58 protein-coding genes and 1 riboswitch (2 of these 59 cut by a window edge) are annotated in these 57,671 nt (G+C 35.0%); of the genes, 24 read left to right on the forward strand and 34 right to left on the reverse strand.

What is annotated here, in order from left to right; genetic code table 11:
• Together ACERII_RS15965 and ACERII_RS15970 are read right to left on the reverse strand one after the other, a co-directional pair.
• Positions 1–481, reverse strand: partial view of a ComE operon protein 2 gene (locus tag ACERII_RS15965; RefSeq protein WP_373643680.1) — the 5' portion only. 86 nt of this gene lie to the left of the window's left edge; only the first 481 of its 567 coding nucleotides appear in the window; the start codon lies at positions 479–481; its stop codon lies beyond the left edge, outside the window.
• A 414-nt stretch (positions 482–895) separates the two neighbouring features.
• Positions 896–1,531 carry a helix-hairpin-helix domain-containing protein gene (locus tag ACERII_RS15970; RefSeq protein WP_373643681.1) on the reverse strand — a complete coding sequence of 212 codons (636 nt, stop codon included), beginning with the start codon at positions 1,529–1,531 and terminating at the stop codon, positions 896–898.
• A 128-nt stretch (positions 1,532–1,659) separates the two neighbouring features.
• Between ACERII_RS15970 and comER the strand changes: the two genes are divergently transcribed.
• On the forward strand, positions 1,660–2,508 hold the full coding sequence (gene comER, locus ACERII_RS15975) for a late competence protein ComER (protein WP_373643683.1): 849 nt from the start codon (positions 1,660–1,662) through the stop codon (positions 2,506–2,508).
• Between the two features lie 82 nt (positions 2,509–2,590).
• On the opposite strand, the gene ACERII_RS15980 is transcribed toward comER, so the two are convergent.
• Genes ACERII_RS15980 through yqeH form a run of 7 tightly spaced genes read right to left on the reverse strand, consistent with a single transcriptional unit; the run spans position 2,591 to position 7,135 of the window.
• Positions 2,591–3,322 carry a class I SAM-dependent DNA methyltransferase gene (locus ACERII_RS15980; RefSeq protein ID WP_373643685.1) on the reverse strand — a complete coding sequence of 244 codons (732 nt, stop codon included), beginning with the start codon at positions 3,320–3,322 and terminating at the stop codon, positions 2,591–2,593.
• A 28-nt stretch (positions 3,323–3,350) separates the two neighbouring features.
• Positions 3,351–3,707 (reverse strand): ribosome silencing factor, encoded by a 357-nt coding sequence (gene rsfS / locus ACERII_RS15985; RefSeq protein ID WP_373643687.1) that lies wholly within the window; start codon positions 3,705–3,707, stop codon positions 3,351–3,353.
• Positions 3,708–3,714: 7 nt separating this feature from the next.
• A complete protein-coding gene (gene yqeK / locus ACERII_RS15990) occupies positions 3,715–4,287 on the reverse strand; it encodes a bis(5'-nucleosyl)-tetraphosphatase (symmetrical) YqeK (protein ID WP_373643689.1) in 573 nt (190 codons plus the stop codon).
• Complete coding sequence (locus ACERII_RS15995) at positions 4,280–4,855, reverse strand: nicotinate-nucleotide adenylyltransferase (protein WP_373643691.1); 576 nt, start codon at positions 4,853–4,855, stop codon at positions 4,280–4,282. Before ACERII_RS15995 ends, yqeK begins: the two co-directional genes overlap by 8 nt.
• A gap of 10 nt (positions 4,856–4,865) precedes the next feature.
• A complete protein-coding gene (gene yhbY / locus ACERII_RS16000) occupies positions 4,866–5,156 on the reverse strand; it encodes a ribosome assembly RNA-binding protein YhbY (protein WP_373643693.1) in 291 nt (96 codons plus the stop codon).
• Positions 5,156–5,995 (reverse strand): shikimate dehydrogenase, encoded by an 840-nt coding sequence (gene aroE / locus ACERII_RS16005; RefSeq protein WP_373643695.1) that lies wholly within the window; start codon positions 5,993–5,995, stop codon positions 5,156–5,158. The genes yhbY and aroE overlap by 1 nt, the downstream gene beginning before the upstream one ends.
• Positions 5,996–6,013: 18 nt before the next feature.
• Complete coding sequence (yqeH, locus tag ACERII_RS16010; protein WP_373643697.1) at positions 6,014–7,135, reverse strand: ribosome biogenesis GTPase YqeH; 1,122 nt, start codon at positions 7,133–7,135, stop codon at positions 6,014–6,016.
• A gap of 520 nt (positions 7,136–7,655) precedes the next feature.
• Between yqeH and ACERII_RS16015 the strand changes: the two genes are divergently transcribed.
• Complete coding sequence (locus ACERII_RS16015) at positions 7,656–7,817, forward strand: sporulation histidine kinase inhibitor Sda (protein WP_373643699.1); 162 nt, start codon at positions 7,656–7,658, stop codon at positions 7,815–7,817.
• Between the two features lie 15 nt (positions 7,818–7,832).
• Here the strand turns inward: ACERII_RS16015 and ACERII_RS16020 are convergent, their stop codons facing one another.
• Complete coding sequence (locus ACERII_RS16020) at positions 7,833–8,081, reverse strand: hypothetical protein (RefSeq protein WP_373643700.1); 249 nt, start codon at positions 8,079–8,081, stop codon at positions 7,833–7,835.
• A 581-nt stretch (positions 8,082–8,662) separates the two neighbouring features.
• Here ACERII_RS16020 and ACERII_RS16025 point away from each other — a divergent pair.
• From ACERII_RS16025 to mnhG, 7 genes are read left to right on the forward strand one after another with little or no spacing between them, the layout of a single operon-like run.
• Positions 8,663–11,062: a Na+/H+ antiporter subunit A gene (locus ACERII_RS16025; protein ID WP_373643702.1), complete on the forward strand. Its 2,400-nt coding sequence runs from the start codon at positions 8,663–8,665 to the stop codon at positions 11,060–11,062.
• Positions 11,059–11,484 (forward strand): Na(+)/H(+) antiporter subunit B, encoded by a 426-nt coding sequence (locus ACERII_RS16030; protein WP_373643704.1) that lies wholly within the window; start codon positions 11,059–11,061, stop codon positions 11,482–11,484. The genes ACERII_RS16025 and ACERII_RS16030 overlap by 4 nt, the downstream gene beginning before the upstream one ends.
• Positions 11,484–11,822 (forward strand): Na(+)/H(+) antiporter subunit C, encoded by a 339-nt coding sequence (locus tag ACERII_RS16035; RefSeq protein WP_373643705.1) that lies wholly within the window; start codon positions 11,484–11,486, stop codon positions 11,820–11,822. The genes ACERII_RS16030 and ACERII_RS16035 overlap by 1 nt, the downstream gene beginning before the upstream one ends.
• Positions 11,815–13,305 carry a Na+/H+ antiporter subunit D gene (locus ACERII_RS16040; protein ID WP_373643707.1) on the forward strand — a complete coding sequence of 497 codons (1,491 nt, stop codon included), beginning with the start codon at positions 11,815–11,817 and terminating at the stop codon, positions 13,303–13,305. Before ACERII_RS16035 ends, ACERII_RS16040 begins: the two co-directional genes overlap by 8 nt.
• Before the next feature lie 5 nt (positions 13,306–13,310).
• Positions 13,311–13,787, forward strand: a complete 477-nt coding sequence (locus tag ACERII_RS16045; protein ID WP_373643708.1) for a Na+/H+ antiporter subunit E — start codon at positions 13,311–13,313, stop codon at positions 13,785–13,787.
• On the forward strand, positions 13,787–14,068 hold the full coding sequence (locus ACERII_RS16050; protein WP_373643710.1) for a Na(+)/H(+) antiporter subunit F1: 282 nt from the start codon (positions 13,787–13,789) through the stop codon (positions 14,066–14,068). Before ACERII_RS16045 ends, ACERII_RS16050 begins: the two co-directional genes overlap by 1 nt.
• On the forward strand, positions 14,049–14,411 hold the full coding sequence (gene mnhG / locus ACERII_RS16055; RefSeq protein ID WP_373643711.1) for a monovalent cation/H(+) antiporter subunit G: 363 nt from the start codon (positions 14,049–14,051) through the stop codon (positions 14,409–14,411). The genes ACERII_RS16050 and mnhG overlap by 20 nt, the downstream gene beginning before the upstream one ends.
• 65 nt (positions 14,412–14,476) lie before the next feature.
• On the opposite strand, the gene ACERII_RS16060 is transcribed toward mnhG, so the two are convergent.
• From ACERII_RS16060 to ACERII_RS16075, 4 genes are all read right to left on the reverse strand, one after another.
• The gene (locus ACERII_RS16060) at positions 14,477–15,802 is read right to left on the reverse strand and encodes a (Fe-S)-binding protein (RefSeq protein WP_373643713.1); all 1,326 of its coding nucleotides are present in this window, start codon (positions 15,800–15,802) and stop codon (positions 14,477–14,479) included.
• Positions 15,799–17,211, reverse strand: coding sequence for a glycolate oxidase subunit GlcD (gene glcD / locus ACERII_RS16065; protein ID WP_373643715.1), 1,413 nt, complete (start codon positions 17,209–17,211; stop codon positions 15,799–15,801). The genes ACERII_RS16060 and glcD overlap by 4 nt, the downstream gene beginning before the upstream one ends.
• Before the next feature lie 123 nt (positions 17,212–17,334).
• Positions 17,335–18,447: a CdaR family transcriptional regulator gene (locus ACERII_RS16070; RefSeq protein WP_373643716.1), complete on the reverse strand. Its 1,113-nt coding sequence runs from the start codon at positions 18,445–18,447 to the stop codon at positions 17,335–17,337.
• Between the two features lie 8 nt (positions 18,448–18,455).
• Complete coding sequence (locus tag ACERII_RS16075) at positions 18,456–19,238, reverse strand: phosphatidylserine decarboxylase (protein ID WP_373643717.1); 783 nt, start codon at positions 19,236–19,238, stop codon at positions 18,456–18,458.
• A 106-nt stretch (positions 19,239–19,344) separates the two neighbouring features.
• Here ACERII_RS16075 and pssA point away from each other — a divergent pair, with 106 nt between their 5' ends.
• The 4 genes from pssA (at position 19,345) to deoD (ending at position 24,510) form a co-directional block, all read left to right on the forward strand.
• Positions 19,345–19,887: a CDP-diacylglycerol--serine O-phosphatidyltransferase gene (pssA, locus tag ACERII_RS16080; protein WP_373643719.1), complete on the forward strand. Its 543-nt coding sequence runs from the start codon at positions 19,345–19,347 to the stop codon at positions 19,885–19,887.
• A 60-nt stretch (positions 19,888–19,947) separates the two neighbouring features.
• A complete protein-coding gene (locus ACERII_RS16085) occupies positions 19,948–22,545 on the forward strand; it encodes a CBS domain-containing protein (protein WP_373643721.1) in 2,598 nt (865 codons plus the stop codon).
• A gap of 216 nt (positions 22,546–22,761) precedes the next feature.
• A complete protein-coding gene (locus tag ACERII_RS16090; RefSeq protein ID WP_373643723.1) occupies positions 22,762–23,406 on the forward strand; it encodes a TetR/AcrR family transcriptional regulator in 645 nt (214 codons plus the stop codon).
• 399 nt (positions 23,407–23,805) lie between these two features.
• Positions 23,806–24,510: a purine-nucleoside phosphorylase gene (gene deoD / locus ACERII_RS16095; protein WP_373643724.1), complete on the forward strand. Its 705-nt coding sequence runs from the start codon at positions 23,806–23,808 to the stop codon at positions 24,508–24,510.
• A gap of 44 nt (positions 24,511–24,554) precedes the next feature.
• Here deoD and ACERII_RS16100 read toward each other — a convergent pair whose 3' ends face one another.
• The 4 genes from ACERII_RS16100 to sigK form a co-directional block, all read right to left on the reverse strand.
• Complete coding sequence (locus ACERII_RS16100) at positions 24,555–24,830, reverse strand: hypothetical protein (RefSeq protein ID WP_373643725.1); 276 nt, start codon at positions 24,828–24,830, stop codon at positions 24,555–24,557.
• 234 nt (positions 24,831–25,064) lie between these two features.
• On the reverse strand, positions 25,065–25,925 hold the full coding sequence (locus ACERII_RS16105) for a permease (RefSeq protein WP_373643727.1): 861 nt from the start codon (positions 25,923–25,925) through the stop codon (positions 25,065–25,067).
• Positions 25,926–25,993: 68 nt separating this feature from the next.
• Positions 25,994–26,314 carry an ArsR/SmtB family transcription factor gene (locus ACERII_RS16110; protein ID WP_373643728.1) on the reverse strand — a complete coding sequence of 107 codons (321 nt, stop codon included), beginning with the start codon at positions 26,312–26,314 and terminating at the stop codon, positions 25,994–25,996.
• Positions 26,315–26,458: 144 nt separating this feature from the next.
• Complete coding sequence (gene sigK, locus ACERII_RS16115; protein ID WP_373643729.1) at positions 26,459–27,175, reverse strand: RNA polymerase sporulation sigma factor SigK; 717 nt, start codon at positions 27,173–27,175, stop codon at positions 26,459–26,461.
• 479 nt (positions 27,176–27,654) lie between these two features.
• Between sigK and ACERII_RS16120 the strand changes: the two genes are divergently transcribed.
• Both ACERII_RS16120 and ACERII_RS16125 read left to right on the forward strand, forming a co-directional pair.
• Positions 27,655–27,819 (forward strand): hypothetical protein, encoded by a 165-nt coding sequence (locus tag ACERII_RS16120; RefSeq protein ID WP_373643730.1) that lies wholly within the window; start codon positions 27,655–27,657, stop codon positions 27,817–27,819.
• Positions 27,820–27,930: 111 nt separating this feature from the next.
• Positions 27,931–28,070: riboswitch (cyclic di-AMP (ydaO/yuaA leader) on the forward strand.
• A 40-nt stretch (positions 28,071–28,110) separates the two neighbouring features.
• Complete coding sequence (locus ACERII_RS16125) at positions 28,111–28,794, forward strand: potassium channel family protein (RefSeq protein WP_373643731.1); 684 nt, start codon at positions 28,111–28,113, stop codon at positions 28,792–28,794.
• 294 nt (positions 28,795–29,088) lie between these two features.
• Here ACERII_RS16125 and treP read toward each other — a convergent pair whose 3' ends face one another.
• Entirely contained in the window at positions 29,089–30,522 is a 1,434-nt protein-coding gene (gene treP, locus ACERII_RS16130; RefSeq protein WP_373643732.1) for a PTS system trehalose-specific EIIBC component, read from the reverse strand.
• A gap of 592 nt (positions 30,523–31,114) precedes the next feature.
• On the opposite strand from treP, the gene ACERII_RS16135 reads away from it, so the two are divergent.
• Positions 31,115–31,306, forward strand: coding sequence for an aspartyl-phosphate phosphatase Spo0E family protein (locus tag ACERII_RS16135; protein WP_373643733.1), 192 nt, complete (start codon positions 31,115–31,117; stop codon positions 31,304–31,306).
• Positions 31,307–31,643: 337 nt separating this feature from the next.
• Here ACERII_RS16135 and plsY read toward each other — a convergent pair whose 3' ends face one another.
• From plsY to ACERII_RS16175, 8 genes are all read right to left on the reverse strand, one after another.
• Entirely contained in the window at positions 31,644–32,291 is a 648-nt protein-coding gene (plsY, locus tag ACERII_RS16140; protein ID WP_373643734.1) for a glycerol-3-phosphate 1-O-acyltransferase PlsY, read from the reverse strand.
• A 128-nt stretch (positions 32,292–32,419) separates the two neighbouring features.
• On the reverse strand, positions 32,420–33,331 hold the full coding sequence (locus ACERII_RS16145; protein ID WP_373643735.1) for a DMT family transporter: 912 nt from the start codon (positions 33,329–33,331) through the stop codon (positions 32,420–32,422).
• Between the two features lie 213 nt (positions 33,332–33,544).
• Entirely contained in the window at positions 33,545–35,761 is a 2,217-nt protein-coding gene (locus ACERII_RS16150; RefSeq protein WP_373643736.1) for a sensor domain-containing phosphodiesterase, read from the reverse strand.
• Between the two features lie 203 nt (positions 35,762–35,964).
• Positions 35,965–37,335, reverse strand: a complete 1,371-nt coding sequence (locus ACERII_RS16155; RefSeq protein WP_373643738.1) for a hypothetical protein — start codon at positions 37,333–37,335, stop codon at positions 35,965–35,967.
• 100 nt (positions 37,336–37,435) lie between these two features.
• On the reverse strand, positions 37,436–37,999 hold the full coding sequence (locus ACERII_RS16160; RefSeq protein ID WP_373643740.1) for a hypothetical protein: 564 nt from the start codon (positions 37,997–37,999) through the stop codon (positions 37,436–37,438).
• 100 nt (positions 38,000–38,099) lie between these two features.
• Positions 38,100–38,795, reverse strand: a complete 696-nt coding sequence (locus ACERII_RS16165) for a DUF1287 domain-containing protein (protein WP_373643742.1) — start codon at positions 38,793–38,795, stop codon at positions 38,100–38,102.
• A 391-nt stretch (positions 38,796–39,186) separates the two neighbouring features.
• Positions 39,187–39,369, reverse strand: a complete 183-nt coding sequence (locus tag ACERII_RS16170) for a hypothetical protein (protein WP_373643743.1) — start codon at positions 39,367–39,369, stop codon at positions 39,187–39,189.
• 201 nt (positions 39,370–39,570) lie between these two features.
• Entirely contained in the window at positions 39,571–40,032 is a 462-nt protein-coding gene (locus ACERII_RS16175) for an SRPBCC family protein (protein ID WP_373643745.1), read from the reverse strand.
• A gap of 174 nt (positions 40,033–40,206) precedes the next feature.
• On the opposite strand from ACERII_RS16175, the gene ACERII_RS16180 reads away from it, so the two are divergent.
• Positions 40,207–40,527 (forward strand): DUF4870 domain-containing protein, encoded by a 321-nt coding sequence (locus ACERII_RS16180; protein ID WP_373643746.1) that lies wholly within the window; start codon positions 40,207–40,209, stop codon positions 40,525–40,527.
• A 50-nt stretch (positions 40,528–40,577) separates the two neighbouring features.
• On the opposite strand, the gene ACERII_RS16185 is transcribed toward ACERII_RS16180, so the two are convergent.
• Positions 40,578–41,744 (reverse strand): TraB/GumN family protein, encoded by a 1,167-nt coding sequence (locus tag ACERII_RS16185; protein ID WP_373643747.1) that lies wholly within the window; start codon positions 41,742–41,744, stop codon positions 40,578–40,580.
• A 203-nt stretch (positions 41,745–41,947) separates the two neighbouring features.
• Between ACERII_RS16185 and ACERII_RS16190 the strand changes: the two genes are divergently transcribed.
• From ACERII_RS16190 to ACERII_RS16205, 4 genes are all read left to right on the forward strand, one after another.
• Positions 41,948–43,120, forward strand: a complete 1,173-nt coding sequence (locus ACERII_RS16190; protein WP_373643748.1) for an MFS transporter — start codon at positions 41,948–41,950, stop codon at positions 43,118–43,120.
• A 183-nt stretch (positions 43,121–43,303) separates the two neighbouring features.
• Entirely contained in the window at positions 43,304–43,738 is a 435-nt protein-coding gene (locus ACERII_RS16195) for a MarR family winged helix-turn-helix transcriptional regulator (protein WP_373643750.1), read from the forward strand.
• Positions 43,739–43,875: 137 nt separating this feature from the next.
• Entirely contained in the window at positions 43,876–44,439 is a 564-nt protein-coding gene (locus ACERII_RS16200; RefSeq protein WP_373643751.1) for an FAD-dependent oxidoreductase, read from the forward strand.
• Positions 44,440–45,151: 712 nt separating this feature from the next.
• A complete protein-coding gene (locus ACERII_RS16205) occupies positions 45,152–46,534 on the forward strand; it encodes a class II fumarate hydratase (protein ID WP_373643753.1) in 1,383 nt (460 codons plus the stop codon).
• A gap of 79 nt (positions 46,535–46,613) precedes the next feature.
• Here the strand turns inward: ACERII_RS16205 and ACERII_RS16210 are convergent, their stop codons facing one another.
• From ACERII_RS16210 to ACERII_RS16225, 4 genes are all read right to left on the reverse strand, one after another.
• The gene (locus ACERII_RS16210) at positions 46,614–47,312 is read right to left on the reverse strand and encodes a DUF3889 domain-containing protein (RefSeq protein WP_373643754.1); all 699 of its coding nucleotides are present in this window, start codon (positions 47,310–47,312) and stop codon (positions 46,614–46,616) included.
• 221 nt (positions 47,313–47,533) lie between these two features.
• Complete coding sequence (locus ACERII_RS16215; protein WP_373643756.1) at positions 47,534–50,980, reverse strand: efflux RND transporter permease subunit; 3,447 nt, start codon at positions 50,978–50,980, stop codon at positions 47,534–47,536.
• A 491-nt stretch (positions 50,981–51,471) separates the two neighbouring features.
• Complete coding sequence (locus ACERII_RS16220) at positions 51,472–52,866, reverse strand: HAMP domain-containing sensor histidine kinase (RefSeq protein ID WP_373643758.1); 1,395 nt, start codon at positions 52,864–52,866, stop codon at positions 51,472–51,474.
• The gene (locus ACERII_RS16225; RefSeq protein WP_373643759.1) at positions 52,859–53,554 is read right to left on the reverse strand and encodes a response regulator transcription factor; all 696 of its coding nucleotides are present in this window, start codon (positions 53,552–53,554) and stop codon (positions 52,859–52,861) included. Before ACERII_RS16225 ends, ACERII_RS16220 begins: the two co-directional genes overlap by 8 nt.
• A 474-nt stretch (positions 53,555–54,028) precedes the next feature.
• On the opposite strand from ACERII_RS16225, the gene ACERII_RS16230 reads away from it, so the two are divergent.
• A complete protein-coding gene (locus tag ACERII_RS16230) occupies positions 54,029–54,550 on the forward strand; it encodes a DUF3189 family protein (RefSeq protein ID WP_373643760.1) in 522 nt (173 codons plus the stop codon).
• Positions 54,551–54,703: 153 nt separating this feature from the next.
• Here ACERII_RS16230 and ACERII_RS16235 read toward each other — a convergent pair whose 3' ends face one another.
• Entirely contained in the window at positions 54,704–55,360 is a 657-nt protein-coding gene (locus tag ACERII_RS16235) for an HD domain-containing protein (protein WP_373643762.1), read from the reverse strand.
• A 14-nt stretch (positions 55,361–55,374) separates the two neighbouring features.
• Positions 55,375–56,064 carry an AIM24 family protein gene (locus ACERII_RS16240; protein WP_373643764.1) on the reverse strand — a complete coding sequence of 230 codons (690 nt, stop codon included), beginning with the start codon at positions 56,062–56,064 and terminating at the stop codon, positions 55,375–55,377.
• Between the two features lie 462 nt (positions 56,065–56,526).
• On the opposite strand from ACERII_RS16240, the gene ACERII_RS16245 reads away from it, so the two are divergent.
• Entirely contained in the window at positions 56,527–57,429 is a 903-nt protein-coding gene (locus ACERII_RS16245) for an ABC transporter ATP-binding protein (RefSeq protein ID WP_373643765.1), read from the forward strand.
• Positions 57,413–57,671, forward strand: the beginning of a protein-coding gene (locus tag ACERII_RS16250; protein WP_483867431.1) for an ABC transporter permease. It continues 995 nt past the right edge of the window; the window shows 259 of its 1,254 coding nt (coding positions 1–259); its start codon is at positions 57,413–57,415; its stop codon lies beyond the right edge, outside the window. The genes ACERII_RS16245 and ACERII_RS16250 overlap by 17 nt, the downstream gene beginning before the upstream one ends.

The raw sequence follows: 57,671 nt of genomic DNA on the forward strand, positions 1-57,671 counted from the left end.
AAAGTTCTGCCGTAAAACGAAGCTTTTCCTTATTATTTACATCTAGGATCATTTCTTCTAACTCTACTTGTTCAAACTCTACACCAGCTTGTCCAAAAAGTTCTTCTGCGTAAGGATGGTTCTTATAATTTGCAGCAAAGTAAACTTTTTTAATACCAGCCTGTATTAAAGCTTTACAGCAATTTAGACAAGGAAAATGGGTAACATATATTTCAGCACCCTCTGTTGCTACACCAAATTTTGCACATTGTAAGATAGCATTCACTTCCGCGTGAATCGTTCTCACGCAATGATCATCGATTACATAGCAACCTTCATCTATACAATGAACCCCACCTGAAATGGCTCCGTTGTATCCTCCTGCAATAATTCGTTTATCTCTTACGATTGTTGCACCTACCATTAATCTTGAACATGTACTCCGTAAAGCTAGTAAATGACTTTGTGCCATAAAATATTGGTGCCATGATATTCGTTCCATTTTCTATACCCCCTATGATATTTCTACTATGAAAAAAATTAGTTAGTATACCCTGAAAATACACGTTAGTAATAGCGTTTAACTTATCTATTATGCCTAACTTTGATGGTAATTATTCCATTCGTTTCAGCCTACTCTCTTTCCTATGGGAGTTGCCGAGCCTTCTACTCTACATCCCACAGGACTTTGAATATGCATTCTCGAAACCACAACGCACATAGAAAAATGCGTTTTTCAAGGAGTCTTGCTGACTTGCGCTCATTCCATAAAAAATGAGTGGTACTAAAATACTATATAATGTATCTTCATCCACTATGGTGCAAAACTCCCTTGTCCTACAAATCAAACAACATAGTCTATATGTAATATCTTAATTTTAGACAAATTTCTCAATTTCCTCAACGTATATTTTTATTATGGTACTTTAATAAACTCTCTCATATTGTCTAGCGTTTTCTCTCCGATACCAGGAACCTTTGTTAAGTCTTCTTCCTTTTGAAAAGGTCCATTTTCCTCCCTATACTGAATAATAGCAGCGGCCTTTGAAGGACCAATCCCTGGAATAGCAGTTAACTCATCAGCCGTGGCTTTATTTACTGCAATTTTCCCACCAGAGGAGGATGATGAAACAGATACCATCTCATAGACTTCTCCCCCCTCAACAATCGGAGGAACATAAATAACCATTTCATCATAACACTTTTCTGCGAGATTAATCGCTCTTTGTTCTCCATTTTCTGTAATCCCTCCGGCCTTCTCAATTGCAGCAAAAACCCGGTCTCCCTCTACCATTTCATAAATACCTGGAACATTCACTTCTCCTTTAATATCTACGAAAATATAGGGAAGATTGTTTTCTGAGTCCTCCGAGTTAACCTCCATTTCTTGCTCGCTTCCCCCTGCAAAATCCCATGGGTCCTCCCATTCATCAGCATCTTGTTTCGTCTCACTATAGGAAGTATAAAAGTGAAATGCTACTCCCCCAACGAAAAAACAACTAACACTTATAGCAATCATAATTAGTTTTTCTTTTTGTTTCCATAAAAACATAACATCACTCTTTCTTAAAAAGTATAGTAGACATGTAAAGCACAGAAATAAGGTTGACCAATAACATATTCATTTTTTAACCGTCATACAATAAATAGGAGTATTAGTAAATAAGGAGGGGGAGCGATATGAAGAAAATTGGTTTCATTGGAACGGGAAGCATGGGTAATATTCTTATTTCATCCTTTCTCGATGCCAAGGCCATCGCCCCAAATAATGTGTATGTAACGAACCGGACTTTGAAAAAAGCACATGACATTGCTTCTCAATATGATGGAGTACATGTTGTCGAAGATGTAAAAACATTAGTAAAAGAGGTTGATTACATTTTCTTATGTGTAAAACCGCTTCAAATGATTCCATTGCTAGAAGAAGTAAAGCATTGTATTACAAAAGAACATACCCTTATCTCTATTACTAGCCCATTATTAGTGGAAGAATTAGAAAATACTACAGATGCAAAAGTGATACGCTTTATACCTAGTATTGTAAACCGTGCTTTAGACGGCCCTTCTCTTGTTACCTTTGGAAAAACATGTTCAGACAGTGATAAGGAATGCTTTCTAAGCTTCGTTAAGAAGATTTCTCGACCCGAAATCATTGACAACAATATAACTCGAGTTGCTTCTGATATAGGCTGCTGTGGTCCTGCATTCATTAGTTTTATTGTAGAGCAGATGATACAGTCAGCTGTGGAAGAAACAGAGATATCAAAAGAGGAAGCAACTACCATTATGGAATCAATGCTCATCGGATATGGGGAGCTATTAAGACAAAAGCACTTCACCTTGGAAACGTTACGTGAAAGAGTGACTGTCCCAGGGGGAGTAACAGGTGTAGGGTTAGATGTATTGCGTGCAGAGGTCGGTAAACAATTTAATAAAATGTTTGTAAAAACACACGAAAAGTACGACGAGGATCGTAGATTAATTCACGAACAGTTAAATAAAAGCCCTAAAATAAATCATAGTAACTAAATAATTGAGAAAGGGTATGGAAAAGATTATACAATCTAATTCCATACCCTTTATATTCTTCCACAGCTTCAATAATTCCTGCTTACTTTTTCACCGCTTTAAAAAATAATCGTTCATCGGTTTCCGAAGGGGTGCTTTCACCAAATTCCGAGGTTACCTCAATCTCATGAAACCCAGCTTTTTCAAGCCAATGAATATAGAACTCTTGAGGAAAGGTACGTTGATATAACTCCTCGTCCATACGTTCGTAGGAACCATTTGCTTGTTTTACGAAGAAAGTTAACGAGTGCTCCACACTAAATTTTTCTTCTCCAGGAGAGCAAAACCACAAATACGATATATCTTCCCCATTTTCTCCATAAAGTTGATCCAAAAAGATATTCACCATCTTATATGTTGTGTGTACATCAAATAAAAACACACCGCCAGTTCGTAAGGCAGTAGCTACACGAGAAAAAGTATCCTGCACATCATCTTCTTCTCGTAGATAGTTTAAACCATCACAAAATAAAGTAACCCCGTCTAGATCATGAAATCCTTCTAACGTTCTCATATCTTGTTGAAATAATGGAATCAGCGTTTTTTCGTTTCTAACTTTTTCTTCTGCTATTGTTAACATATGCTGTGAAATATCTGCACCTTGTACAACATAACCTTGTTTTTGAAGAAGAATAGCAAGTGTACCTGTTCCACATGCTAAATCAAGAATACGGGAACGTTCCTTTAAGAATTTCTTCGTATAAATCATCCATTGATTATACGGAACATCTTCCATTAATGCATCATAAACAGATGCAAAATGCTGTTCATTCATAAAACATTTGCTCCTAACCCAACAAACATTATGTGTTTAATAATTGCTCTACAGATAGAGTTGGAGCATCGCCCCATAGCTTTTCAAGATTATAATACGGTCTTTCATCTTTATGAAATACATGTACGATAACATGATTAAGATCGATTAATACCCATCTACTTTCCTCTAATCCTTCTAACCGTTTTAATTCTAATCCATTTTCAATAGCTTTTTCTTTTACTCCTCTCGCAATAGCCTCTACTTGTTTTTCAGAATTACCATGACAAATCACAAAATAATCCGCTATTAACGAAATACCCTCCATATTAAGTACAACAATGTTTGCTGCGTTTTTATCATCTGCAGCCCTAACCGCTAAATCTAACAAGTCATTTTTTTGCATAAAAAACTCATGACCTCCTTTTGATATCAAAAATTAATTCATTATAAGCTTCGAATGTTTCAGGATAAACAGATTGTTGCTTACTAACCAAAAACATAATGGTATTTCTTAATGACAATAAGCAAGCCTTCTCTAAGTCCAATCTAGCTTCTTCCCGAACTTCTTCCACGCCAGAGAAGGTTCTTCCAGGTTCGATATAGTCAGCAAGAAAAACCACTTTTTCTAACTTCGTCATGTTTGCTCTTCCAGTTGTATGGTACCTTATAGCTGATAGAATCTCCAAATCGGTAACACCTAATTCAGTTGAAACGTAATAAGCCCCAACAAATGAATGTAAAATCTCATCACCATAGTGTAATAAAAGAGGAGATAAACCTTCTGATTGAACCGTTTTTCTCATTTCCTCCACAGGACGATATTTTGCATAATCGTGTAAAATAGCAGCCAACCTAGCTTTCGAAATATCAACTTGAAATCGTCGTGCTAGAACTTCCGCTTCTTCTGTAACTCGCAGGGTGTGTTCATACCTTCTTCTCTTTAAACTTTTTTCTACTGCAGCAAGCGCTTTTGCTTCATCCATACAACTGACGCTCCTTTATAAACTCATAAACATCCTTCGTTAATAAAAATCGATTCAGTAAACCTCTCTGAACAGAATCACGAATAGAGCTAGATGAAACATCCACTGTCGAACCTTCTACCATCAAAATATTCTCTGAAAAACTCTCTTTCTCCGATTCAAATCCAGGGCGACGAATGACAATGAAGGTAACTAGTTGTTGGAGACGTTCACTTTTATACCAACTGTTCAATGTCAGCAAACTATCCTCACCAAGGATAAAGAAAAATTGTATATCTGGAAATTCCTTCGTCAAAAGTTCCATTGTATCAGTAGAGTAAGAAAACCCTTCCCGTTGAAGCTCAATTTCACACAAAGAATAGCTTTCATGCAATGCCACCATTTTTTTTACCATTTCTAATCGGTCTTCTTGACTAGTATTGTTTACAATTTCTTTATGGGGAGGAATCCGATTTGGCATCCACCACACCTCATCTAACTTCACCTTAAGTCTAGCTTCCTCTGCCATGAATAGATGCCCAATGTGTGGTGGGTCAAACGTACCTCCTAAAATACCGATACGTTTCATCCCTACCCCCTTATGGCAATTCGATTTTCTTACTCTTTTCAGATTCCTTGTAAAGAACAATGGTACTTCCTATCAGTTGCACAACTTCTGCATTAGCTCCGTGTGATATTTCTTCTGCTACCTCCTCACGATCCTCATCGCAATTTTGTAGTACACTTACTTTTATTAATTCTCTTGCCTCTAACGCATCATCAACTTGCTTTATTAAGTTTTCATTCACTCCCCCTTTACCAACTTGAAAAATCGGTTTAAGATGGTGAGCTTTGCTTTTTAGAAATTTTTTCTGTTTACTTGTTAGCATTATTTTTCTCCCTTCAAATGCTTTAATACTACATTTCTCATTGTATCTATTGGAGCTTCTATATTTGTCCAATGCTCAAACGCGAGTGCCCCTTGATAAACGAACATATCTACCCCATTTAACGTCGGGGCTCCCATTTCTTCTGCTTCCCTTAAAAACTTCGTTTGTACAGGAGTATAGATTAGATCACTTACGAAAGCACCTTTCTTTAGTCGTTGCAACGATATTGGTATCGCATCTATTTCAGGCAACATGCCAATAGAAGTAGTATTTATAATAATATCAAATTCATCTAACCTTTGTTCAGCTTCTTCTATCGTCATAGCGGATGAAGCAGCAAATCTTGAACAACTTGATTGCAGTTCTTGTGCCTTAGCTAATGTGCGGTTTGCGATAACTATTTGTTTCACACCATGCTTAGCTAATGTTAAGGAGACCGCTTTGGAAGCTCCTCCTGCACCAATCATTAATACACTTTTGCTAGAAAGTTCTTCCTTCATTGCAGCCAACAAGGAGCGTAAATAACCTTCTCCATCAGTATTATAACCTTTTAGACGCCCATTTACGTTAACAATCGTGTTTACTGCCCCTATTTCCTTGGCTAGTCCATCTATTTCATCTAAGTAGTTCATTACTTCGACCTTATGAGGAATTGTTACATTCACTCCCTGTAGTCCTAATCCCCGTACACCTTGTATTGCTATCTCTAATTGATCTGGACGGACTTCAAAAGCGTGGTATGCCATAGATAACTTTAATTTATCGTATACAGCACTGTGCATCTGAGGTGATAGAGAATGTTTGATAGGATACCCGATCACACCCATAATCTTTTTCATATTTTCCCCTCTTCCCTGTTACCCTAATATTGAAGAACGTACACTAACATGAACACCTTTTGGTGCATAGGTACGAATTGTTGCTCCTTCTCCGTGAATCGTTACCCAGCCTAAGCCTGATATGACTATATCTTGTTTTTCTTTCTTCAACTTCCATTCTTGCATTACTAAATCAGGAAAATGTTCAACATTCTTATTCATAGGTGGTGATAAAAGCTCCCCCTGATGATTTGCAAATAAATCATCAGCTTTTTCAATTTTTGTTCGATGTATAGTTAATTCGTTTGAAAAGTAACAAACAAAAGACTGGCTATCTCCTTGTACAAAATCCACTCTTGCCATTCCACCAAAGAATAACGTTTGACCACTATCTAGTTGATATACTTTTGGCTTGATCTCTTTACGAGGAGAAATAATTTTTAATTCATTTTTATCTAATAAATGAGCCATTTGATGATGATTTATTATCCCTGGGGTATCAAATAGAGAAGATCCGTCATCTAATGGTACATCAATCATGTCTAATGTGGTTCCTGGAATATTGGATGTTGTAATCATAAACTCATCGTCTGCACCAAATTCTTTTAATAGGCGGTTAATAAATGTTGATTTCCCAACATTCGTAGATCCCACTATATATACGTCTCGTTTCCCTCGATACGTTTCAATAAGGTTTGCAGCTTCAAGGACACCTTCACCTGTGTCCGCACTCATTAAGTGAACATCTTTCGTTTGGAGTCCATAGTTTTTACTTTGCAGCTTCATCCAATTAATGAGTTTCGTTCTCTTTACTGATTTTGGCAACAGATCCACTTTATTTCCTACTAACAGAATAGGATTCTTGCCTACAAATCGATGTAAACCCGGTAACCAACTTCCATCAAAATCAAAAATATCTACAATTTTTACGATCAATGCATTTTTTTGACCTAACTCATTTAGAATTTTTAAAAAATCATCATCTGTTAAGGATACATCCTGAACTTCATTATAATGCTTTAATCGATAACATCTCTGACAAATGACAACTTCTCTTTCTAACGCTGACTTTGGAGTATAACCAATAGATTTTTGGTCCTCCGTCTGTATTTTAATACCACAACCAGAACAGATTACTGATGGGTTATTTGCTTCTTCCACCTTTTCATACCCCGCTTTCTAAGTACAACTTATTGATTTGATACTAACTAATAGTCTCCCATATTTGCTCTTCCTCTATTACAAAACAGGTAAGATATTCCTCTATCATACATCCAACTAAATAAAAGTTTCAACGTAGAAGCGAAATTATTTTCAAGACTGCACGTCCTTACTCTAATAATTTTAAAAATATGTTAAAAACTTTTCGACATTTTCCTACAAGCACAAACAATTGTGGATAACATTATACACATATCCACCTATATACCACTTACATTTTCTACCTTTATGTACAAGGTATCCACAGCTTATCCACCGAAATGTGTGGACAAGTCAGGCGTTGAGAAGCTTTTTAGAACGTGATATTATCAATTCAACACATGAAGAAGAAGCGCAATAAACATCGAAAAAATTACCACAGTAAAATTAATTTACGTGGTTCCGATGATAGACCGCTTTTTGGGATTTGATTGATTAACCTCTATTTGACAGCGGAAAAACATGAGGAGGTGGAGCTGCCATGGGGCGGCAAGGAGCTATGAAATATTTGTCGGATTCTTTGTTACTAGAAACATATGAAAAAGCTAGAGAGCTTAATTTGAGTGAGGATTTTATTTCGTTAATACAACAAGAAATTAACCGAAGACAAGTGAATCTGGAGAACCACAGTACGGTGAAATAAGATTTTATCATTTCTTTATTCTTCCATACCATCTATTCTATTGAGTTGTCTCTCTTCTTGTTGGTTGTGTTGAATGTATTGTCTCGGACTGAAACGTTTATCTCTTACACCATTTTCATCTACGAAAAAACCACCAATATCTTCATTGATCGTTTGTTTATCTACAATATTGTTTGTAGCATCTAAGTGGAAAGGAATAGCAACTGCTAAGATAGCTACAAATATAGTTAACGAAATGGAATAACTGAATTTATTATTTTTCAACCGTATCACCACCTTTACTATAAGGATGATACGGTTTTCTTTTTTTTATACTACTAACTATATTTTTTCTCTTAATAATACCGAATTTAGTGTTTGACAACATTACCTTATAAAAAAAGCGCAAGGCGCCCTCTCAGGACCGAAATGCAAATGTTCTGGACGATAAAAAGTGCTTTTTACTTTTTAATCGGGCAGGTTATTTGACACGAGCCGATGGCGCCTGGAGCTAGACATCTTTCTAAGTTCAAAAAAATTTTATAAATTCTTATCCTCCAAAATATAATAATTTTTTTATTCCTTAATATATACATGGGGTGCCTCTATATAAAAATCTATAATTTCCCAATTACTCAGTCGCGACATGTGAAAATTTCACAAAAAATACACAGATTAAAAAAATTTTTTTCGATTTTAAGTTGAGTTTCTACATATTTAATAAAAATCAGTAATTCCGGGTATCGTAAAGTGATGAGAGATGCAACGATAAACATTTTATATTATAATTTTATTTGCGCTTAATATGGATAAAAGGAATTGATATGTAACTTAATTATTACGTTTATAAAAAGGAGGTAAATCATTTGTCAACGCTTCACTTCTTAGTATTAGCACCTTTCATTATGGCGATTTTCGTTCCTTTTTTTTATAAAGGCTTTCGTCATATACACACAGGGTGGTTTGTATTAGCTCTTCCTCTCGTTTTATTTCTTTATCTTTTACAATACGTTCTACCATTTGGAGCAACACTTAACCCGACCGAATTAGTGGTTCCTTGGGTTCCATCCTTAGGAATAAATTATACAATTTACTTAGACGGTTTAAGCTTATTATTTGCTCTATTAATCACTGGGATTGGAACATTGGTCGTCCTTTATTCTATCTATTACATAGCAAATAAAAAGGATGAGCCATTAGGAAACTTTTACGTTTATTTACTAATGTTTATGGGGGCAATGCTTGGGGTTGTTTTATCCGACAATCTCATTGTCATTTACGTATTTTGGGAGTTAACAAGTTTAGCGTCTTCCTTGCTCATTGCGTATTGGTTCCACAAAGAAAAATCACGATATGGTGCCCAAAAATCAATGCTCATAACTGTATCAGGTGGATTTGCCATGTTAGCAGGTTTCTGCCTTCTGTACATTATGACAGGTACCTTTAGTATTCAGGGAATCATTGCACAAGCGGATGTTATCGTGACGAGTTCTCTATTTGTTCCTGCTATGATTCTTGTACTTTTAGGAGCATTTACAAAATCAGCACAATTTCCATTCCACATTTGGTTACCAGATGCCATGGAAGCACCAACACCTGTTAGCGCATATTTACACTCAGCAACAATGGTTAAAGCTGGTATCTATTTAGTTGCGAGAACTACTCCTATCTTCGGTGGAACTCCCGAATGGTTTTGGATTATTACAAGCTTTGGACTGCTTACACTTATCTGGGGCTCCATTTCAGCAATTCGACAAGTGGACTTGAAGGCGATTTTAGCCTTTTCAACAATAAGTCAATTAGGTTTGATTATGGCTTTATTTGGAATAGGTTCAGCCTCTTTTTTAGACCATGTAGCAGAAGTAGCAATCATAGCTGCAATATTCCATCTAATTAACCATGCAACCTTTAAAGGCAGTCTCTTTATGATTGTTGGTATTGTGGATCATGAAACTGGTACGAGGGATATACGTAAACTCGGTGGGTTAATGTCTATCATGCCGATAACATTCACCATTTCTATTATCGGAATTGCATCAATGGCAGGTTTACCACCATTTAATGGATTCCTAAGTAAAGAAATGTTCTTTACTGGAGTATTAGAAGCAACGACATTATCTGTATTCAATGTACAGACTTTTGGCTTCCTATTCCCAATAATCGCTTGGATTGCAAGTGTATTTACTTTTGTTTACTGTATGATCATGTTCTTTAAAACATTTACAGGTAAATATCAGCCTGAGAAGTTAGAAAAAGAAGCACACGAAGCTCCAATTGGATTATTGATTTCACCAATTATTCTAGCTTCCTTAGTTGTTATTATTGGGTTATTCCCAAATATCCTTTCATGGACAATAATTGGTCCAGCAGTTCAATCTGTCATACCAGGTATTGAAATTCAGCCAGGTGATATCAACATCTATCACTGGCATGGATTGAACACAGAACTATTTATGACGATTGGGGTTGTTCTTTTCGGACTATTAGTGTTCATTAATCTAAGTCGTTGGCAGGAATCTACCTTCTTCTTACATGAGCGTGATCCATTAAACCGACTTTATGACGGTGGACTTGAAGGTCTAGTAACTGGCTCAAAGCGTGTTACGGATATGCAGTTAACGGGATTATTAAGAGACTATTTTGCATACATGATGGTATTTATGATTTTCTTGTTAGGCTGGACTTTCTTCCGTTATGAAGCTTTAGCGTTTGATTTTACGAACGTTTCAGAGATTTCACCTTACTTATGGGTAATCACCCTTATTCTAATTGGGGCAACAATCAGTGTACCTTTTATTCAACACCGTATTTCTGCCATTATTAGTGTAGGAGTTATCGGATTTTTAGTTGCACTACTTTTCGTAGTATTTAGAGCTCCTGATCTTGCGTTAACACAATTACTTGTAGAAACAGTAATGGTAGTTCTATTTTTACTTTGTTTTTACCACTTACCAGAGTTACGAAAAGAATCGTTTAAACCTAAATTTAGAATGACAAATCTTGTTATATCCATTGCCATGGGCACACTTGTTTCACTTATTGCGTTCAGTGCACATGCATTACGTCACGATCTAAAAATAGAGCCTATATCACAATTCTTTGTAGAAGCTTCCAAACCATTAGCCGGTGGCTACAACATGGTAAACGTTATTCTCGTAGACTTCCGGGGATTGGATACATTATTGGAGGTTCTTGTATTAGGGGTTGCAGCATTAGGTATTGTCACGTTAATAAAGCTTAAAATGAAGGAGGGGCAAGATCTATGAAAACGAACTATTTAATGCTTCATACGATTACAAGAGTTGTTTCGTTTATCATTCTTTCCTTCTCCATCTTCTTGTTCTTCGCAGGACATAACAATCCTGGTGGAGGTTTTATTGGAGGGCTAATGACAGCATCTGCCCTTCTCCTCCTTTATGTTAGTTTTGATATCAAATCGATTAAGAAGGTAATTCCTTTTGATTATTCCAAAATAATTGCAATTGGGTTGTTAATCGCTATTGCAACAGGACTAAACAGCATGTTGTTCGGTGATGCATTCCTAACTCAATACTTTGGGTATTACGATGTACCAATTTTAGGTGAGATTGAATTAACAACAGCACTACCTTTTGACTTAGGAATTTATTTAGTCGTTGTAGCAATATCATTGCTTATAATACTAACGATTGCGGAGGATGATTCGTAATGGAGATTTTAATGATAATTACGGTCGGCGTTCTAGTCTCCGTAAGTACGTATTTACTTTTAACAAAAAGCTTATTACGAGTAGTTCTTGGAATCGTTCTACTTTCCCATGCTGCACATTTATTGTTACTAACGATGGCAGGATTGAAAGAAGGAGCTCCCCCTCTATTAGGAGAACCAGCAGAAGCCTATGCAGATCCTTTACCGCAAGCTTTAATACTAACAGCTATTGTTATTGGATTCGGGGTTACCGCTTTTCTACTCGTATTATCATATCGAACATATAAAGAGCATAAAACAGATGATCTTGATCAATTAAGGGGTAGTGCCGATGAATAATTTAGTATTACTACCTGTCTTGGTACCATTTATCGTAGGTGTCATCCTAATATTTTTTAGGAACCAATTACAAGTACAACGATTTGTTAGTGGAGTTACGTCGTTTTTCTTAGTATTCCTTTCCATCTACTTAATTTATAACATTTATCAAGACGGGATTATCACACTTGAACTAGGTAGTTGGCAAGCACCATATGGAATCGTATTAGTAGGTGACTTGTTTGCTAGCATTATGATTGTTTTTGCTAGTATTGTTGCGGTCGCTTGTCTTTTCTTTGCCTTTCAAACGCTCCATCCTGATAGGGAAAAATATTACTTTTATCCTTTTTACTTTTTCTTATTAACTGGGGTAAATGGTTCTTTCTTAACAGGCGATATTTTTAACCTATTCGTATTCTTTGAAGTAATGCTTATCTCCTCCTTTGTGTTAATTGTTATGGGAGGGAAAAAGTATCAGTTACGGGAATCCTTTAAGTACGTTGTAATAAGCACTTTCGGTTCTATGTTCTTTATTATCGCAGTCGCATTACTATACTCTGTTACCGGAACCTTAAACTTCGCTGACCTAGCTGACAAAATAAGTCAAATACCAGCGGAAGAGTCTGGGATCTTAACTGTTATTGCGATCTTATTCCTAATTGTATTTGGTTTAAAAGGTGCTCTAGTACCACTTCATTTTTGGCTACCTAACTCTTATTTCGTCCCACCAACAGCTGTTGCAGCATTATTAGGCGGCCTACTAACAAAAGTGGGTGTATACTCAATTATGAGAACATACACACTAGTTTTCACCCATAATCAAGACTTCACCTTAAATATTGTATTGATTTTGGCTGGTTTAACAATGTTCTTTGGAGTATTAGGAGCCGTTTCTAAGTTTGACTTTAAGAGAATTTTAGCTATTCATATTGTAAGTCAGGTCGGTTATATGATCATGGGATTAGGAATCGGGACCTCCCTTGCAATCGCTGGCTCTATTTACATTATTGGTCATAACATGATTGTGAAAACAGCATTGTTCTTGTTCTGTGGAACAACAGAGAAAGTCACAGGTACAACGAATTTAAAGAAGATGAGTGGGTTATTAAAGACTCACCCTTATCTAGGATGGTTGTTCTTTGCTGCGGCAATTTCGTTAGCTGGGATCCCCCCAATGAGTGGATTCTTTAGTAAATTCGCCCTTGTATTAGCGGGTCTTGAAGAACAGCGTTACTTTATCGTGTTCGTTAGTTTGGTCGTTGGTTTATTAACACTCTTCTCTATGATAAAAATCTTTATGTATGTTTTCTGGGGTTCTCCATCCCTAACACCAGAAGAAGTTAAGAAAACGAAGATAGGCAAATTATTACTTCCTGGAATTCCATTAGTAATAATAAGCTTTTTAATGGGGGTTCTTGCTGAGCCATTATTCATCCTTTTAGAGGCTGCAGCAAATCAAATGTTAGATCCATCAATCTATATAAATTCTGTACTTAAGGAGTAGGTACTATGGCATTTCAAATCCTGCTTAATATTGGTATTGCGATCATATGGATGCTACTTCAAAATAACTTTACTGGTGTAGATTTCGCAATCGGTTATATTATTGGGTTACTTTTATTATTTGTGTTAAGACGATTTTTAACTTTTGATTTTTACTTCAGAAGAGTTGTTGCGTTAATAAAATTGATTCTATTATTTATTTACAAGTTAATACTTGCAAATATAGATGTAATTAAGATTGTATTAAGTCCTAAAATGGATATAAAGCCTGGAATTATTGCTGTTCCAACAAAGCTGAAGACAGATTGGGAAGTTACTTTACTTTCTTGTTTAATCTCCTTAACTCCAGGTACGTTATCCATGAATTTCTCTGAGGATGGTAGAACTATCTTCGTCCATTCTATCCACGTACCTGATAAAAATGAGGCGATTAAAGAGATTCGCAATTCCTTTGAGAAAGCTATTATGGAGGTGACAAAGTAATGCTTGAAACGGTAACTACCATTGTCTTATTACTCATGTCACTATCCATCCTAATTTGCTTTATACGTGTTATAAAGGGACCAACAATGTCAGATAGATTAGTTGCTCTAGATACAATTGGGCTAAACCTAATTGGGTTCATCGGTATTATCATGATTGTTCAAAGAACAGTAGCATATTCTGAAGTTATACTAGTTATTGCAATATTAGCGTTTATAGGAACAATTGCTATAGCTAAGTTTATAGAAGGAGGTGTGGTGCTTGATAGAGATCGTAATTAGCATCTTCATACTGTTGGGTGGAGCTTTTAGTGTCCTTGGCTCGATAGGGATTATCCGTTTCCCAGATGTATATGGAAGATTACATGCAGCTACAAAGAGTGCCACTCTCGGTGTCATCTGTGTAATGATAGGAACATTTCTCTTTTTCTTAGTCATTGAAGGAGAATTTATCGGAAAGCTTCTACTAACAATACTTTTCGTATTTTTAACTGCACCTGTAGCTGGTTTTATGATTTCGAAATCAGCCTATAATGTAGGTGTAAAGCTTTGGGATAAAAGCATTCAAGATGATCTGGCCAAAGAAATGAAAAGAGCAGAAAGAAAGACGAAACAACGGAGTTAGATCTAAATAGAAAAGGAGTGCCAACGAAAAGTTGGTGCCCCCTTTCTTTGTATATAGAGTTGTTATTATTTATTTTTCAAAGCCTCTGCCAGTAAATCTACCATATGGATTGCTCTCATAGACTCCTGAAGGCCTTCTCGTTCAATTCCAAGCTTCATTTGCAATAAACAACCCGGATTTGCCGTTACGATTGTTGTTGCCCCAGTGACCTTTGCTTGTGTCATCTTATGATCAAGTATTTGCATGGACATTTCCTGCTCTAGAATATTGTACGTCCCAGCTGAGCCACAGCACCGATCAGCTTCTTTCATTTCTATATAAGTTACGCCTTTAATGGATTTAAGTAATGCCCTTGGAGCAAATGCCGTTTTCATTACATTCCGTAAATGACAAGAATCTTGGTATGTCACAATTTGTGTAGACAGTTCCATAGGTGGTAACCCTACCTCCAATAAGACTTCTGAAATATCCTTTACCTTTTCGACAAAAGCCTCAGCCCGTTTACTCCACTCCGAATCACCATGTAGCAAATGATCATATTCCACCAATAGCGCGCCACAACCTCCCGCATTCGATATAATATAATCTACTTGTGCCTCTTCAAATGCTTTAATATTTGCTTTTGCCATTTCCTTCGCTTTCTCTTTCTCTCCACTATGTGCATGAAGTGCACCACAGCAATTTTGCGCTTTCGGTATATACACCTCGCATCCCGCTTTTTCCAATAAGAACAATGTAGAATCATTCGTTTCCATAAACAACGTATCCATCATACATCCAGAAAAGAAGGCTACCTTTTTCTTCACAGTTCCTTCTACCGGAATATAGGTTGGTCTATTTTTCATTTGACTAGGTGACGGTATCGTTGGTAATACTCGCTCCATGGCACTTAATTGTTTTCCAGCAATTCTTGTTAGTTTAGTCGTCCTAGCTATCTTTTGAATACCACTTCTCTGATAGAACCAAAGCAAACTACTAAACTTACGCATATTAGTTTGTTTCGGAAAAATTTGATCGAAGAGTAAGCTACGAAACATCTTTACAGGAACTGAATGTTTTTTCTCTTTTTGAAGTATAGATAAAGCTTCCTCTAGTAAACTCCCATATTTCACTCCAGAAGGACAGGCTGGCTCACAAGCACGACAACCTAGGCATAGACTTAACTGCTTTTCAAAGTCTTCATCTGGCTTCATTTTGCCATCAACCACTGCTTTCATTAAGGCAATTCTTCCTCTTGGTGATGCTGCCTCATTTCCACCTGTCTCCATATATGTGGGGCAGGATGGCAAACAGAAGCCACATCTCATGCAGTTAAGCAATTCATCATAATCCATTCTCTCTTGAAAATCTTTTACTATTTGATTAGTACGTGTATCATCAATCTTTGTCATTTCTGAACCACCACCCGAGCCTTATTTTCCTTTGCAAACATCTTTCCAGGGTTCATAATATTGTTAGGATCAAAGGTCTGTTTTATTGCCCTCATGGCACTAACGCCTTCGTTACCTAGTTTCCAAGCTAAATATGGTGCCTTCATGGTACCTACACCGTGTTCCCCTGTAATGGTTCCACCTAAATCAATGGCCTTATCAAAAATTTCTTCAAACGCCTTTTCCACACGTTCCATTTCTTCTTTATTACGAACATCCGTCATGCAGGTAGGATGAAGATTACCGTCTCCCGCATGACCAAATGTACAAATTTGTACATTATTTCTTATTGCTATTTCATCAATAGCACGAACCATTTCTGCAATTTTTGATCGAGGTACAGTGGCATCTTCGAGTATTGTGGTTGGTTTTAATCTTGCTAAGGCAGATAATGCGGACCGCCTTGCTGTAGTTAACGCTTCACTTTCTTCTGCTGTTTGCGCGACGTTAACGGATAACGCCCCCTCTTGTTTGCAGATCTCCTCGATTTTTTTTATATCCCGAATAACTACCTCAGCAGGACCATCCTGCTCTATTAATAAAATTGCACCAACATCCGTTGGTAAACCAATCATGGCATAATCCTCTACTACTTGAATGGTGGGCTGATCTAGAAACTCAAGTGTTGCTGGTATAATACGATTTGCAATTATTTTGGACACAGTTCGGCCTGCTGACTCTAAGGAATCATACATTGCTAGCATCGTTTTCTTTGTTTCTGGTAGTGGAATTAACTTTAACGTAGCTTCCGTAATGATTCCAAGCGTTCCTTCCGATCCAACCATAAGCCGAGTCAAGTCATAACCAGCCACATCCTTGGCAAGCTTCCCTCCTGTTCGGACCACATCTCCATTGGGCATAACAAACTGAAGTCCTAATACATAATCACGTGTAACTCCATACTTTAAGCCCCGCAATCCACCTGAACACTCGTTTATGTTTCCTCCAATCGTCGATATTTTCATTGAAGATGGATCAGGTGGATAAAATAGTCCTTTTTCTTCTACCGCTTGAATCATAGACAGAGTGATCAAACCGGGTTGTACCGTTACCGTCAAATTCTCTTCATCGATCTCTAGGAGTTTATTCATATGTGTGAAAAGCATAACGATACCACCTTCTAGTGGAGTAGTACCACCACACAAATTTGTAGCATTCCCTCTTGGAACAATCGGTATTTTATGTTCATTACAAATCTTTACAATTTGTGAAACATCCTGCGTATTTCTCGGTCTAATCGCAGCATCGGGCATAGCTTGGTAATTTGGTGTAGCATCATAAGAGTAAACTACTATATCTTGTTGAGAATCTAAGACATTGATTTCTCCTACAATCTCAACTAACTTTTTCCGAACCTCTTTCGTTAACATGTCATTTCCCCTCTCGAAAAGGTTTTCAATATTAATATTATCTTTAGTATAAAAAAAGAAAGCCTCCCCTTCTATGTATGATCATACAAATTACATAGCAGGGGAAGCTTTCTTTTTGTCTTATTATTCAACATCACTATCAAACATCTCTAAAGCCAAATAAAAACAAACCCTATGTTCTGTTTTCTTTAATGACATTCCTGTTATTTCATGAATCCTATTAAGGCGATAGTGAAGGGTATTAATATGAATATGCAGGTTGTCCGCTGTTTCTTTAATGGACCCATTACAATCCAAATAGGTTGAGATTGTTTCTAGTAACTCCTGATCAGTTTTGATTCTCCCAAGTACTCGTCTAACAAAGTTATTCTTTGTCATTGTAGATAACTCTGTTAATGCAATATCTAACGTTAGATCTTCATAATATACAACGATGTGCTTCTTCTTAGCTACCTGTATAGCTTTTCTTGCCTCTTGATATGTTTCGTGTAACTCATTTGGTTTTAATTTCTTCGTTCCTACTCCAACAAATACTTCCGTCTGCATTTTTTCTTTCATCGACTGTATACACTGCTGTAACATAAGTCTCAGTTTATCATCACTAGTCCAAGGATAATGAAGCAAAATAACAAAGCGACCGTTTCCCCAACGAATGACAAAATTTTGGTTATCTTCTTGAAAAAATAGCGATACATAATCCAGTACCTTTCTTTCTAGTACAGGATCATCTGCAACCTCCATATACAGACATTGACGAGGTAGGTCCATAGATATTCCAAGTATTTCTCCTCGTTCTATAAACCCTCTATCTGTTTCATGCAAATGTACCCACTCATATACAAAAGATTCCATACTACGATTTTTTGATTCTAATCGTTCTGACGAATAAGCTTCTTGGATAATTAATTCTGTCATTCGTTGAATAAGTTGACCAAACTGAATCACTTTAGATGGTTCACCAGTAATGCCAATTACTCCAACTACATGTTGATGAAAAAAAATAGGTAAGTTAATTCCAGCTTTTACACCTTTTAAGCGTGAAACGTCCTCTTCTGAGATGACATACATATCTTTTCTAGAAATTGCATAAGTTGCACCTTCATGATAACTTCCAACACGGGTTGCATCACTCGCAGCAATGATAATTCCCTCTTCATCAACAACAATGACTTCTTCCTTTACAACAGCAGTTACTTCCCTAACGATTCGGTGTGCTAGAGTAGAGAGCAGTCTCATATTACCTCCTACACAAATATCCCAACTGGCTGTCCATGTTGTATTTGTATGTCTTTATCAGAGTCATCCATTGTAGGAACTATCATACCTTTTTCAAATAGTAAAACAACGGTTGACCCGAAGGTAAAGTAAGCTAGTTCTTCTCCTTTGTTCACAGTTGTATCTAAATGGGAAGGTTGTACACTATTGACATTAAGTGCTCCTATTTTTACTACAGCAACTCTCTTACCGTTTTTCTCTACTTCCGTAATTAGTCGGTAATTCTTTGCTAATGGATAATCACCAAGCAGTAATCCCATTTGATTGACAGGTTCAGAATATTTTCCCAACGCATAACGTTTTACTACCTCACCACTTAAAGGACTATGGATACGATGATAGTCTCTTGGGCTTAAATAGAACAACATGTAAGTCCCACCAATGTATCTCTCAGACGTTTTCTCAAGCCCTAACATTGTAGATAACGAGTAATCTTTCCCTTTCACATGGAAAGTAGCTTGTTCTTCGATCACACCAAATTGTGAAAGGACGCCATCAACTGGACTTACGACACTTCTTTCGTTTTGATCAATAGGACGAACCCCCTCTTTTAACTCACGAATAAAATATTCATGTAAACTTCTATAATCAGCTATGTTCCCAACATGCTCTTCATGATTAATTTTGTATACATTAGCAAACGATTTAGTTAATTTCCCACTTATTCTAGAAGTAGCAAATCGTTTCAAAACATTTGTGTATAAAGGATTTTGAGTAAGTTCCACCATTGTTTTATATAGTTCTCTTTTCATAATGTACATCCTTTCTGTATTAAAAAAATAGTGATAGCCATTAGGCTATGATATAATTGGTATTTAAGTAAGGTCTTAACAGCAAGACCAAAATGAGGAGTGATATATGTTGATTCTTCAACAAATGGTTGATAATACCGTTAAAAAGCTCCGTACCCAAATCGCTAATTTATTTACAATCATTAATTTAGGTTTAGGTGGATTTGCCATTCTTTATGTTATTCAAGGTCAGCTTGGATTAAGTGTCACTTTCATTTGTTTGGCTGCTATTTTCGATCGATTTGACGGAATGGTTGCTAGAAAAATGAAAATCACTTCTGATCTTGGTAAACAACTGGACTCATTATGTGACCTTATTTCTTTCGGTGTCGCACCCGCCCTATTACTTTATCAGTCAACGTTAAATGAATTTGGATTTGCTGGTTCTATGTTTACTATTATTTTCATTGCTTGTGGTGCTATCCGTCTAGCCCGCTTTAATATTAGTGAACAGGAAGGCTTTTTTGTTGGATTACCAATTACAGCCGCTGGATGTATCCTTACAGTCAGTCATTTAATTAACGGGAGTATTGCCGAACCTGTCTTTATGTTTATTATTTTAACATTATCTATCCTTATGATAAGCAATTTCCGTATAAAAAAGGTATAATATTTACTAGCGTCTTCCATTATGATATGGAAGACGTTTTTACATATGGGAGGGTATAAAATGAAAGTAATTGTTTCCCACACGAACTTAGACTTTGACGGTATAGCTTCCATGATTGCAGCAAAGAAACTATATCCTCAAGCTGAGCTAGTTTTACCAAGCAAAATCAGTTCAGGTGTTCATCAATTTTTATCAATTTATAAGGACACATTTCGATTTAAAAGAAGTGGTGACATTTCATGGAGTCTTATCAGTGAAGTGATCATTGTTGATACAAATCAGCTTTCACGCTTAGGTGATATAAAGAACTACATAAAAGACGCCAAATTGACTATATACGATCACCACCCAGAACATCTAAATACTATAAAAGATGCAAAAAAATATATATCTTCCGTTGGAGCAACTATTACGATTATATCAGAACAACTTCAACAACATGGAATAACAATCACCCCTTTTGATGCTACTGTATTTGCGCTAGGTTTATACTCCGATACTGGAGCGTTCACATACGAGCAAACAACATCTAGAGACTTATTTATTGGTGGTTGGCTATTGGATAATGGCGCAAATTTGTCCGTGGTAGAACAATTTCGAGAAAGCTCTTTCTCCCCTAACGAACAGTCCTTGTTTTACACCTTATTAGAAAACAGTGAGTCCAATCTTGTAGATGATACAGAAATTGTTATAAGTTCTCACACTCAAGTGGACTATACAGGAAACTTGGCATACATAACACGTAAACTATTACATGCTTCAGGAGCAGATGCATTTTTTTCTATTGTTAAAATGGGAGACAAAGTATTTATTACAGCTCGTTCTTCGTCTGATAGAATAAATGTTTTACCAATCATAGAGAATTTAAATGGAGGTGGACATGAAAAAGCCGCTTCTGCCATGCAAAAATATATGGAAGTGGAGCTAATACTCGACAAAGTTAGGAATGAACTACCGGCCATCGTAAAACCAAATATAACAGCAGAAAATATCATGACAAGCCCCGTCCGTGTAGTGGCAAAAGATACAACGATTGAAGATGCGTCCAAAATGTTGTATCGATACGGGCACACCGGTTTTCCAGTAGTAGAAGAAAATAAAATAATTGGAGTAATATCTCGGAGAGACATTGATAAAGCATTACACCACGGATTCGGACATGCTCCTGTTAAAGGCTATATGAGTCGAAATGTAATTACAATAGAGAAAACAGCTAGTATTGATTTCATTCAAGATATGATGATAAAGAAGCAGGTTGGTCGCTTACCTGTAGTTAATAGAGAAGGCATTATTGGAATTGTGTCAAGGACAGACATCATTCAAGCAATGCATGGAAAAAAGCAGAAAGATCAATCTGGCTATACTAAGCATCCTAATAGAAAAAATATAAAAGAGTTAATGGAACAATTACTGCCTTCTGAGATAATTGATCTGTTCTCGTTTCTTGGAAAAGAAGCATCATCCTTAGGAATGAAAGCATATTTAATTGGGGGAATTGTACGTGATATTTTATTAAAGAAAAAAAACGAGGACATAGATATCGTTCTTGAAGGAGATGGAATCCGTTTTGCCTATCATTTACAAGAAAAAATCGGTGGTCATATCAGATCCCACGAAGAGTTTCAAACTGCTACGTGGAAGCATCCTTCTGGGTTAAAGGTAGATCTTACGAGTGCTAGAACTGAGTATTATGATTTTCCAGCAGCGTTACCAAAAGTAGAATTATCTACAATTAAAGAAGATCTTCTTCGTAGGGACTTTACCATCAATGCAATGGCCATCTGTATTCACCAAGAGGAATTTGGAGATTTGCTTGACTATTTTAATGGTTATGAAGACTTAAATAAGAAAAAAATAAACATTTTATATAATTTGAGCTTTGTAGAGGATCCCACACGAATTTTACGTGCTATTCGATTTGAAAATCGGTTCGACTTTTTTATGGATAAACAAACCCAATCCTTTGCAAAGGAAGCAGCAAACAATCTTATTTCCGTTTCAAAGCAAAGAATTTCTAATGAATTATCTAGATTATTCTTTGAAGAAAACCCAGTTAAAGCAATAGATCGAATACTTCAACTAGGGATACTTCCATTTTTAATAAAACAAAGCGAGTCAGACTTTCTTATTCGCACAAAAACGGAACAATTATATTCCGCTATCTTTAAAATGAAAAAAGAAGGAATTCCTATATCGAATTCAATCTGGATTATATATCTTAGTTTCGTTACCTCCATGAATGAAACAAGTTCTTGGACTGAAGTTTTATCTTATTGTTTTAAAAAAGAAGAACAAAAATTAATAAAAGACTTTCAATTATTGTGTGCTTCAGATCCCTTAAGAAATGTAACAGATAATAAACTAAGTAATTATCATCAACTATTTTCAGAAATAGGCATCGATGCTTTACTGGCATACTTTTCTGTATCACCTGAAAAATTAGCTCTAAAAGGTCAATATTATATAATCAAAAGAGAAAAACTTACAAGAAAGATTGACGGTACCTTGTTAAAAAGTTATGGTGTAATCCCAGGTCCTCTCTTTAAGGAAATATTATTATATAGCGAACAATTACAATTGGATAATCCAGAGTATAATGTTGATCAGTTAATGGAAAAAGTTTTACTGTTTTATGAACATATTAAAAAAGATAAGTAACTACTTATCAAAAAAATCAATTAATTTGGAGGTAATCAATAAAGAAAAGTCACGATACCTCCTTTTTCTTTGACAAGGAGTTAATAATTCAATACGATGAACATATACATTGTGATTAGAAGAATCAAATACTCCGTTAATAGATTTTGTTAAGTCTATTATAACTTGTATAGTACTTTTTCAGTGGGTTCACCAAAAATTAAGGAGGTCAATGTAATGAATCATCATTCAGAAGAATTCCTCTTTGTTGATTACAACGGAAACGAATTAAGTGAAAAACAGATTACTATTTTACGAGCTGCCATTGATGTAATAGCAGAAAAAGGGTACAGCTCAAGTAGAACAAGTGAAATCGCAAAAAAAGCAGGTGTTTCAGAAGGTACACTGTTCCGTTATTTCTCTAATAAAAAGGAAATAATGCTTGCTTTATTACCCCTCATAATTCACCATTTCTTTAAACCAATAATACAACAATCGCTCGCCAGACTACAGGATGACAAAAAGCGTACCCTACATCATGAACTCACACTCCTATTTAACCAAAGACTTACACTTATTGACCAAAATGAAAAATTACTTAAAATAATTGCTTTAGAATCTATCTATCATCCAGAAATTAAACTATCTGTACAAAAATTTATGGATGAAACCATTTTTCCATCTTTAGAAAAGTTTATAGAACAACAAAAAGAGTTCCATAAACTTAGAAAAGTAGATACAAAAACAATTACTCGGACTATCTTAAGTTTATTAATAGGTTATCTTCTATTATCTAACTACTTCCCGCAATTATATGTACGAAATGATAACACCGAAGTAGAAAAAATGGTAGACATCTTATTAGACGGAATAAAAAAATAAACACTATATCGTAGAAACTCGATAGTTCCTCTAGGAAAGGGAGCAGACTTGAGCGAATGGATTATCAACCTACAAAGTGAGTATTACTAGATAGTCTCATACACGTATTTTCATGGGAGACTATTGAAAAATTTTTATAATTCCTATAATTTCAGTTTCATTGATGGCATCTATTTGTACTTTGATCATGCTGCATTCACCCCTTGTTCCCTATGTACAATAATGATTACAATACCAATGATACCCATGAATAATTACTAATTTTTTCAAATTAAAACTTTTTTAATATCACAAATTATACCAAAAGTACTATATCTAACGACCTCTTTTTGCAACATGTAACAGATTTATGTTATTTTTAATTGAACCATCTAACATATTGTTGAAAGGGTGTTATACATGAGTGTACATATTGGTGCAAAAAAAGGGGATATAGCAGAATCTATCTTGTTACCTGGGGATCCATTACGAGCAAAATACATCGCAGACACATTTTTAAAGGATGTGTCTTGCTATAATGAAGTACGAGGAATGCTTGGTTACACTGGAACGTATAATGGAAAACGAATTTCTGTTCAAGGCACTGGGATGGGGGTTCCATCTATATCTATTTATACCCATGAGCTTATCAATGAATATGGAGTTAAAAACTTAATACGTGTAGGAACGTGTGGGGCTTTACAAAGAGATGTAAAAGTGCGAGATGTTATTATCGCCATGAGTGCGTCAACAGATTCCGGGGCAAATAAACTTCATTTTAAAGGATTAGATTTCGCTCCAACAGCAAGCTTTCCTTTACTAAAAAAAGCATTCGATGGAGCTACAGAGAAGGGTATGAATGTTAATGTAGGAAGTGTATATACAAGCGACATTTTTTACAATGACAACAAAGATATCGTTAATCTTCTTGCTAACCATCAAGTGCTTGCGGTGGAAATGGAAACATCTGCACTATATACTATCGCATCTCGATTTGGGGTTGACGCACTTTCGGTTCTCACTGTGAGTGATCATCTCCTTACTGGAGAGGAAACAAGTTCACAAGAACGACAGGAAACCTTTAATGAAATGGTGGAAGTTGCTTTAAGTGCAGCAACAGAATAACGGAAAAGAGAGGGTGTATAATTCAGCATTATACCCCTCTTTTTTTATGATATTTCCCTAACAAATAAACTTTTCTTTATAAGCATACTAAATCCTAAGCCAACAATACTAAGTAACGTATAGACTATTGCATAAACTAACATAAAGTTATCAAACGATACATTTTGGAAGAACAGCATAACGAAAAAACTAAGACAAAAAATAATTGCAGGTGTAATTATGTAGTTATAAGTCAGTCGAGAAAATAAATATCCGATAACAAATCCTAAAGCCAAAAATAACATAGGGTTAAATAGAAATAACATCTGATAAGTAGTCACACTACATCCCCCCTCCTATATATATAGACGTAGTGGACAGCAAAAAAGTTTCCAGTTTTTATATTTATAACAGAATATTTTTACTATTAAAATATTTTAGCAATATTTAATACTTATCATTTTATGTTTATTATACTGGTTTCCGAAAGGCACCCCACGCAGAAAAATACGTTTGAATTTTTCAAGGAGACTCTCACTTTCCGGATTGATCAACATTGTCCTTTAACAAAGCCATTATATTAAATAAAAGATAAACCCTGATATTGTTGACATAGTAATGACTGAAACAACAAAAGCTATTACTAATTGTTTTTGAAAAATAGATTTTAAAAGAACCAATTCTGGTAAGCTTGCACCTGCAGAACTAATCATCATCGCCATAACAGGACCAACAGCCATTCCATTTACAATTAAAACCTGAGATATAGGTATCATACTAGATAATCGAACGTAAAGAGGTATTCCTACTACTGCAGCTATTGGTATTAACCACCATGCGTCTCCACCAAAATGTGCACTAATAAAATCTGCTGGTACAACACCATGGATTACTGCTCCGATTGCAGCTCCTATTATTAAGTAGGGATATACGGACTTCATTAACGACCACGTCTCTGAAAAAACATTTTTCCAAGAAAATCCAGAATCTGAACGTTCATATCCCTTTACTATTACTTGTTTAACAGATTTTTCAAAACCAAATCTTTCTAAAGCTAAACCAATTAGTAACGATAGAGTTGATGTGATAATAATATAATAGAGTGTCACTTTCCATCCCATAATCACAGTCATAATCGTTAATATGGTTGGATCTAGTACTGGTGAAGCAAATAGAAATACCATCACTATACCAAATCTTATTTTATTTCTTAATAAATTAACAATTACAGGAATTGTGGAGCACGAACAAAAAGGAGTAATAAATGCAAAGCTCAAAGCTATGAAACTACCAATAATTGGGTTAGTATCCTTCAGTTTTTTCTCTACTTTTTCATAGGGTATGTACGCTTGAATTATGTTTAATAAAATTGATACACCTACAAATAATATCGTTAAATGCATTGCAATACTAATAAAGCTTCTTATTGTTTCCATCTATCTTCCTTCTTTCTTCTACATCAATTTTTTTTGATATATTTGTTTTAAAACTATCCAGCAAATGATTATTTTGCTGGACGAAATAAACAACATAGCTCATCTGAAAGTAAATGATCGATCACTTCATTATTAATCTGATAATAATTCCATGTTCCCTTCTTCTCTTTCACTATGATATCCGCATCTAATAAAATCTTTAAATGGTACGATAATTTTGACTGTTGTAACTCTAACATGTCACTTAAATCGCAAACACACGTGGATCCTTCCTTACACAATATGGATAACAAGTGTAACCTTTTCTCGTCAGCTAATGCTTTAAAACGTTTCTCGTAATATGAAAAATCAGCTGTGTTACTAGTGACTAAAGGTATCGTTAGCTTCATTTCAGCACCTCTTACATCAATTTATTTTGATCTTATGTTTATAATACTCTCACTCATCTCAAAACGCAAGTAATAAATCAACATTTTTTGATTTTCAAGAATAAAGTAGGTGTGTCAATTTTTTTTGACACACCACCATATCTATTATTCAGTTTTATATGCATTTTTTTGTTCTCGATAAAACTCATGAAACAATTTCATCAATGCTCTTTTTTCAATTCTTGAAACATAGCTTCTTGAAATACCAAGTTCTTTTGCAATTTCTCGTTGTGTCCTTTCTTTCTTAAGATCTAATCCAAATCTTCCAACAACTACTTCTTTCTCTCTCTCATCTAATATGTGAATGTACTTGTAAATTTGTTTTTTCTCCATACTTAATTGGATTTGTTCTACTACATCTTCCGTTTCCGCTTGAAGAACGTCGATAAGACTAATTTCATTTCCTTCCTTATCCTGACCAATTGGATCATGTAAAGAGACGTCTTTTCTTACCTTCTTTAAAGCTCGTAAATGCATAAGTATTTCGTTCTCGATACATCTCGCTGCATACGTGGCGAGTTTTGTTCCTTTACCAGGAGAATAACTTTCAATGGCTTTAATCAACCCAATTGTACCGATGGATATTAAATCCTCGTTTTCTTCTCGAGTATTTTCAAACTTCTTTACAATATGTGCCACTAATCGCAAATTGTGTTCAATAAGGAGGTTCCTCGCTTCCTCGTCTCCTTCATGCATTTTTTGAATATACTCTTTTTCTTCCTTTGCATTTAACGGTTGTGGAAATGCATTGTTTTTTACAAAGGAAACAAAAACAAATAATTCTTTCACAAAATGTGTAATCGCTGCAAGTAGACTGGACATGCACACACCTCCGTTTGGGCATTGTACCTAATTTATATGCAAGGTGTAGGTCGTCTGTGTCTGTCTACATTTATTCTTTTCGAATATTTTTTATTGAGTTTAATAAATTGATAATTAGGGAATATTTGATGTTTCATTTTAAAAATCTGACGGAGAATCTATTTTCCAGGTAAACTTCCATGCAAGTAAGAGAATTGCACGATGACGGATGAAAATACGTTATGAAGCTTATTAGTTAATTTAACTTTATATGGAATCTCGAATGCCCCCGTAACTCCACTGGGAAGCAGATCAGAAGCAAGCGTTTGCCAGATCCCCACAGGACAGTGAGTTGGCTGAAGCGAATGTAATACAATCCAACAAAGTTAGTAATACTTTATGATATGAGTATTCTTGATCACGCGTATTTTCTGGATAACCTACATAAAAACCCCTATTAAGGAAATATTAACTTTAATAATATCCAAGGAGTGATTGTTTTGACAAATAATAAAAGCCCATTAGATTATGATCGTTACGCTACAGCACACCTTAGCCCTGACTTACTTCAACGTATTTCATCATTAGAGGAGGACCTTCGAAATGCTACAGAAAAAGAAATTGTACTAATAGCCTATGAAGAAAGTGAACACAATGCTACTTAATGTGTTAGAACATAAAAACAAAACGGTGTTTTTTTTACATTTTGATAAACGTATTGACAATTTATATAACAAAGAGTAAATTACCAATATGAATAATTATATGAATAAAAAACCTTTTTGTCGCTTAGTCCTATTGGAACGGAGGAACCGAATCTGACGAAACTATTCGTCTTGGGGTCAATCACAATGTGAAGGGGTACTCTCATCCCCTAACCCGACAGCTAACTTCGTAAGCGTTGCAGAGAGAAAGGTCTGTTTTTAGACCCTTCTTAGGAATGGTCTTTTTTTTTCATGCATAAGGGAGATGACACCGTGAGTAATAGAAAGCAATTTGTAGTAATTGGATTAGGGCGATTTGGTGGCAGTATTTGTAAAGAGCTTGTAAAAATTGGACATGAAGTACTTGTGATGGACAAGGATGAGCAACAAATACAAGAGTTTTCCAACATTGCTACACATGCCGTTGTGGCAAACTCAACAGATGAAAGTACTCTTCGATCATTAGGTGTTCGTAATTTTGATTTTGTCGTTGTAGCTATAGGTGATAACATACAAGAAAGTATTTTAACTACACTGCTCTTAAAAGAAATGGGATTGAAGAATATTTGGGTAAAAGCAAAAAATGATTACCATCATAAAGTTTTAGAGAAAATTGGAGCAGACCATATTATTCATCCAGAAAAAGATATGGGAAGAAGAATTGCTCAACAGATGTCCGATGAAAAAGTAATTGATTTTATTGAATTATCTGATGAATATAGCATTGTAGAATTATTTGCTACTCCAAAACTTGAAACTAAAAGTCTGATCGATTTAGATATTCGTGCACGTTATGGAGTTACAATTTTAGCGGTAAAGAATAAAGAGAACATAGATATTTCACCGGAGCCAACATATGTAATTGAAAGAGGAGACTTGCTAATTGTAATTGGACATAACAAAGATATCAAACGATTTGAAGATCAAGCAATGTAACTCTTTTTCAAGTCGTATGTTACGTATCATTTAAAGAAAAGGCTCTGTTAAACGTAGATGTTGATTTTCGCTACAGGTTGCTCGTTTTCCTAGGGCGAACCGCAACTCTCCTCCCAATTCCGCCTAAATACTTGGCCACGTCCTGTGGGCAACGGCGTCATGTCGCCATCCAGGCTCCATCCTCAAGGAGTCTCGCACCTTTCATAAGAATCAACATTATCCTTTAACATAGCCAAAGAAAAAGCACTGAAAGTATACATTACTTTTTCAGTGCTTTTTTCACTAAATATCTTTTTACTTCCCTAGTCGTTTATATGCATTTACACCCATTTTTGTACGTGAGAAAATGACAGTAAGAATGAACGGAACTACAATTGCGACTATCATTGAAATGGCAAATACAAACATGTGTTGAACCTGTATGGAGAGAATACCCGGTATACCTCCAACTCCAATAGAATTTGCCATAACGTTACTACCTACTGAGATTATTGCAGCTGTCATTGATCCTAACATTGCCGCTAAAAATGGGAATCCATATTTTAAGTTAATACCAAACATCGCTGGTTCCGTTACACCAAGGTAACATGAAATTGCAGCTGGTACTGAAACTTGCTTTTCTTTTTCATCTTTTCTATTTAAGTAAATCATGGCTACAACCGCTGACCCTTGTGCAATATTAGAAAGTGCAATCATTGGCCATAAGTTTGTTCCACCAAATTCACTCATTAACTGAAGATCAATAGCATTTGTCATATGATGCAAACCTGTAATAACGAGTGGTGCATATGCAAAACCGAAAATAGCTGCAAATAGCCAACCAAAAGCAGAAGTTAAGCTAGTGTATACTACATCTGATATTGCAGAACCAATCGTCCATCCAATCGGTCCTAATACGACATGTGCAATCAACACTGCTGGTACTAATGCAAACAATGGAACGAATATCATAGAAACAACACTTGGAATCACTTTACGTAATCGTAGCTCCAAGAATGATAATACAAATCCTGCTAAGATAGCTGGAATAACCTGAGCTTGATAACCTATCATTTCAACAGTAGTAAACCCGAAATCCCATACTGGAATTTCTTCTGCTCCAGGGACACCATATGCATTAAGTAATTGTGGTGATACGAGTGTTATACCTAAGACGATTCCAAGTATTTGAGTTGTACCCATCTTCCTTGCAATAGCCCATGTAATTCCAACAGGTAAGAAGTGGAATATCGCTTCCCCTATTAACCATAAAAACGAATTCACACCCGCCCAGAATTGAGAGATCTCAACAAGAGTTTGAGTTCCTTCGTTAAACATCTGTATTTCACCAATTACATTTCTAAAACCTAAAATAAGACCACCAACAACAAGCGCTGGAATTAACGGTGTAAAGATATCAGCCAAATGTCCTATTAGACGTTGAAGGAAATTCATATTTTTCTTTGCAGCTTCTTTTGCTTCATCCTTGGATGAATCCCCCACTCCTGCTATTTTTACAAATTCATTGTAAAAGGTAGCAACTTCATTCCCAATAATTACTTGAAACTGACCTGCTTGTGTGAATGTTCCCTTAACAATATCTAGAGATTCTACTGCCTTTAGATCTGCTTTTTTTGGATCTATCAAAACAAATCTCATTCTTGTTGCACAGTGAGTTACGGCAGATATGTTTTCACTTCCGCCAATTCTCTCAAGCAATTCTTTTGCTTCAGTTGTGTAGTTACTCATTATTATTCCCCCTTTAATCCACTCTTTGCTATACTTACATCTATCACAGACAAGCAAAACATAGAAAATTCCACACCTTGTATATACAAGTTTTTGTTTACGCTTTCAGTATAACTTGTATATACATGTTAGTCAACAAGGGTGTAAAATTAGTGTTAAGTTTATTTTCATTTAAATCTTTTAATATTTGGCTCTTTTACACATTGATCTTGGTTTTTACTCAATGTTGCTGGCTTGCCCAAGGAATCTCGCCCTTCCGTAAAAATCAACATGGATCAAATATCATTGTCCTTTAACATAGCCAAATATTAAATTCTTTAGGTGTAGAATATAAACAAATAAACTGAATACATATTAAATAGTGAACATGCTCCTAAATTATGTGTGACAAATTAATGAACATCTATAGTGTTAGACATTTTTCAACACAATAAGCAAGAAGTTTCCGTTAATATAATGAAAAAGTCTAACATTTAATTGAAATATTTTAAGAAGACTTTTCATTTCTACCAATGATTCCTTATGACAGTACATAATTTGAACCGAAATTCAAAATTTATGTAATAACTTAATAAAATGGAGGAATGGAAAAATGGACCCATTATATGTATTAAAGTTATTAAATCAAATAAAGATTAAAAAAGATGAAATGTATGTAATGGCCCAAAAATATGGTTTAAATGATGAAAGAGTCGTGGTTTGTAGCCAAGACTTAGATTCCCTTTTAAATAAATATCAAGGTATTGACGAGGCTTATAGAAATAGAGGCAAGGAAGTTTCGTAGGCGTTTGATTTCATTTTTTCTACGTACAGTGTTTTAATATAATATGAACGACTAACAGCGTTACTGAACACTGTTTTTTTCTATAGAAAGGTATCTTTATACAAGAGCCATTATATTACTCGGTAGTCTGATGTATTTGATAAATTAGAAGTGGCTCACGTTTTCATGATCGAAGTGGCTCAATGTTATGAGCAAAAACATTAGATAAGGTAACCATCCATTGAGCAACGTTTTTTCGGTAGACTACAAACAAAAATACCTCTAATATTTTCTCATCCCAGAGAGGTTAAAGAAAAAATTAAAGGTATATTAATTATTAGTTATAAAGACATTAGTGTCAATTAATTACCCGCTGAGATAATTCTTCCTTAATATCTTGTTGATATTTTTTTATTCTCTTATCGTTAATTTTCACTTCTTTTCCATTAAAATAATTCATCACATTAGTTCGATGTAAATAAACCATAAATAGTGTAAATATCGCAAATACAATCATTAATACTTGCTCACCTATAAATACGGAATGGACTAATAGTGCAATTCCAATGGACAATGATCCAAGAAACACATATTTTGTAATAAATACTACAAGGAAAAATGTGGTGTATCCAGTTAAAAACATTACTGGACTAGAACTTAATAGTACCCCAGCAGTTGGAGCTACCGCCTTACCACCACGAAAACCAGCAAATATTGGAAAACAATGCCCCAAGATTACTGCAACTCCAACAAGAATTGTATTTACTTCTGTGTTTAAAAGAGTTGGTAGTGAAGTAGCTAAAACACCTTTACTAACGTCACCAAGTAAAACCAATACGCCTGCTTTTTTCCCTAATACAAGAGCACTATTGGAAGCACCTAAATTTCCGCTACCAAAATCCCTCACATCAGCCCCATATTTGAATTTGCCTACAATTAAAGCAAATGGAATAGAACCTATTAAATACGCTAATATAACAATATATAAGGTTGCCAGTTTAATCACTCCTCCCCATCCTGTAATTAAACATGATAAATTCATTATATAGTAAATGTAACGTCTACGAACTATTTATTTATTTCTTAAGTATAAAAAATAATGGTAAATAGTAATATTATATTTGTATTATTACTCTATTTTATTTTGTTCTCTAGGACTTTTCTTTTTTCAAAACCAATTAATAACAAACCTGACATGATGATGATTGCTCCTAAAATTTGTGCAAACATAATTGGTTCATTGAAGAACATTGCACCTGCTATAGCTGCTGCAGCAGGAACTACATAACGGTAAAAGTTAGCCTTCGTTGCACCCACTTTATTCATCGAAAAGTTCCAAACAATAAAAGCCACTAAAGTACAAAGGATAACATTATAAAAAATGGCAATCCAAATAGGGAATGAAAGATTTGACCAAGCAACATCACTCCAACCATTAAACGTAAAAGGAAACAAAAATGCTGTTCCAAAAAAAATAAACCATGTAGTTACTTTTAGTGCTGAATATTTTTTCATTAACGGCATGCAAGCTAAATTATATATTGCTCCTATAAGGCTTATAGACAATGCTAACATATTTCCAAGCATATATTGAGAGGATAAATCAACCCCCTCATCACCGCCTGTAATGATAAGAGCTACACCTACAAATGCTATTGCTCCTCCTACAACTACTTTTCTCGTTAACTTTTCTTTTGTGAACAGTGGTGCAAACAAGGCTGCAAAAATAGGCCATGGAGCAACATTTAATAAAGAGGCATTCGCTAAAGTCGTGTATTTAATAGAATACATAACTAATAATTCTAGTATTGTTACTCCAAAAAATCCGATAACTGCAAATTTTAAGATATCACGTTTTTCCACCATTATGCTTCCTTCTAACTTATAGAGCAGCATAAATAAAAGAGGAATCGCAAGTCCAAACCGCAAAAACACAAAAACTTCAGCTGTAAAAACTTCCATTGCCCATCGAGAAATACCAAAATTAGCTCCCCAGATGATGGAAACTAGTATTAGACCTAAATAGTAAGGATAATTCGATTTCATAATGGATACCTCTGTTTCGTAAAATCGCCACTTTACTAACATACTTCAACTATTTCAGAAGTACAACGTTTTTTTATCGTTTAAGTGCGAAGACACCCTCTTCAAACTTTGTGCAGGGCAAAGCTAAAAATTAGGAGAGGATGTATCTATACATAAAACCCAAAAGATTGTAAATAATACTTCACCAAAATCTAGGAAAAGACAAACGACGATTTATAGGAATTTCCAGTTTTGTTTTGTTATATAAAACCTGTAAAACTCATCAGCAGGTATTGGAGGACTAAATAAGAAACCTTGACCTTCTATACAACGCGTTCCTAAAAATTGAAGCTGTTCCTTCGTTTCAATTCCCTCAACAATAATGTCTAAATTTAAGTTAGTAGCTAATGCAAAAATCGATTCTACTATGGCTGCATCTTTAGTATTATTGGCAATTTCTGAGATAAAGGAACGATCTATTTTCAATTTATTAATAGGTAGGTATTTTAAATAGCTTAAAGATGAATATCCTGTTCCAAAATCATCTAGTGAAGTATAAACCCCTACCTGCTTTAAGCTATTTAAAACTGTAATTGTTTTTTCTTTATCAGTCATTAAGGTACTTTCGGTCATTTCTAACGTTAAATGATGAGGATCAAGCTTTGACTCCAACAAAAGCTGCATAACAGTAGTGACTAACTCTTTATTATAAAATTGCCTTGAAGATATATTCACACTTATTGTAATCGAAGATAAACCTTCTTCTCTCCAAGCAGCCAATTGCTGACATGCTTCCCGCAAGACCCAATCATCAATCGAAAAAATGAGACCTGTTTCCTCAGCAAGAGGAATAAACTGTGCCGGTGAAATAATCCCCTTTGATGGGTGGTTCCAACGAATCAGTGCCTCCACTCCTGTTATTTCTAATGTCTGTATATTTATTTTAGGCTGATAATAAAGTATAAATTGATTTTCTTTGATTGCAATTTCTAATTCCTTATGAAGTTGTTTTTTTGAAAGAGTCTTTTCGTATAAGTCCGTTGTATATAATTGAAAGTTATTTTTCCCTTCGTTTTTTGCGCTGTACATCGCCAAATCTGCCTGTTTCAATAATTCATCTGGATTTTTCCCATGTGTTGGGTAAAGACTTATCCCAATGCTTGCGGTAATTTGAAATTGTAGTTTCTCAATTTGAAATGAATGCGAGAAAATTTGTAAAAGTGCTTGAGCAATTTGTTCCACATCGTTTTCATTCTCTAACTCACTATAAATAAAAGCAAACTCATCCCCTGAAACACGAGATATAAAACATTGATTTGGATAAAAAGCTTTTAATTTACCTGCTATTACATGGAGTAATAAATCACCATAGTAATGCCCCATTACATCATTTATATCTTTAAAATTATCTAAATCTAGGAATAAAATGGCAAGTTTCCCCTTATTCCTCTTTGCTTTTTCTATGTTTAAGCAAAGTTGTTCCATGAAGACTCTTCGATTTGGTAATTGTGTTAATGGATCATTATCAGCTAAATATTTTATTGTTTCTTCTGCTTCTTTCCTAGCAGTTATATCTAGTAATGTTCCTTGATAATGAGTGATATTACCCGATTTATCTCTAAGAATGATGGTCCGGTCATCAATCCATTTAACAGACCCGTCCTTTGTAATTATACGGTATTCTTGACTAAAACTATCAATTCCATTACTAGAATAATACATAACTTCTTCTTCTACACGTTTCATATCATTTGGATAAATAATGGATGCAAATAGAATTTTTCCTGCTATAAAATCATGGGGCTTATAACCAAAGATAGAAACATTATTCGTAACATACTCTAAAGGCCACCCTTCTGTGGCCTTCCATCTCATTAGAACAACTGGACTATTTTCTACTACTGTATTTGATAAATATAAAATATCTTCGGTTTGCTTTTTTGTAATAATTAAGGCAGCCAGTTTAGAGTACATTTCCATAATTTCTAACTCTGATTTGGTGGGCTTCCTTTTTTCATCACAATAAAAAGCTATTGTACCTAACAATTCATTCGTAGAGGAAAGAAGAGGCATGGACCAGCATGCCTGAATAGCATATTTATTAACTAAATAACTATAATTTTCCCATAGTGAATGTACAGATGCATCCTCTACAACCACGGTTTTTTTTAAAAATGCTGCAGTACCACAACAACCTGCATTAGCACCTATTTTAAACCCGTCTAGTTCTTTTAAATATTCCACTTGGAGCTTAGGGCCTATTCCATTCACTAGTCTTTCTTTATTTTCATCTACTAGAAAGATAGAGGATTTACTATTTGGTAATACATAATCAATAGTATGTATTAACTCTCGAAGAACTTTCTCTAGTGGTAAGTTATCCATAGAGATCATCTCAATAATTTTACTTTGAACTTTAAAAATGGAAAAGAGATTTGATTGGTTCTCCATATTGGCCCCCTGATTTCACACTGTCTTTTAACCCTTTTTTTAACCTTGTTACTCTTTCTACATTTTCTCTTAAAAAACCTTTGCATTCAACATTTTTTTCACTTTGATTTTCTCCGAAACAACAGAAACACACTATAGATAAACAGATTAAGCTTCCGTAAAACCAACATATCACAAATATCAACATTGTTCTTTAACATAGCCTATAATAAAAAGTAAGCAAGGAATGTTCCGATTGTGCCAAACACAAGTGTAAACGGCATATTCTTTCCTGTAATTCTATATGGATTTTGCCCAGTATTCATGGAAGTCATTGTTACTGTGACCCCATATGTTGCAACACTAGCCGTAGAAAGTGCTCCAATTATTAATGCAATCCCAATACCAAGTGGGTTCATTACTTCATACAAAGGAGTAACAATTTCTATTAATATTCCAATGGTGGCTATAGGATGAATACCTAACAGACTGAAGAAAAGATACGTAAATTGAATAACAAATAACATGAACAGAGGGTATTTTGTTGCTGCCATAAAAGGACTCTGTAATGTTTCTAACAAAGGCGAAGCACTTAAGCTATTTGAGAAGAAAGCTAAAGAAACAAACAGAACGAAAAAGTTTTGCATAGCATTGGTGCGTATTTTCCACGTTTTCCAACCAATAGCGAGAAAACTTCGCCAGCGCTTCATAACAAAAGCCCAAATGCATGCAAAAGGAAAGATAACTAGCGTAACGGATAAAATAAAGTTTAACCCAATACCATTGCTTAAAATAACGACAATGGTAAGGAAAACAGCAAGCGCTACAAATAATAGAAAAATATTTTTCAATATTTCTTTCATAGAAAGTGTCTTAACAGCCATATTAGATGGTGTCTCATAAGGTATGGACTTGTACTTATACCTTCCCCACGTCGTGTCCAATACAATCATGATCGTAGTAAATAAAACTAGCCATGGTAAGAACGTTAAGTAACTAACTCCAGTAGCGTCAACAGTTATTGCAACGAGAACCTCCATTGGACTCCAAACAAGAGCCATACTAAAGGCTCGAAGCGTTGTTTGAGCAATGTATGTATCTCTTAAGTTCTTAGTATAATTTGTTAAACTTCTCAGTAAAACACCTTGTGATAAATTGATTGCAGACAAGCTAATAAAGGAAATCAATGTGAAGGAAGTTAGTGTAGAACGCACATACAGCTTCCCTAGGTTAGATACATTCATTTTCATCAAATCATTAATCCGACGGTCAAATCTCCCAGCTCTAACCACACTATTCATCCATGGTAATACAGCTAATAAAGCAAGTAGACCTAAATTACCAGTTATAAATCGAAAAGTTTCATAAAATGGAAGACCACTTTGTAAGAATAAAATAAGTCCTACCAATAAAAAAATAGAGCCTAAGGTTTTAAATAATAAGGTGGCTCCAAGAAATGAAAGGATGAGTATTGGAATGGTGATGATCCCATTTATGTATATAAAGACTTCACTGCCTATGAATATATTAATGATAGTTAGTAACAGGATAAAAGCGTATATTATATACAAATACCTGTTTAGCAAGTTAGTCATGTCGCATTCTTCCTTTTTACAATAGTAATCACTGCGATGGGTCTAGCTTATTGTAACATATTGCTGTTTTTTGATTCATGAACTATTTGTAAACATTATACTAGTAAATTACAAATTCATAAAAGATAAGTAGCAACCTCAAGAACATAATTATAATCAATCCTACAGAAATAATAAAAAGAACGGAAGTAAACTTCTCCAATAATTCAAACATGAGCATTCGAAGCTGAAATTTACCATTTTCTCCTGTTAATCTTTGCAAAAAGGTTTCTCTTGGCAAGTGTAATTCTCTTTTTAATTTCTCGTAATCTCTTTCAATCAGATAACAAAATTCTTCATAAGAAGTATCATTTTTTTTATTATGATAGAAAAAGTTATTTCTAAAACTCTTATATGCCTGTAAGCAAGTTGGATTAAATAACTCATAATACTTATCAGCAAGGGTATTAACTAGTCTTATAACTTTAATCCCTGTTTCATGACTTAGCTCTTTATAAAGGTAAGGCTCTATCTCTTTATAGATAGGCAAATAAACATTGTATAACATATTGTTAGCGACCATCTTTTTATTTTTCCTAGACAGTAGTGTTTTCCCAGTAAAAAAAAGAATTGCTGCAGGAATAATGATAATAATAATTTCCTTATAGGTAAGAACGAAATTCATAATTATATTCACCCGTCTTTCTCTCTCTTAAATGGTATAGAAAAAAGCCATATTCATTCTTATGAATATGGCTTTCTTCCTAGAAATATAATATGTTTTGTTATTCATAATTCCATCGATAATGGCCAGCAATCGGAGTACGAAAAGAAGTTAATTTTATTTCGGCCGCATGTGGCCACGTGTTATGGATGACATATGGTGTACCGTCTCTTGCACGTTTATCAGAAATAATACCTACATGATGAAACCCATCCAGAAAAAGAACAATATCACCTGGTTGCCACTCTTGTAAGTTATCAATGTCACCTGGGATGACATCGATCGTTAGGGATTCTAGATGTCTCTCAAAAAATACGTACTGATTGGGAACTCTCCGAAAATCAATATTGGGCTCTGGTCTCCCACCTACTCTTGGATAAAGATCTGTATTATTTGCAATATCGTCATCCATAAGATCCTTAAGGTATACATCAATTGCCATCAACGCTCTCCATATTACATCCGTACAAACTCCTTCATCATCAGGTGGATATCCCCCTGCATAATAAGCACTATGATAGGTTGTTTTCTGCTCCACTTCTTTCCGTGCTTTACGCACCATCTCGATTGGATCAGAAATACCATTATTATTTGAATCGACAGTTGAATATGTATCAGGAACGTCTACCTTTTTCATAAATGGATTGCTTATTTTTATACCTACAAAGTCTAATAAAATACCATTATTATATATCGGAGCATAGAGAATAAGACAAACGACTAGAAAGAAGAATATGGTTTTTTTTCTAATTTTCATTTCACACCTCATTAGAAATACTATTTTTTATTACATAATATATAAGACGAAGTACTCCATAATATTGTTTCAAAGAATCATTAACTATTTCCAGACCCTATCTTTTCTGAGAAAAGAACAGGGTTTGTCAAAGGAACAACGAACTTTGACAAACCCTTTTTGGAATTTTCACTTACTCAATTACTACAATGTTTTTGCTTGTTTAATCTGTGTTTTCACAACACTCTTTAGAATCTCTCATACTATCTTCTTCCTCTACTATCTCGATTACACAGCAATCTTTCTCTTTAGAAATAAGATTCTTAATAAACTCAAACACCTCAACACCTCCTGATTTTTTTCAATTCATTACATCAATTATTTTTGATTTATTAGTCAAACCAAAAGAATTTTACAACTGACAACACACTTGGTGTTTTTGTTTTCTTTTAAGGTTTAATAACGGTAATTTTGAAAGTACACCAGATGTAGAGAGGGATTGTTTCATAGCGTTTGCTTCTCGATATATTTTTTCCACTTCATTTTGTCTGTATTCAGCCTCCGCTTTCAAAACTAAATAATTTGAATTCATCATCTCAAGCACTCCCTATTGTATTTTTTTATCAAAAAATGATTTATGTATAGTTATTACATCAACTTTTCTTGATATTTATATTATAACTCCTCACACGACGCTTTAGCAAGATATAAATCAAAAAAAATTGATTTATATTCATAAAAAAATCCTCAATATGAAACTCGGTTACTATTGAGGATCTTCCACTAGACTAATACTTTAATCATTAGAAGTTAATGTATCATTTCCACCAATTTTTGCTGCTATTGCTTCAGATAATTCCTTCGTTGTCTTTGGAACAATCGTCTTTAATGCTGGATTAACCATTGGTGCCATCATCCCTTTTGCTGTAATATCGAGACAACCTACCATCTTGGTTTTCGTCTCACTTAATTTCTCTGCTTGAAAGTACCCTTCTCCACTAAATTTTTCATTAATTCCGGTTAAATCAAAACGAACTTGTGAGGGCTTCGTCCATTCTTTAATATCAATTTTCATGTGTATCAACTTTTTCATAATACCGATATCACTTTCAAACTTCCATGTTGACTGTTTTCCGTTAAGCTTTTTGTGTTCAATGTATCCTGGAACTAAAGGTGCCCATCTGTCCATATCTGAAACAAAATGCCATACTTTTTCTATTGGAACATTTAATTCAATAGTATGAATACCCTTTGGCATCATTTCCCCACCTCTCTTTGTAATTATCTTTTTAAACTTTAATTCATGCACTTCTCCATTAGTATTCATATTCACACAAAAAAAGATAATGACCAAGCTATCAAATTTCCGCCTTTAATAAAAAGGAAACTCGTCGCACCTGTCGAAATTAGTAGATAAAGGAGGTGATAAAAAATGCCAGAAAAAGATGAACGAGTGATTGCAATGTTAATATATCTTATTAGTTTTTTCACTGCTTTTCTAGGACCGATTATTATTTGGTTAATTAAGAAGGATGATTCCGAATTCATTGACTATCACGGAAGAGAATATTTAAATTTTTTAATTTCTATTACAGTATACGGTATTATTAGCTTCATCCTAATCTTTGTGCTAATCGGTATTGTATTATTAATAATTTTAGGAATTGGATCCTTTATTCTTACAATTGTCGCTGCGATTAAGTCATATGAGGGAGAAAAATATCGTATTCCTCTCATTTTCCGTATCCTCTAAATACACATGAAAAAAAGTGCCTTAGCGAGTACAGGCACTTTTTTACGTTATTATAAGTTCTCAATAAACAACCTCAATACATCAGCTCCACCGATGATTGTCCCTAGTGTACTTCCTAAGTTTGCTAAAATGACAATTAATAAAATACGAGTGACTTTATTACTCCAGAAACCTTTCACATTATAAACATCTTCGGATAACGTTTCAAAATCACGGACACTCGGTTTACGCATGTATGCTTGTACGGCACCAGCAAACCACCCTGCAGCCATTAGAGGATTTAATGAACTTAATGGTGCGACAAAAAAAGCCGTAATAATCGCAAGTGGATGTCCGAACCCAATAGCTACACCTAGTGCGGAAAAGGAACCATTCCATAGAATCCAGCTTATCGTCTGTTGAAGTCCTGCTGATGGATTCGCATAAAATGTATAGGCAATGATACTAATGATAATGATTGGAATCATCCAAGCGATAATTTTAGGTGCCTTAGATTTAGGAGGTCGCTTTGAAATCGCTTCTAAATCCTGCTCCTTTTTAATTTCTTCCTTAATTCCCGGAACATGTGCAGCACCTAGGACAGCAACAATTTTTTGCCCTGGAGCTTCTTTAATTTTTTGTGCTAAATACTGATCTCGTTCATCAATCAATGGTACTTTTAACTTTGGAAAAGCTGTTGTAAATTCATCTAGCATGGAATGAAGCATATCTTGTGTTTTTAATTTTTCTAATTCTTCTTCCGATATTTTTTCATTATTAAAAATGCTACCAATTATCACCATCAGGAGCTTTGCCTTACCCATAAATCCTATTCCATGCCATATACGTGCAAAGGTAATTTGAATATTTCGATCTGCTAAAACAAGTTCCGCTCCAACTTCTTTTGCAGATTCAATTCCTTGAATCATTTCTTGACCAGGCTTAATCCCAAATTGCTTTGCCATCCTTTTTTGGAAGGACGAAACAAGTAGATTCATTAAAAGAAGTGTCGCTTTCTTCTCTTTAATTACTTTGAATATGTCCATATCCTTCCACTTTTTTCCTTCTACAATGGATTGATATCTCTGCTCATCTAATTCCACACAAACCGAGTCAGGCTGCTCTGTTTCAATAACAGCCTTCACTTCTTCAGCACTTTTTTTTGATACATGTGCTGTTCCAATAAGTATGAACTCTTTATTATTAAGGTGTATTCTCGTAATATTTGCCTCTGACATATGTATCTCCCTTACATCATTTCTTATATAGCATGTACTTAACATGTATTATTCTTCAATTATGAACTACATGATGAAAAATTACTATTCATTTTTTTCCTCTCCAAAGTAAGTCTTTCCAATTTGACTCTTAGAGAAAGAAACTCTTATAATTTACATTATAAGCTACTTGATTATAGTTTTACATTGGAGTGAGTATTGTTTTGGAATCAAAAAAAGCATTGCCTGTATTGTTTGCTGTCATGTTTCTCGTAATGGTAGGTTTCGGAATCATCATTCCCGTACTCCCTTTTTATGCTGAGAGCATGGGAGCAACACCAACTCAATTAGGACTTTTAATGGCTGTTTATTCTGTTATGCAGCTCCTATTTGCTCCTATGTGGGGGCGTATTTCCGATCGTTTTGGGCGAAAACCAGTAATGATGATTGGAATCTTTGGACTCGCCCTTTCTTTTTTCTTTATGGCAATATCCACTCAACTATGGATGCTGTTCGCCGCTAGAATCATCGGCGGATTTTTATCGTCAGCAAATATGCCAACAGTTATGGCATATGTTGCAGATATAACGTCTGAAGATAATCGTGGTAAGGGAATGGGTATTATTGGTGCAGCGGTTGGTCTTGGGTTTATTTTTGGACCAGCAATTGGTGGGATTTTCTCGGAAACAGGTCTACATATTCCATTTTTACTTGCTGGAGCTTCCTCTATCTTAACCTTTTTCTTAGTGATGTTTGTTCTAAAAGAATCCTTAACTAGAAATGATACCCAAGCTGTTTTAACAAAAAAAGTACCATTACACAAAGCTGTAAAAGGACCCGTTTCCATTTTATATTTCCTACAATTATTCATTTCTGTATCGTTAGCTGGACTCGAAGCAACCTTTGCTTATTTTGCAGCGGAAAAAGCGGGGTTAGGGACAGTTGAATTAGGATATGTCTTCATGATAATGGGATTTGCAGGAGCTCTTGTACAAGGTGGTCTAGTAGGCAGACTGACGAAAAGGTTTGGAGAAGGTATCGTTATTCAAATTGGAATTATTATTTCTGCTATCGGTTTCTCTCTAATCTTACTAATAGACAACTTCACAACAGCAGCAATCTACTTAACTATATTTGGAATTGGGAATGGTTTTATCCGTCCAAGTGTTTCAGCATTATTAACAAAAAAATCAACAACAGGACACGGAAGTACAACAGGACTTTTAGCTTCATTTGATTCAATGGGGAGAGTAATCGGTCCACCATTAGGTGGTCTGCTATTCTCTATCTCAATAGGTTTACCATATATAATTGGTATTCTTTTATCGATTGTTGCTTTCCTTTTATACCGTGTTTATGCAAAGAATATAAACCAGTTGCAAGTGAAGGTGTCGTGAATAAGATAGGCACTGAATCTATATTTTTTTCAGTGCCTATACTAAATTATAAGTATTCATTTAGCTCCTTTAGATTATCTTTTAACTTAGTGAAGTAATTATTTGACTAGGAAATACCTATCCTTTATATTAAGAATTATATTTAGTACCTATAACAATCAATTAATTTTGAGAGGTAAATTTATGAATCTTTCTTTACAAGATTACATTAGTATTAAGATACATCAAACAGACCTACACCTTACTAGTTATATTAAAAATAAGTTAGAAGCGCTAAACATAGCCCCTGAGCAAAACCTGGTTATGATGCTATTGTGGGAAAAAGATGGCCTAACGCAAAACCAAATATCTATCCGATTAAAAAAAGATAAAACAAACATTGCTCGGATGGCTTCAAACTTGGAACAAAAAGGATTTATTTCAAGAGTGCAATGCCAAAATGATCGCCGTTCTATCAAATTATTTTTGACTTCTAGAGGCAAAGAACTTGGTGAAAAAGTAATTCCAATTGCTGAATCTTTTCATGAAATGGTAGTAAAAGATATTTCAAAGGAAGAATTAGAGCAGCTAGAAAAAACCTTAGCAAAAATAAGTAAAAATGTAGACTGTTTATATTAAGTAAGCAGTTTATTTCCTCTCTACTAGTTGCTATATCAACTTATTCTCCAATATTAGTTGCTACTACAACAAAAAAGATTCATTTCATGAAAAGTTCAATAAATCTATCTAATTCTTACAAATGGAGGTTTTAACAAATGTATGATGTAGTAATTATTGGTGCTGGTCCTGCTGGTGCAAGTGCCGCAATCTTCACTTCTAAAGCTGGTAAAAAAACACTTTTAATCGACAGTGAAAAAAGTCTGACAAAACGAGCTTGGGTGGAAAATCACTATGGCGTGGAAGGCATCGATGGTCCGGCACTACTTGAAAAAGGAATAAATCAAGCAACGAAGTTAGGAACAGATTTTACTATAGATACTGTAGTAAATATTGTGAAAGAAGATGACTTCTTTAGTGTTGAAACCGAAAGTAATAGCGTTGTCCAAGCAAAACATGTTCTCCTTGCAACTGGAGTCTTAGCTGATCTAGCTGAAAAAGTCGGCTTAAAAGTTATTCCAGGTACAGAACCAAGAATTAAATCGAACATTAAAGTTGATTCTGAAGGAAAAACAAATATTAATGGTATATGGGCAGCAGGAACTGTGGCAGGAGTTAGTGTTCATACTATCGTTACTGCTGGACATGGTGCTGCAGTTGCGATCAATATCATTAGTGAAATCAATGGTGAACGTTACGTTGATCACGATTTATTAACATAATAAAGAAGTTGCCTAATGATTTTAAGTAGCTCCGTTTAGAGGGAGAAATCTAAAAATTATACAGCAAGAAGAGGCTGGGTCATAACGAAAGTGTAACATTGAAAAGACGAACGATAGGTAACCTTAGCGGAGGAAATATACGAAGACTCCGGCGGGATTAAAATGTAAGGGTGAGACCCCAAGAGTGCTTAAGCGCTCGGCGGCTCACCAGCCGCCCGCGGAAAGCGAAGTATATTTCTGCAGCGAATAGTATACCAAGATTCATTTCGTTCGGATTTCTCTTTACTGAAAACACTTTTGTTCCAGCCTCTTTTATCATGAAACATATTTCATACACAGCTAATTAGCTCATGTTTATTACGTTCATATTCTGCTTATTTTTAGAGATTACTGGAAAATTTTATGGTCTAATTAAATAGTAAAGCCTTTAATTGTGAAGAAATGCTCTTAAGCTGAACGGAACCGATGGAGAAAATTGATTTTTGCAGCATACGAAGTTTTCCCTTTAATCTAATGATTTAGGTACCTTCTTTATATTATCTGAAAATACTCGTATCAATATGTAGATAAACAATCTAGTATTACTCACTTTGTTGTTTGAATTCCATTGGCGATTTATTTGTGTTCTTTTTCATAAGCGATATAATTTAGGACAAAATAATAAATAAAACGAAAGTATTTTCTCATCCATTTGAATCTAAAGGAGAATAGTATGAATTCATCTGACCAATATCGTATTGAAAAGGATACACTAGGTAATATTAAAATTCCTTCTTCAGCCTACTATGGTTCTCAAACTCAACGTGCTATTGATAATTTTCAAATTAGTGGAATAAAACTTCCACGAGCTTTCATTAAAGCACAGGGAATAATTAAAGCGTCCGCCGCTATCACAAATATGGAATTAGGTTCTCTTTCTAAGGAAATTGGCAAAGCTATTGTACAAGCCTCAGAAGAAGTGATTGACGGAAAATGGGATGATCAATTTCTCGTTGATGTTTATCAAGCCGGAGCTGGAACTTCTCAAAATATGAATGCGAATGAAGTAATTGCCAATCGCGCAACAGAGCTACTAGGAAAAAATTACAATAAACGAATACATCCAAATGACCACGTAAATATGTCTCAATCAACGAATGATACTTTCCCATCCGCATTGCATATTGCCACTCTCGAGTTAATGAATGAGAAACTACTTCCTTCTTTATCAAAATTGCAGCAATCTCTCCATTGTAAATCTGGAGAATTTATGAACATATTAAAAACTGGTCGAACTCATTTACACGATGCAGTGCCAATGAGACTAGGTCAGGAATTTTTAGGCTACGCGGGTACAATAAAGGTAGTGTATGATCAATTGGATGAATCCCAAGACAAATTATATGAAATAGGGTTAGGTGGCAATGCAATTGGAACTACAGTGAATCTTAATCCTGATTATATTCCTAAAGTAATATCCGAGGTTTCGAAACGTACAGGGCTTCCATTTCGCGAACCAGATAACTTATTCAGTTTTATGCAGAATCGAAATGCAGTTATCCATATCATGATGAATTTAAAAGAACTGGCTATTCATTTAATCAAAATTACGAGTGATCTTCGATTATTAAGTTCAGGTCCTAGAACAGGATTTGCAGAAATAACATTGCCCTCTGTCCAGCCTGGTTCTACGATTATGCCTGGTAAAGTAAACCCTGCCATTTTAGAAATGACACATATGGTTTGTTGCCAAATAATTGGCTATGAATCTGCCGTATCCACTGCTGGACATGGTAGCCAGTTGGAGATTAATGTAATGATGCCTTTAATTGCATACAATCTTCTTCATTCTATTGAAATTTTTGCAAATGCAATCACCACATTAACTTTAAAGTGTATTGATGGTATTCAGGCAGATAAACAAATGTGTAATAAATGGATGGAATCAAGTTTATCCTTAGTCACAGGAACAAGCTCATTATTAGGTTATGATTTAGCTTCTCAAATTGGAAAGCAAGCAGATGAAGAAAAGAAAACAATAAAACAGGTCTTACAAGAAAGAGGATTATATACTGCTGATATCGAAAATGCTATTGATCCTAAAGGAATGGTATAAATTATCCATATGTTCCAATAACCTTTATAATGTATATGGAAAAAGAGTTGCAAAACCAGGCAACTCTTTTTTTGTGTTATTATTTTTCTTTAAAATCTAATGAAATAACTTTATTTGTAGCTGGATTATACGTAATATTCGCTTGTAATTTCATTTTTTGTTGTGTCATTGGTGATTGAAGATTAAACTCATATACATCTTTCACCTGATTTTGAGAGACTTCTGTTGATTCAATAAATTGAAAATCTGTAATGATATATCCCGGATAGGCTGGTTGCACCACTCCTGTTAAATAATTCCCCCAAGTACCAACATGTTCTTCCATAGATGTTGTTGGAATTATTTCTACAGATATCACACCTTCATTTACATTAGCTCCCAATGCTTCAAATGCCTTGCGATGCAAGTTAATATTGTTTGCACCAAAATTTGGAACTCTATCTACAATTAAAACTGTAATTTCTTTTTGATCAGGTAAAGAGAGGTTTTTAACTGTTACCTTTTCACCACATTGAATGGTAGAGTGATCTCCAACAGCTGCTGTCATGTATTTATTCTGAGACCAAGGAATTCCACACTGCGTTACTTGACCACCTTCCGTCCACATGGCTTGACCTGTTGTAGGTTGCTGTCTATACATGATGTGAGGATTTCCCATGTAAGGATATGCTATATAATGTGGATTATAATAATCATGATTTGGATAATAGGCATAAGGATTTTCTTGTGGTTTCCCATATGGATTTACATTTGGTAAAAAAGAAGAATAATAATTCATTCGTAAGTTCCCTCCTGTTTTATCAACCTTCCATACTGTATGTTTCAAAATGGTTGACCTGTGACAAATATCTACGTAGTATTTTTTACTGTTGATAGAATCAATTGTTAGAACATACATACGAAAATGTTTAAAGTTATCAAATAAAAAGCTAGAAAAGAAGCCAGTTGAGCGGCTCTTCTCTAGCTTTAGCTTTATGTTAACAAAGCATTTTTTTACTTTTACTCATTATCTTTATTTCTTCTATTACGGTCTCGATTCAGAACATCTTCTAATATATCCAACAGCTCATCTCGAGATAAACCATTGTCATTATCATTTGAGCTTTCTTTTCTATCTGATAATGAATCGTCATTCTCGTCCACACTGCTTGCTTTCTTTTCTTCTTCGGCAACATTGTGATAATACTCTGAACGGTCAATTTCACGCTCATCGTCTAGCAAAGTTTCGTCCACTTCATAATCTGTACTTTCTTCTGCTTGTTCTATATAGCGACGCTGACTTCGAGGAGGTAGCATAGTAAACTCCTCACTTCGTTCCCCAACTTCATCATCTCTTCCCATATATTTCTCATCAATTAAATACGCAGGAACTAGTTGGCCATCTGGCGTTACATATTTTCGATTTAAGTGTCTTGTTTCTTTATCAAAGAAACTATAAATTACTGGGATAAAGAATAGTGTTAAGAATGTGGAACTAATTAAACCTCCAATTACAGTAATTGCCATTGGTTGTTGAATTTCTGCACCTTCCCCCATTCCTAATGCTAATGGAACTAGACCTAAAATCGTTGTTACAGATGTCATTAAGATAGGTCTAGCACGATCTTTAACTCCTTCAACAATAGCATCATAGGTACGCATTCCTGCTTCTTTCTTTTTATTGATGTAATCTACTAATACAATGGCATTGTTTACAACTATACCTGCCAGTACGATCAAACCAATAAATGCCATGACACTTAACGGAGTTAACGTAACAGTAAGTCCTATCGCTACTCCAACAACGACTAATGGAACACTGAACATAATAACAAAAGGATATTTAAATGACTCAAATTGTGCTGCTAACACTAAATAAACGAACACGAGTGCTAATATTAATGCCATTGTTAAATCGCCTATAGCATCTTGCATCATTTGATCATCACCTGTAAAGGAAACAGTTGTTTCAGTTGGAATATTCATGTCGTCAATAGTTGATCGAACTAGTTGAGACATTTCTCCTAAGTTATATTGATTCCCATAATGAAGTGTAAACTGAACAGAAGACTCTTGGTTAATCCTATTAATTGTTACTGGACCTTCCCCTTCCACTATATCTACTATTTCATTTAGAGCTACGAATTGCCCAGTTTGACTAAGAAGCAATAAACCTTCCACTGCCTCTATGGTACTTATAAATTCTTCTCCATAGCGCACATGAACTTCATATATTTCATTTTCTTCTGTTACAATTTGTGTTGCTAGTGCCCCGTTCATTTTCTCTCGAACCATTTGTGCCACTTGGGCTGGAACAAAACCATACTGTCTTGCTGCTTCACCATCAACAAAAAATTGAATTTCTGTAACGGTATCAGTTAACCCATTGGAAACTTCATGAAATTCCCTCATATCCTCAAATTCTTCCGATAACGCAAACACAACTTCTTCTAATCTGATAGGGTCAGCATCCGTAACATTAAACGTGATTGTGTTCGGAGCATTGCCCATCATAGCCTGTTGCTGTATAGAAACCTCTGCATCTGGTGCAGCTCGTTCTATATCCCGACGAATTGAATCGCCAAATTCAATCGTAGAAAGATTTCGATCTGCTAATGACACCATCGTTACAAAAATGGAAGCTTCATGAGATCCAGAGCTACCAAAGAGCATTGCCTCTGGACCTCCACCAGCACCAATGGTACTCATGTAATGTAATATATCACGTTCGTCATCCAAAACATCCTCGATATTTTCTACGGCTGCAAGAGTTTCCTCTAGTGGTGTACCTCTCTCCATTTCAATCTCAATTTGAAAGAAGCCTTCATCCGTAGCTGGAATGAATTCTGTTCCAACTTGAGTGACTCCAAATGCACCTGCCACTAACAATAAAAATGTAATTGTTAGTACTCCAGCCCGGTGTTTTAATGACCATGTAATCGACTTACTAATAGTTCGAATAAAAGCACTTTTCTGACGTTTTTCTTCTAAGTTTTCTATCGGAGTCTTTAGTAATCGACTTGCAACCATAGGCACAACTGTAAGTGCAACTGCAAGAGATGCTAATAAGCTAAAAGAAACGGTTAACGCAAACTCCATAAATATCTCACCGACGATACCTGAAATAAATACCACAGGTAAGAAAACAGAAATGGTAGTTAGTGTGGAAGCGGTAATGGCTCCCCCTACCTCTTTTGTTCCATCAAAGGCAGCAGATTTTGGATCTTTATTCATAGATAAATGTCGATATATATTCTCAATAACAACAATAGAGTTATCTACGAGCATCCCAATACCCAGTGCTAAACCACCTAGCGTCATTATATTTAACGAAAGATTGGTAAAGTAAATTAATACAAACGTAACAATGACAGAAAAAGGAATCGCAATTCCAATTATCAATGGAGTTTTCAAGCTACGTAAGAAAGCAAAAAGAACAAGAATTGCAAATAACCCACCAACAATTAGTGCAGTTGAAACACTTGAAATTGCTTCCTGAACGTATTCTCCCTGATCAAAGAGGATCGCTACTTCTATATCGCTAAATTTATTTTCATCGAGTAGTTCACTAAGTCGATCATTAAACTGTGTTGATACCTGTGCGAGGTTTGCATCAGACTGTTGTTGAACACTCATCATAATGGCAGGTTCTTGGTTTGTTCGTGTAATAGCACCTTCATTATCAGAAATGATATCAACGCTTGCAATATCGGCCACTGTAATTTCATCCCCTGTTTCTGGGTCTACAGTCAAAACAATCGTTTCAATATCTTCCATACTCGTCATTTCAAACAATACGCGTGTTGTATACTTAAGATCATTACTCTCCACCAAACCACCAGGAGCAGTGACATTATGGGCTTGAATCATTTGAATAACAGTTGATTGATCAAGTCCGTATTCTTCTAATGCATATTGATCTAGTTCAACTATTATCTCATCTACAGATTCTCCGGTTATATCAATAGATGCAATTCCATTAAGTTTTAATAACTCTAATCGTAAATCCTCTGCCAATTCGCTAAAATTCTCTTCATCAGAGGATAGGGATAATTGAATTATTGGAAATTGCGAAGGGTCAAATTTTAAAAAGGATGGGGAATTTGCCCCTGTTGGCAATGGCGCCTGATTCATCCGACTAATAATATCGTTCTCAACATCATCGATTGATGTTGTCCATGAAAACTCTAATATCGTCATGGAAGCCCCTTCCATTGAGATGGAACTAATATTATTTAATCCTTGAACAGTAGCCAAACTATTTTCTAACGGTTTTGATACTCTTTCAAGAACTTCTTCTGGGCCAGCATTTGGATAACTTGTAACCACTGCCCCTATAGGTGGATCAATATCTGGCATTAGCTTTAACGGGATATTTGTTAAAGAAATTGCCCCTAATAGTAAAAAGATAACCATTCCTACTATTGTAAAAACCGGTCTTTTAATTGAAAACTTAGTTATGTTCACACTTTATCCTCCTTGCTTTCTGTATAACAGTTAGAAACTTTTCAAACATTCATAAAATAGGTAACTCTTCTTTAGCTCAAAACTAGCTTCAATTTTCAATTCATTTCGTAATGATAAAATGTTGCTAAAATAAATCTCTACTAGTACTTCTATTAATTCCCTTTAACACCCCACCCCACTATTAAGAAAGTTACATGTTTAACTACTCTACTTAACATAAGATAACAGGTGAATATGAACACAGTATGAACAAAGAGAAAGGACTTCTTAAAAAAGTAAGAAATCCTTTCTAATTTACAATGGATTTAACTTTATTAAATATTACCGTGAAAAATAGGTGTATCAGACTATCTAGTAATACTACTTTGTTGGTTTGTACACCGCGCGCTTTAGTCCACTACCTTTCCACCCCAGGGGAAATTTCAAGATCCGTTCATACTTCATGATGTCTTTTATGCTGTGGGAACTGCCGAACGCTCCTTAGATTAACGCTACTTTTCTTCAGCATGCGGTAAGGTAAACGTAAAGCTTGTTCCTCTATTCAATTCACTTTTCACATGAATGGAGGTGTCGTGCAGATCAATAATGTGCTTTACAATAGATAAGCCAATTCCTGTTCCGCCTTTATTTGATCTGGCTTTTTCTTTCTTATAGAACCGTTCCCAAATGTGTGATACATCCTCTTCGTTTATTCCGAGACCATGATCTTTGATATGAATTTGAACATCATTCTCTAACCTTTCTAACACGACTTCCACCTTACTATTTTCCTTTGAAAATTGAATAGCGTTTTGAAGTAAGTTTATGAACACCTGATCAATCCGACTTGAATCAGCTAATACAAACAAGTCATCATCTTCACATAATAACTCAATTTCCATTTTAGCTTGAGACAACGCAGGCTCCATTTTCGCAATTATTAATCTAACTTGTTCAGATAAGTTATATGCTACTGGATTAATTTCTACTTGGTCAGCTTCTAGCCTTGCCATATCCAGTAAATCGTTAACAAGTTTCATTAGTCTTTTCGTCTCGTTTCTCATAATTGAAAAATATTTATGCTGTTGCTCAATAGGGATAGTTCCATCCATTAATGCACCAAGAAAGCCACTGATAGACGTTAGCGGTGAACGTAAATCATGAGATACATTTGCCACAAAATCCTTCCTCATTTGGTCAATACTAGCTAACTCCTTCGCCATGTAGTTAAAGGTTTCACCTAGTTGACCTATTTCATCATGGGTTTTGACTTTTACACGATGATGAAAATCTCCTTTCGCAAGCTGCAACGCACTATGATTCATTTCTCGAAGAGGAGAGGTTAATTTCCTTGAAGTGAAAAAGATAATAATCCCCGCTAATATAATTGCAATTAAGATTGTTACATTTAGTATGAAACGAAATTTTTTCATGTCAGAATCGAATTCATGAAAAACCATCACCATCGTATATACACTATTTTCTTCCATCTCTAACTGAATAGGAGACGACATTAAATAGACTACATACTCTTGGTTATGATACCTTTGGGATGTTTCCTCGGATAGGAGTTCCTCAATGGATAAGTCTATTTCCAAATTCATAAAAAGATTCTCATTATATTTAATATTTCCAGATTCATCAAATAGAAATATCATCCGATCTTCTTGATTCATATTCAACTCTAAAGAAGATGAAAGTAATTGCTCCGTCCAATTCTCATCCTTTGCGAGTTGAAAGAAGGATATTAATTGCTGTTGCTGATGGTCGAATGCCTTATGATAACGATCGATAATTTCAATTTGAACCAGAACATTAATTACAATCCCAATAAAAAGAAAAGATATAAATAAAATCAAAAGATAAGTAGAAAATAGTTTGGTAAAGACACTTCTTCGTTTAATCAATCGTCTTCACCTCAAATTTATACCCTACACCACGAATTGTTTTTAAAGACCAATGATGTATTTCTTCTCCGATTTTTTCGCGTATTCGTTTTATATGAACATCTACTGTACGAGAATCTCCATCGAAATCATAACCCCAAATACTATCTAATAGTTGTTGACGTGTAAACACTTGGTTTGGCTGTGAAACTAAAAAGTATAGGAGTTCTAGTTCGCGTGGGGGAAGGTTTATATCTTTCCCCTTTCTAAAGACCTTGTACTCCATCATATTTATTGTGAAGTCGGTTAGATCTATATTATCTTTAGAATCAAAATGAGGGTTTGTCCTCCGTAATATCGCTTTGATCCTAGCGATAACTTCTTTAGGATCAAAAGGTTTTACGACATAATCATCTGCTCCTAATTCTAAACCTTTTATACGATCATAACTCTCTCCCTTACCAGTAATCATAAGAATAGGGATGTTTCTATCCTTACGAATTTCTCGGCAAACAGACCACCCATCCATAACAGGTAACATAATATCTAATATTACAAAATCTGGATTGATATCGTAATATCTTTCCAAGCCAACCTCACCATCATCAGCAAATAATACATTATATCCTTCTTTCTCTAAGTAAAGTTCAAGTAAATTACATATGTTTGGATCATCTTCAATGATTAAAACCTTTATTGGGTATTTCAAAACAAACCCTCCAATCAACTAAATGCTAGTTATTCGTTTACATATTTCAGCAACTACTCCTTGCTTTTGCAGTTTCTGAACAATATGCTCTATAGAAAGTTTCTTTCTGTTTTTTATCCTCAACTAACTTCTCTCCCTTATACCGTTCTAGCAGAGTTATTTTAATTACTCAACAATAAACTAACATATATTTATGAACGCAATATGAACAAAAACATAAGAGAGATTTTTCCTTTCTTCTATCACATAGCATATTAATGTTTCCTTTTATTAAATGGAAAAAAGTTAGTGTGTTGATGATAAAATTAGAAATAACTTAGTTTCATTCAATTTTCCAACTCTCTGTAGATTAAATCCACCCAAAGATGTATTTTATCAACATTTTTTTGAGACACTACAACCCAAATGTGTGAATGTAGCACAACGTTTCTATGACCAACTATCATATCAAAAAATCACTTAGGGGGTACAATGATGATCTATGTATATAATTGTTACGCAGGAACACATTCCTCAGCAATTGCATCTGCCTATCATTTAAATAAACTTCCCAAAGATCGCATACCTACGAAAGAAGAAATACTAAATATTGATATTTTTAATAAACTAACAACGAAAGCTATGGGAAGGTTTGTCTATCATGGGAAAGATGAGAATGGTGATAAAGTATTTACAATGGGAAGAAGTGGTTCGAAAATAATTCTACCATCCATGGTCGAACTACTTACAATATTGAATGAGGATGAAAAAATAAAAGATAAAGTTATATTTTCCAATGCTTCCCCAACAGTTCCCCTTGCAATGACTTTTGGAGGTCTTTTCTCTAGAAGATTTCATATAGATTTCATTGGCGTACCCCTCCTTGTGAAAGGTACACAACAAGCATATTTAAATATCACAAATCTTGTAGAGCGCACGAAGCGAATTGGAAAAACAACGGATACTCTTGTTGAAGTTCTTGATAATAAAGATTTAGAAGTGAATAAGATGTTCTAAACAAAGTTGCAGAGCCCTCGACTATTTCATCAAAGAAATAAGAAAAGCGCAAGGCGCCAGCCTATCAGAGAAGAACTGCCTGAATAGGGTTCCATGCAGCTTTGCGTTTTAGTATCAATGGCTCTGCTATGAGGTTAATTGTTTATGTAGCTTTTATCTCTCACCATCCCATTCCCCATAGAATTGTGTGAGGAAGTTTTCCATATAATCATGCCTTGCTTTCGCCATGGTATTTCCTGTTTCAGTATTCATTAAATCTTTTAATTTTAACAGTTTTTCATAAAAATGATTAATAGCTGCTCCATTATTTGAACGGTACTCTTCCTTCGTCATACTTACTTTTGGAGGATGAGTTGGGTCATACATTATCCGACCTTTTGACCCACTATAAACAAAGCATCTTGCAATGCCAATCGCTCCTATCGCATCTAGTCTATCTGCATCCTGTACAACCATTGCCTCAAGACGCGATAATGTTGGACCATTGCCACCTTTAAATGAAATAGTTGAAATAATCTCCAAAATAATGTCTTTTTCGTCTTTTTTTACAGATTGAGAATCTAACCATTCTCTCACCCTAGCTAGCCCTATCTCTTCACTTATGGATATTTTTTCATCAGCAATATCATGAAGCAGAGCAGCCATTGTGCACAAAAACATATCTGCACGTTCTTCTTGAGCGATTCGTTTTGTGAGTTCTGTCACTCGATAAATGTGCCACCAATCATGGCCACTCCCTTCCCCATTCAACTGACTTTTTACAAACTCTTCTGTTCTACTAATAATTTGTTTCTTATCCAAAACGATCATCCTTCTTAGTGAGATTACTCCCCTGAACTATAACCTTCTTCTACAGATTGAACAATAACAAACCCATTTCCTGTAAATTCCATTTGGAATGATTCTCCACTCCCCCGACCAAGAAAGGTTCGAAAACTTATATCAGTTCGAAACTTAGGTTGTAAATGACCTGACCACGCAACTGTTGCCTGTGGATCTGTTATCACAGGTATACCTGGACGTACCAATAGCGTAAGTGGTTCATAGTGGGAAGTAATAGCGATCATTCCTTTTCCCTTTAACGTTACATTAAACAGACCTCCTGACATAACTCCTGCAACTTTTTTCATCAGCTTAATATCCCACTCAATTGTTGGTTCAAATGCAAGAAGATCGTTTCCATTAACTGTAATCATCTCGTTGTCCAACTGAATAATGGAAATTTTCTTTCCTTGATCTGCTAAATATAACTGTCCATAACCTTGGGCCTTCATCAGTGAGCTACCTTCACCAGTAAACGTTTTCTTTAATAACCTACCTACTCCATGTTCAAGTAATCGTTCCCTTTCAAACTTAATTTTCCCATTATACGAGACCATGGAACCCATTTTCGCCCATACTTTATCTTTTAAATTCACTTCTAGTATACGTGCTGTTTCTAGCTCAAAAAATTCATTTGCCCTTTCCTTCTGAACAGTGTTTCTTATAAATTCATCAATTGAATACTTACTCATGTGTCATCCCTCCCTAACATCATAGACCAATTTTACCCTTTTCCGACCATATAAAAAAGAAGAAAGTCAAATTATTTCCATTTTGTTTAGAAAACAATTATGGTAAGTAAGAAACTAATTTCGAATAGATATCTTCGTTCCATAGACCAAGCAGATTCGAGAGATAATATAAACCTATTGCGGGTGAGAATCGTTTTGAAGCATACTAGTTGAACTTCTGAAGGAATCATCAGAAGTCTAAGAGACTCCTTTACAGACCAAATGGTGAAAGTACCTACGGGGTCTCCTACCTTACGGAAAAATCAACATGGCACAAAAATCAACATTGTCATTAAACATAGCCTGCAATTAAAAAACGAAACCATTTGCATGGTAACTACGTATATTCAAAATAAGTATTCATGGAGCGAAACTAAACTATCAACACTTATTCGAAATTGATCCAAAGAAAGGAGCGACAAAATGACACTAGTACTGAATAATATTAAGAAAAAATTTAAAGATCATACTGCAGTGGACACTATTTCTCTTACAGTAGAAAAAGGGGAAATGTTTGGACTATTGGGGGCAAACGGTGCTGGAAAGACTACTTCGTTTCGAATGATTTTGGGGTTACTGGATCCTACCGAAGGAACAGTAACATGGGCCGGTGAACGCCTTTCTTATAAGCGAACAAAATTAATAGGGTACCTTCCTGAGGAAAGAGGGCTATTTCCTAAATTAACAGTGAAAGAACAGCTCATATATTTGATGAAACTCAAAGGAATGAAAAAGCCTGAGATAATCAAAGAAATGAAGCATTGGCTAGATCGGTTTCAGGTTCCTGAATATGAAAACAAAAAAATAGAGGAATTGTCAAAAGGTAATCAACAAAAAATTCAATTTATGGCAGCTGTTTTACATAAACCGGAATTATTAATCTTAGATGAACCGTTTAGTGGGCTCGATCCAGTAAATTCAGATATGTTGAAAGCTGCTGTACTAGATTTACAAAAAGCAGGAACAACCATCGTTTTTTCTAGCCATCAAATGCAAAACGTAGAAGAACTATGTGAGGACCTAATCATGTTGAAACAAGGGAAAGCTGTTCTTCAAGGTAATTTAAGAGAAATAAAGCGCTCTTACGGTATGAAAAGTATAAGCCTACGTGCAGATTATGATTTACAGTTTCTGCATTCCATTCCTGGTGTTCTTAAAATAGAATTTAACAAAAATGGTGCTACTGTAAAGGTGGAAAATGAAACCGTAGCAGAACAAATATTTAGAGCTATTTCTGAAAAAGGGTTTGTTCGAAAATTTGAAGTGGATGAGCCTTCTTTACATGATATTTTTATAGATAAAGCTGGAGGTGATAACATTGACTAATTTTTGGACTACTATCGCACATACAGCTGGAAGACGAATAAAGTCGAAAGCATTCATTTTCGCAACTATTTCCATGTCCTTATTAGTTCTAGTATTAGTAAACATCAATAATATTATTGATGTCTTCTCCAATGAATCTTCCCAAGAGAAAGATACAATTGCTGTTGTAGACTTGACAGAAGAAAACATCGGTGAGTTCCTAGAATCTCAAACTGAAAGTAGGTTTGAGTATATCCTTCACT

Origin of the sequence: Evansella sp. AB-rgal1, assembly GCF_041820985.1 — a bacterium.
Classification (GTDB): Bacteria; Bacillota; Bacilli; order Bacillales; family Salisediminibacteriaceae; genus Evansella.

Excerpts from the sequence above, each read along its gene's own strand:
- yhbY (WP_373643693.1), bottom strand. The coding sequence starts at position 5,156 with ATGCTAACAAGTAAACAGAAAAAATTTCTAAAAAGCAAAGCTCACCAT.
- ACERII_RS16230 (WP_373643760.1), top strand. The coding sequence starts at position 54,029 with ATGATCTATGTATATAATTGTTACGCAGGAACACATTCCTCAGCAATT.
- ACERII_RS16105 (WP_373643727.1), bottom strand. The coding sequence starts at position 25,925 with ATGGAAACAATAAGAAGCTTTATTAGTATTGCAATGCATTTAACGATA.
- comER (WP_373643683.1), top strand. The coding sequence starts at position 1,660 with ATGAAGAAAATTGGTTTCATTGGAACGGGAAGCATGGGTAATATTCTT.
- ACERII_RS16180 (WP_373643746.1), top strand. The coding sequence starts at position 40,207 with ATGCCAGAAAAAGATGAACGAGTGATTGCAATGTTAATATATCTTATT.
- ACERII_RS16045 (WP_373643708.1), top strand. The coding sequence starts at position 13,311 with ATGGCATTTCAAATCCTGCTTAATATTGGTATTGCGATCATATGGATG.
- ACERII_RS16185 (WP_373643747.1), bottom strand. The coding sequence starts at position 41,744 with ATGTCAGAGGCAAATATTACGAGAATACACCTTAATAATAAAGAGTTC.
- ACERII_RS16170 (WP_373643743.1), bottom strand. The coding sequence starts at position 39,369 with ATGATGAATTCAAATTATTTAGTTTTGAAAGCGGAGGCTGAATACAGA.
- treP (WP_373643732.1), bottom strand. The coding sequence starts at position 30,522 with ATGAGTAACTACACAACTGAAGCAAAAGAATTGCTTGAGAGAATTGGC.
- ACERII_RS16050 (WP_373643710.1), top strand. The coding sequence starts at position 13,787 with ATGCTTGAAACGGTAACTACCATTGTCTTATTACTCATGTCACTATCC.
- ACERII_RS16155 (WP_373643738.1), bottom strand. The coding sequence starts at position 37,335 with ATGACTAACTTGCTAAACAGGTATTTGTATATAATATACGCTTTTATC.
- ACERII_RS16245 (WP_373643765.1), top strand. The coding sequence starts at position 56,527 with ATGACACTAGTACTGAATAATATTAAGAAAAAATTTAAAGATCATACT.
- ACERII_RS16145 (WP_373643735.1), bottom strand. The coding sequence starts at position 33,331 with ATGAAATCGAATTATCCTTACTATTTAGGTCTAATACTAGTTTCCATC.
- ACERII_RS15970 (WP_373643681.1), bottom strand. The coding sequence starts at position 1,531 with ATGTTTTTATGGAAACAAAAAGAAAAACTAATTATGATTGCTATAAGT.
- ACERII_RS16235 (WP_373643762.1), bottom strand. The coding sequence starts at position 55,360 with ATGATCGTTTTGGATAAGAAACAAATTATTAGTAGAACAGAAGAGTTT.
- ACERII_RS16085 (WP_373643721.1), top strand. The coding sequence starts at position 19,948 with ATGAAAGTAATTGTTTCCCACACGAACTTAGACTTTGACGGTATAGCT.
- ACERII_RS16150 (WP_373643736.1), bottom strand. The coding sequence starts at position 35,761 with ATGGAGAACCAATCAAATCTCTTTTCCATTTTTAAAGTTCAAAGTAAA.
- sigK (WP_373643729.1), bottom strand. The coding sequence starts at position 27,175 with ATGTCCAGTCTACTTGCAGCGATTACACATTTTGTGAAAGAATTATTT.
- ACERII_RS16135 (WP_373643733.1), top strand. The coding sequence starts at position 31,115 with ATGGACCCATTATATGTATTAAAGTTATTAAATCAAATAAAGATTAAA.
- ACERII_RS16070 (WP_373643716.1), bottom strand. The coding sequence starts at position 18,447 with ATGAGACTGCTCTCTACTCTAGCACACCGAATCGTTAGGGAAGTAACT.
- ACERII_RS16240 (WP_373643764.1), bottom strand. The coding sequence starts at position 56,064 with ATGAGTAAGTATTCAATTGATGAATTTATAAGAAACACTGTTCAGAAG.
- ACERII_RS16110 (WP_373643728.1), bottom strand. The coding sequence starts at position 26,314 with ATGAAGCTAACGATACCTTTAGTCACTAGTAACACAGCTGATTTTTCA.
- ACERII_RS16175 (WP_373643745.1), bottom strand. The coding sequence starts at position 40,032 with ATGCCAAAGGGTATTCATACTATTGAATTAAATGTTCCAATAGAAAAA.
- ACERII_RS16125 (WP_373643731.1), top strand. The coding sequence starts at position 28,111 with ATGCATAAGGGAGATGACACCGTGAGTAATAGAAAGCAATTTGTAGTA.
- ACERII_RS16060 (WP_373643713.1), bottom strand. The coding sequence starts at position 15,802 with ATGACAAAGATTGATGATACACGTACTAATCAAATAGTAAAAGATTTT.
- ACERII_RS16205 (WP_373643753.1), top strand. The coding sequence starts at position 45,152 with ATGAATTCATCTGACCAATATCGTATTGAAAAGGATACACTAGGTAAT.
- ACERII_RS16040 (WP_373643707.1), top strand. The coding sequence starts at position 11,815 with ATGAATAATTTAGTATTACTACCTGTCTTGGTACCATTTATCGTAGGT.
- ACERII_RS16165 (WP_373643742.1), bottom strand. The coding sequence starts at position 38,795 with ATGAAAATTAGAAAAAAAACCATATTCTTCTTTCTAGTCGTTTGTCTT.
- yqeK (WP_373643689.1), bottom strand. The coding sequence starts at position 4,287 with ATGGATGAAGCAAAAGCGCTTGCTGCAGTAGAAAAAAGTTTAAAGAGA.
- ACERII_RS16160 (WP_373643740.1), bottom strand. The coding sequence starts at position 37,999 with ATGAATTTCGTTCTTACCTATAAGGAAATTATTATTATCATTATTCCT.
- rsfS (WP_373643687.1), bottom strand. The coding sequence starts at position 3,707 with ATGCAAAAAAATGACTTGTTAGATTTAGCGGTTAGGGCTGCAGATGAT.
- ACERII_RS16210 (WP_373643754.1), bottom strand. The coding sequence starts at position 47,312 with ATGAATTATTATTCTTCTTTTTTACCAAATGTAAATCCATATGGGAAA.
- pssA (WP_373643719.1), top strand. The coding sequence starts at position 19,345 with ATGTTGATTCTTCAACAAATGGTTGATAATACCGTTAAAAAGCTCCGT.
- ACERII_RS16195 (WP_373643750.1), top strand. The coding sequence starts at position 43,304 with ATGAATCTTTCTTTACAAGATTACATTAGTATTAAGATACATCAAACA.
- ACERII_RS16035 (WP_373643705.1), top strand. The coding sequence starts at position 11,484 with ATGGAGATTTTAATGATAATTACGGTCGGCGTTCTAGTCTCCGTAAGT.
- ACERII_RS16030 (WP_373643704.1), top strand. The coding sequence starts at position 11,059 with ATGAAAACGAACTATTTAATGCTTCATACGATTACAAGAGTTGTTTCG.
- ACERII_RS16075 (WP_373643717.1), bottom strand. The coding sequence starts at position 19,238 with ATGAAAAGAGAACTATATAAAACAATGGTGGAACTTACTCAAAATCCT.
- ACERII_RS16090 (WP_373643723.1), top strand. The coding sequence starts at position 22,762 with ATGAATCATCATTCAGAAGAATTCCTCTTTGTTGATTACAACGGAAAC.
- aroE (WP_373643695.1), bottom strand. The coding sequence starts at position 5,995 with ATGAAAAAGATTATGGGTGTGATCGGGTATCCTATCAAACATTCTCTA.
- ACERII_RS16015 (WP_373643699.1), top strand. The coding sequence starts at position 7,656 with ATGGGGCGGCAAGGAGCTATGAAATATTTGTCGGATTCTTTGTTACTA.
- ACERII_RS15980 (WP_373643685.1), bottom strand. The coding sequence starts at position 3,322 with ATGAATGAACAGCATTTTGCATCTGTTTATGATGCATTAATGGAAGAT.
- ACERII_RS16200 (WP_373643751.1), top strand. The coding sequence starts at position 43,876 with ATGTATGATGTAGTAATTATTGGTGCTGGTCCTGCTGGTGCAAGTGCC.
- ACERII_RS15995 (WP_373643691.1), bottom strand. The coding sequence starts at position 4,855 with ATGAAACGTATCGGTATTTTAGGAGGTACGTTTGACCCACCACACATT.
- glcD (WP_373643715.1), bottom strand. The coding sequence starts at position 17,211 with ATGTTAACGAAAGAGGTTCGGAAAAAGTTAGTTGAGATTGTAGGAGAA.
- deoD (WP_373643724.1), top strand. The coding sequence starts at position 23,806 with ATGAGTGTACATATTGGTGCAAAAAAAGGGGATATAGCAGAATCTATC.